Consider the following 56,712-nt stretch of genomic DNA (forward strand, 5'->3'; position numbering starts at 1 on the left):
ACGCGCACGATCCAGGACTGGAATCTGAAGTTCGCGCTGGCCAAGGCCGAAGGCGTCGCCGAGGTCGCCAGCGTCGGCGGCTTCGTCAAGCAGTACAACGTGGTCCTCGACCCGCAGCGGATGCGCGACCGCGGCATCAGCATGCAGAAAATACGTGAGGCGATCCGCGCCAGCAACGCCGACGTCGGCGGCCGCACCGTCGAGCTCTCCGAGTTCGAATACGTCATCCGCGGCAAGGGCTACATCAAGAGCATCAACGATCTCGGCAACATCGTGCTGAAGACGAGCAACGGCACGCCGGTGCTGCTGCGGGACGTCGCCAACGTCGAGCTCGGGCCCGACGAGCGGCGCGGCATCGCCGAATTGAACGGCGAGGGCGAGGTCGCAAGCGGCATCGTGCTGCAGCGGTTCGGCGTCAACGCCCTCGACGTCATCGAAAACGTCAAGAAGCGCTTCAGGGAGATCGCGAGCAGCTTGCCGAAATCGGTCGAGATCGTGCCGGTCTATGACCGGTCGAACCTGATCTACGCGGCCATCGATACCCTCAAGCATACCCTGTTCGAGGAGAGCATCGTCGTCGGGCTCGTCTGCATCGTGTTCCTTCTGCATGTCCGCAGCGCACTCGTCGCGATCCTGATGTTGCCGGTCGGCGTGTTGATGGCGTTTGGCGCCATGAAGCTGCTCGGGCTGGGATCGAACATCATGAGCCTCGGCGGCATCGCGATTGCGATCGGCGCCATGGTGGACGCCGCCATCGTCATGATCGAGAACGTACACAAGCACCTCGAACGGGCGAGGCCCGACCAGTCGCGCGTGCAGGTTCTGATCGACGCGGCATCCGAGGTCGGCCCCGCGCTCTTCTTCAGCCTGTTGATCATCACCGTGTCGTTCATGCCGATCTTCACGCTGGAATCGCAGGAGGGCCGATTGTTCAGCCCATTGGCGTTCACGAAGACCTTCTCCATGGCCGCCGCGGCGTTGCTGTCCGTCACCCTGGTGCCGGCGCTGATGGTGATCTTCGTCCGCGGCAGGATCGTCCCGGAGAGCAGGAACGTCATCAATCGCGCCCTGATCTGGGTCTACCGTCCCGTGATCAAGGGGGTTCTGCGCGCCAAGACGCTGGTCATCCTGGCTTCGCTCGTCGTGCTTGCGGTGACGATCTGGCCGGCGCGCCAGCTCGGCACCGAGTTCATGCCGGCGCTGAACGAGGGAACGCTGCTCTACATGCCAACGACGCTGCCCGGCATTTCGGTCACCAAGGCGGCCGAACTGATGCAGATGCAGGACCGCATCATCAAGTCGTTCCCGGAGGTCGATTCGGTCTACGGTAAGGCGGGACGAGCCGCCACCGCGACCGATCCCGCCCCGACCGAGATGTTTGAGACGATCGTCAACCTGAAGCCTAGGGAGCAGTGGCGTTCCGGCGTTACCGTCGACAGTCTCATCGCCGAGATGGACAAGGCGTTGCAGTTTCCGGGTGTCTCCAACGCCTGGACCATGCCGATCAAGGCGCGCATCGACATGCTCTCCACCGGAATCCGCACGCCGGTCGGCGTCAAGGTCATGGGCACGGACCTCGCCGAGATCGACCGGCTCGCGAAGCAGATCGAACGCGTCATCAAGACCGTACCCGGCACGTCGTCGGCCTACGCCGAGCGCGGCATCGGCGGCTATTATCTCGAGATCGTTCCCGACCGCGAGGCGCTCGCCCGTTACGGCATCCTGATCCAGGACGTCCAGGACACCATTGCGGCCGCGCTCGGCGGTCAGACGGTCACGACGACCGTGGAGGGCCGGCAGCGGTTCACGGTGAACATGCGCTATCCGCGCGACCTCAGAGACAACCCCAAGGCCATCGCCAGCGACATCCTGGTGCCGATGCCGTCGGGCGGCGCCGTGCCGCTCGGCGAGGTGGCGAAGGTCGAACCCGCGCGCGGGCCGACGTCGATCCGGACGGAGAACGGCCAGCTTGCGACCTACATCTATGTCGACATCCGGGATCGCGACATCGGGAGCTACGTCGCTGATGCACAACGCGCCGTGACGGAGAGCATCCGGTTTCCCGCCGGCACCTACGTCGTGTGGAGCGGCCAGTACGAATATCTGCAGCGCGCAGCCGCCCGGCTGAAGATCGTCGTGCCCGTGACGCTCACGATCATCTTCCTGCTGCTGTATCTGAACTTCCGCGCGATGACCGAGACGCTGATCGTGATGCTGTCGCTGCCGTTCGCGCTGGTCGGCGGCATCTGGATGATGTGGTGGCTCGGCTTCAACCTGTCCGTTGCCGTCGCGGTCGGCTTCATCGCGCTCGCGGGCGTCGCCGCCGAGACGGGTGTCGTCATGCTGATCTACCTCGATCATGCGCTGGCCGAGGTGAAAGCCAGGTGCAGCGCCGAGGGGAGGCCACTGACGCGCCGGGATCTCCACGATGCCATCATGGTGGGCGCGGTCGAGCGCGTGCGGCCCAAGATGATGACGGTGGTTGCCATCATGGCCGGTCTGCTGCCGATCATGTGGAGCACCGGGGCCGGATCGGAGATCATGCAGCGCATTGCGGTGCCGATGATCGGCGGCATGACGTCATCGACACTGCTGACGCTGGTCGTGATCCCCGCAATTTTCGGCTTGGTGAAGGGGCGGGGGCTGCCGCCGGGCGAACGATCGGCTCCTGCCGATGAATGGACCGAGCGCGCGTCGCAAGCCGCCGAATAGGCTGGGGAGTGGAGGTCGTCTTTCATGGCGACCTCCGCTCCGTCATGAAAAGACCCGTGGCGGATTTCTCCGCGCGGGTTTTCGATGATGCCAACATGCCGGTGTTTTGCCCGACCGGTCAAGCTCGCTCGGCAGCAGATGAGACTGCAGGAACGATGGTTCCCCGGATTGGTTGATAGCTGTGTTCAACCACACAGAGCATACTGAATGCAGTGTTTTCCCAGTCGGCTACTCGTTCTTTTGAGCTTGCCAGTGATCATGTCTCTCGGAAGCTGCGACGCAAAACCCGAGTGCGACTCCCCTGAAACGCGAAAGGCGGTGCTCGATAGTGTTTCAGACGATCATCGCAATCCGTTGGTCGAATTCGCCGCCAAGAACTCGACTGCAAAAGCGAGCCTGGAAAACAACAAGCCGCTCTATCTTCTCGGCGAGAAGATCGTGACGACCTCGTCCAGCAACAACAAGCGAACCCTGCAATGCAGCGGCGCGATTTCAGTCACCGTTGGTGATGTGAAGGCCTCGAAAGAGATCGAGTTTGCCGTACAAGAATCGAAGGATGGCAAACTTTCCGTGTCGGTCACACCGTTCCAGTTCTAAGGCGTCGCGCGGGTTTGGGACGTACCGCACTGTTCCAATTTTTGGTAGCCGACGCTTCGCGATGGAATCTGCAACGTCAGTTTTCCACACCCACGACACGCAGTGTCGAATTGCCCACTCGACCTACTAGCGATCGATAATTTGCCAGCGCGGTCGGACGCCGCTTTGATGGCGGCATGGGCACCAAATCACGAGAGGTCATCTGGAGCGGTCGGATCATGGGGGCGGACATTTCCGCCAGGCACGCCCGCGACGAAGCCAGGAAGGCGGTCCGTGAGGCTGATCGCGCGGAAGCCGAAGCCTGGTCGGTCCGCATGGAAGGTTATGGCGGACCCTCACAGCCGTCTCCGACAATCGCGCAATGTCTCAACGGCGGCATGGACTGGCTCGAGGTCGAGTGCAACAGGTGCAAGGCGCGTGCGAGCCTGCCGCTCGATGCGATCCGCCGGCCGCGCGATACACCGATCTGGAAGCTGGAAGCGTCCCTCAAGTGCCGATCATGCCGAAAGGGACGTTCCGCACCGCCCGTCCACATGATCAAGCTGACCGCCACCCAAAGCATCACGCCATACAAATGGGTGCATCCCACCGAAGAGCGTTAGGGTCGATGAGTTTCCTGTTACGCTTCGACCACCTCGCCATCTTCCTTTACGAACCGGCCGACCGGATTGTCGAGGAGATCGGCGACGGCCTCGGAGGGGCGGCACAAGCGCGTGCCCTTCGAGGTCACGACGATCGGGCGGTTGATGAGAATGGGATGCGCGAGCATCTGATCGATCAACTGGTCGTCGGTCCATTTGGGGTCGGCGAGGCCGAGCTCCTTGTACGGCGTGCCCTTCTCGCGCAGCAATGCGCGAACCGGAATGCCCATCGCTGCAATCAGCTGCTTGAGCGTTTCGCGCGATGGCGGGGTCTCGAGATATTCGATGACAGTGGGCTCCGCGCCGCTCTGGCGGATCATCGCAAGCGTGTTGCGCGAGGTGCCGCAGGCAGGGTTATGATAGATCGTCACGCTCATCGGGTGGTCTCCGCAATTTGTACGGCGCCGCGGGCCCTGGAGTGCCCGAGCAGCCAGTTCATCAACAGCAGGCCGGCGAATGCTCCGCAGAGCTCCGCAAGGACGAATCCGGGCAGGTCGGTCGGACGAATGCCCGAGAATGTGTTTGTCAGCGACCGCGCGATGGCCACCGCCGGATTTGCAAACGACGTGGAGGCCGTGAACCAATAGGCTGCCGTGATGTAAAGGCCCACCAGCCAGGGAACCGCGGTCCGCTGGAATCGGATGCCGGCCAGGATCGTCGCGACCAGACCGAAGGCGGCGACCGCTTCGGCGAACCATTGCGGCCCGCCCGTTCGAACCTTCGTCGAGAAATCGAGCAGGGGAAGTCCGAACATCAGATGCGCGGCCATCGTCCCCGCGATGCCGCCGGCGATCTGCGTAACCACGTAGAGCACGGCATCGTTGACCGGAAGCTCGCGCTTGCCGGTGAAGACGAGGGTCACCGCGGGATTGAAATGCGCGCCGGAGATCGGACCGAGCACGGTGATCAGGACAACCAGAATGGCTCCGGTCGGCAGGGTATTGCACAGAAGCGCAAGCGCCACGTCCTTGGTCAGCGTCTCCGCCATGATGCCGGAGCCGACGACGGTGGCGACGAGAATGCCGGTGCCGAGCGCTTCGGCTGCAAGCCGTCGCGAGAGGTCGAAATTGTCCATCAGCCGGCCTTCGGCGTTGAATGTGTGGCGCCCTCGGAGCGTCCGATCTCGGACTGAAAGCGGCCGGCTCCGTCCTTGCGAAGGATCGACGCGGCGAAGATCGAGCGCGCCGAATTGCCGGTGCGCAGGAACAAAACATTGTACATCTGGTCAGGCACGGCTTCGCTCCTTTCGCTTGGGCGAGCAGCAGGCTTGAAGGCTCTCGACAACCGGTTCGCAAACCTCCGGCCGGCCGCCGCAGCAATCCCGAAGCAGGAAAACCGCAACGTCCCTGAACTCCGCAAGATTGGCGCGATAGACGATCGACCGGCTGCGCCGTTCGGAGGTGACGAGGCGGGCACGCGTCAGGATCGAGAGATGAGCCGAAAGCGTATTCGGCGGGACTTCCAGCAGACGTGCGAGGTCGCCGGCCGCAAGGCCATCGGGCTCGTGTCGGACCAGCGTCCGGAAGCCCTCCAGACGGGTCGATTGGGAGAGGGCGGCGAGCGCGAGGACGGCTTCTTCAGATTCCATATATCCAGATTTATAGAAATGACGATAAGGCGTCAATTGAATGTCCGAACTCGCCGCGTTTAGATGCGGTAATGGGCCCGGCTCCGAGCAAGGGGTCATGATGGTGGCTGTCCCCCGATAGATGATGAAACGGGGTCACGATTTGAGTCGGCCCCAAGCATCTGGAGACGGAGGACAGCCGTGGACAATTATGCCGGAATCGACGTGTCATTGGAACTGTCGAGCGTGTGTGTTGTGGACGCCCAGGGTAAGATCCTGAGGGAAGCAAAGGTCGCAAGCGAGCCCGGCGCCTTAGTTGAGCTTTTTGAGGCGCTCGGCTTTGCAGTGAAGCGGATCGGGCTGGAGGCTGGGCCGCTGTCGCAATGGCTGCATGCGGGCCTGAGAGGTGCAGGATTCGAAACAGTTCTGCTGGAAACGCGGCACGTGAAGGCCGCGTTGTCTGCAATGACGGTTAAGACGGATCGGAAGGATGCCCGCGGGATCGCCCAGTTGATCCGGATGGGGTGGTATCGATCGGTACACGTAAAGTCGGTTGACGCGCAAGAGATCCGGGCACTCCTGATCGCACGCAAACAGCTTCTCGGGCGGCTCATCGATGTAGAACTAAGTATCCGAGGGATTTTGCGCGGCTTCGGTCTGAAGGTTGGTCCGGTGACGCGAAGGAATTTCGAAGCGCGGATTCGAGAGCTGGTTGCGGGCCAGGCGACATTGGAGCGCATTGCCGATGCGATGCTTTCGGCGCGATCGACCCTGAAGGCAGAATACGGAAGGCTACACAAGGCTGTGCTGGCAGCTGTGCGTGACGATGCGGTCTGTCGCCGGCTGATGACAGTGCCAGGCGTTGGTCCCCTAGTGGCTATTACCTACAAATCGGCGATTGATGATCCTAAGCGCATTGCAAAGTCAAAGGCAGCAGGCGCGCTGTTCGGGCTCACACCAAAGAAATATCAATCGGGAGAAAAGGACGTCACGGGCGGAATCACGCTGGCCGGCGATGAGACGGTGCGGACGGTCTTGTATGAAGCCGCCAACGTTCTGCTATCGCGTATCACACGGTTCTCGAAACTCAAGCGCTGGGGGATGGACGTCGCCAAACGGCGAGTATGGCGCGACAATCAGGATGAGAGCGGCGCGTCAATCAAGATGAGACGAGGCGGCCGAGTCAGAAGATAATTGACGCTGGCTGCGGGCTTGGCAAGGCTTGATTGACGCTGCGCGACAATCAAGCGGCATTGCCAGCGTCAGTCACCGCCTTCTCGAGTTCATTTGGAGTGGCGTGAACCGGCGGCCGGCCTGGACCGCGCCTGCGATCGAGAGCAACTTTTCGACGGTAGCTCTCGACGTTCATCTCGAGGATCGTGGCGTGGTGCACCAGGCGATCGATCGCCGCCAGCGTCATCGCCTGATCGGGGAAGATGCGGCCCCACTCGCCGAACGGCTGATTGGCCGTGATCAGCAGCGAGCGTCGCTCGTAGCGGGTGGCGATCAGCTCGAACAGTACGCTGGTCTCCGCCTGATCCTTGCTCACATATGTGATGTCGTCGAGGATCAGGAGGTCGTAGCGGTCGAGTTTGGCGATGGCGGACTCCAGCGCCAGCTCGCGCCGGGCCACCTGCAGCCGCTGCACCAGATCAGTGGTGCGTGCAAAGAGAACGCGCCAACCGTCCTCGACGAGAGCCAGGCCGATCGCTGCGCCGAGATGGGTCTTGCCGCCGCCGGGTGGACCGAACAGCAGCAGATTGGCGCCGGTCTTCAACCAGACGTCACCGGCGGCGAGCGCCATCGCCTGTGCCTTTGACAGCATCGGCACGCTCTCGAACTCGAACGTGGCGAGCGTCTTGCCGGCGGGCAAACGCGCTTCCACCATGTGTCGTTCGATGCGGCGGCGGGTGCGATCGGCTGCCTCGTGCTCGGCAAGGGCCGCAAGGAAGCGGGCGGCGGGCCAGCCTTCCTTGTCCGACTGCGCGGCGAGCTTCGGCCAGATCGCCTTGACGCCGGGCAGGCGCAACTCATTGAGCAGCAGCTCGACGCGGGCGGCATCGATTGAGGTCGCTATGCCGGTCATGCTGCTCCTCCCAGGTTCGAGTGGGCCGACACGATGCTGACGGAGGCCAGCTCATCGTAGACGTCGAGCGACGCCAGCTTGACGGCGACACTCGGGATCGAGGCCGCCTCGGGTCGGAAGCGATCGCGCAATGCCGCAAGATCGGGTAACCGTCCGGCATCGAGAGCGGTCGCGATCGCCTCGGCGAGCTCGGCTTCGCAGGCTCGCTCATGGGCCAGGGCCAGAAGCTCGACCGTCACCTTGCAGGCGCGCCGGTCGTCGCCATGCTCCCGCAAGGTCTCGAAGAGGCGCTTGTAAGCCGCGCGCGGGAAGAGCTGATCGCGATAGACGAGATTGACGAGCGCCATCGGCTTGCGCCGCAGGGCATGGATGACGTGCCGATAATCAACGACATGCCCGCCGTGGTTCTCCGACACAGGCCGCCCGCGCCGCAGCGTCCCGACCGGCGTGACGCCGAGGAAGCATTCGAGCCGGTCGTCGAAGATGCGCACACGCAGGCGATGGCCAATCAGTCTTGAAGGCACAGTGTAGAACACGCGCCGCAGGATGAAGCCGCCTGACGACGTCACCCGGATCACCTTCTCCTCGAAGTCGGTCGTGCGGCCTTTCGGCAGTGGCACTAGTGCTTCCTTTTCGAGCGCGATCCGCTTGGCGAGGTTGGCGTTGCGCCGGCCGACAATCTCGTCGACAAAAGCCCGGTAGGCATCGAGACTGGCGAAGTCGCGCGTGCCCCGCAGCAATAGCGCATCCTCCAGCGCTCGCTTGAGATGACCGTGCGCACTCTCGATCGAGCCGTTCTCGTGTGCGATGCCCGCATTGTTGCGCGTTGGCGCCATGCCGTAGTGGCCCATCAGCGCGGCGTAGCGCTGTGTCAGATCCTCCCGCGCGTCGGCCGCCAGATTGCGGAATGCTGCCGACAGGCTGTCGCTGCGATGCTCCCGCGGCACGCCGCCGAGCGCCCACAGGGCGTTCTGCAAGCCCTCGGCCAGGGCGACGAAGCTTTCTCCGCCGAGCACGACATGGGCATGCTCAAAGCCGGAGAACGCCAGCCGGAAGTGGTAGAGCCGGTGATCGAGCGCCTCACCCGCGATGGCAATGCCGAGCGGGCTTGTATCGGTAAAGTCGGACAGACCCAGACGACCGGGCTCGTGCTCCTGGCGGAAGATCACGTCCTGTTCAGGGCCGTTGAGCGCCCGCCAGGCATTGATGCGCCGCTCCAGCGTGCGTCGGATGTTGGGGTTGAGGTCGGGATGCCGGCGGCGCAGCTCGTCGAGCACGCCGATCACGCGGATGCCGGGCGCAGCCTTCAGGATCGGAACGATCTCGGCGTCCCAATAGGGATCGAGCGGATCGGACCGTCGCCGGCCCCTCGGCGCCTTCTTCTGCGATGGCAGGCGCAAATCGTTCTCGATCCGATACGCGCTCGCTTTCGAGAACCCCGCCTTGGCCGCGGCGGCCTCGGGGGACAATGTCAGTCGGTAGGTCATGTACAGCCTCATCTGGTGGTCGGTGATGTGAAGGCCAGGCAAGGCATCGATTCCCTCTTGTCGAGACGAATCAACAGCTTGCACCAGCCGCACCCGGCCGCCAGACGGGTCCGAAAAACGCGGCGCCGATGGGGACGGTCCTCCGGTCGGGCTACGCCCTCCCTTCGGTCCGTCCCCATCGGCGCAGTCTCATCCTGATTGTCGCTAAGGTCTCACCTTGATCGCCGCCGCCCAGGCGAGGCTCGAAGCGCGCAAAAGTCGCCCTGGCACGTAAGCTCGCAGTGATCTTGCATCGGATCTGGGTCGACGGCACAACTTACCGATGGGCTGAAGCGGGGCCGATAGCGGCATAGAACAGGCGGAGGAAATTAAGAACGCAACCGGGCTGAACTGAAGCCCAATGCCCGAAGTCCCGTCGCCGGGACGGTGGATCCGGTGAAGCCGTTACACGCCCAGTGGCCGTCGTCTGACGAACCACGCGTATCTAGATAGGCTCACCGCTCCCTCTGACAGCATGATGTGGCGGCCAGGCGTCGACCACGGACAGAAGCATGAGCTCGGCGGCGTGACGTTCACTCGGGAGGCTTGACATCATCGGGCCCATTACAGAAGGGCGTGTACTCATAAGCGTCGGCTTACGAACGCAAAGCGGAAGTCTGCCACATTGAGCGTGATCGGCGGCTTGTGACCCGAAGCGGACATAGACACTCCGCTCGAACCAAGCGGCATTTACTGTGCCAACTCGATGTCCCCCGGCTTCCAGCTCTTCTCGAACCACGGCTCAAGAGGGCCATACAACCGGAGCAGCACGTTCCAACCCTTTCCCGGTATTGTCTGAACCCAGTTGCCCTCCTGCCCGGCGAGGGTTTTGGGACCGAACCAAACCGTTACGGAACCATCGGCGTTCTTCTTCATCCCCTTTGCGTTGCTGTCGATACCGGCGTCCTTCTGGTCTGTCTCGAGCAACGAACGCGTCTGGTTATCGTAAACCACAAAAGACCAAAACTCCTTTGCGGGGATGGGACCGGGGAGAGTGATCTTGTAGGTCTTGCCTCCGTCGAACTCATCTCCCTTCGCATCACGGAATGCGCCAGCATAGGCGGACCCCGTTCCAACCTTTGCCATCGACATCGCCGGAGTGATGCCGGTCGCGTAGTAGAAGAACATGGCCTCGGCGTCCAATAAGCGTTCAGCTCCGCTCAGGAACTGATAGCTGCCCCCAACGAAAGGCGTGACCCACTGACGGTCGGGGTAAATCTTCGTTCGAGGGTCCCGCGAAGAGAACAGGTTCGCCCGAGCGAACCCGTTAGCGACCGCCACGGCGTCTGTCAGTATCGCCTTCATTCGCGCGTCGGGCGCGAACGGCTTGCCCTTCTGGATGCCGATGGCTGCGAACAGTCCGACCAAATCAGGATCAACAAAGTCGGCAGGTTCATTCTGCACGACCGCATCTAGTTCTTCATAGAAGCGGAAAGTGTTGGAGCTGATCGTGTTGAACTTCAAGCCTGAGATGTTAACGAAGGAGGGTGCCGGTGGGTCGCCCGCGTCTGTCAGACCGTACAACGGAAAAATCTTTGCGTACTCCTTCACGTTTCGCACAGCAGCGGCGATGTCCCCACCTTTCACGAATGCACGGTAAAACGCGATCAGCCCATTAGTCTTCGGCTTCACGACAAAGTACCCATCGGTGGGCAGAGTGCCGGTATAGCCCGGAGGCACGAACAGATACTTTCCACCGCGTCCAGCATCAGGTCCCGTTAGACCCACGTCGGTTGCCCAGCGAAAATACGCGTCATCGACAGGACCTAATACACCGGGTGGGACTTGCACCACTATTGGCCCATCCTTGAGATCGATGCAGGAGATGACGTAGACGGTGGTGGTGTTGGGTGTCAGGAAAAGCGAGCGTGCATCCATCAAGTCTTCCGTAATGCCAATACCTTGATTTCGCTTCACGCCGACACTGTCCATGCCTTTGCAACCTGCATAGACGGATGTAGCGGGCATGCCCTTCAGGAACGCTTCGATGCCACGACCGAAATCGATCTGGTCGTAAACCGCCTGGATGGTCTTCTCATCGGGTACACCGTTGTTGAACTTCAAGGTGCCGATGCGCGTCTCGACGCTGTCTGGCGTCGTAATGTAAGACGGAATATCCGCCGAATACTTGGGTGGAGGCGCACTCTGCGCCAAAGCTGGAGCAATGAGTACCGGCCAGAAAAACACAGAGGCGAGCTGGCCTACTCGACGGACGCGCAAAGGCTTCGACATTGAAGGTTCCTCCCCGTCGGGTCATGTCACGCATCTGGATCCACCTGTGTTGACCTAAATCAAGACTTTCGCCAGCAAGGATGATGTCCGGTTCTGGCCCTTAGCGGACTAGCTAGGGCGAACTGGCCATGTCCGGTCTTGAAGACTAAACGGACACGGGCCCTACCTCCGCGCGGGCTGATCGGGTTTATGAGTACACGCCCTTCTGTAATGGGCCCGATGATGTCAAGCCTCCCGAGTGAACGTCACGCCGCCGAGCTCATGCTTCTGTCCGTGGTCGACGCCTGGCCGCCACATCATGCTGTCAGAGGGAGCGGTGAGCCTATCTAGATACGCGTGGTTCGTCAGACGACGGCCACTGGGCGTGTAACGGCTTCACCGGATCCACCGTCCCGGCGACGGGACTTCGGGCATTGGGCTTCAGTTCAGCCCGGTTGCGTTCTTAATTTCCTCCGCCTGTTCTATGCCGCTATCGGCCCCGCTTCAGCCCATCGGTAAGTTGTGCCGTCGACCCAGATCCGATGCAAGATCACTGCGAGCTTACGTGCCAGGGCGACTTTTGCGCGCTTCGAGCCTCGCCGTTTGGCGACGTCCATCCCCCAGCGCTTGAGTTTCGAGAACCGTGTGATACGCGATAGCAGAACGTTGGCGGCTTCATACAAGACCGTCCGCACCGTCTCATCGCCGGCCAGCGTGATTCCGCCCGTGACGTCCTTTTCTCCCGATTGATATTTCTTTGGTGTGAGCCCGAACAGCGCGCCTGCTGCCTTTGACTTTGCAATGCGCTTAGGATCATCAATCGCCGATTTGTAGGTAATAGCCACTAGGGGACCAACGCCTGGCACTGTCATCAGCCGGCGACAGACCGCATCGTCACGCACAGCTGCCAGCACAGCCTTGTGTAGCCTTCCGTATTCTGCCTTCAGGGTCGATCGCGCCGAAAGCATCGCATCGGCAATGCGCTCCAATGTCGCCTGGCCCGCAACCAGCTCTCGAATCCGCGCTTCGAAATTCCTTCGCGTCACCGGACCAACCTTCAGACCGAAGCCGCGCAAAATCCCTCGGATACTTAGTTCTACATCGATGAGCCGCCCGAGAAGCTGTTTGCGTGCGATCAGGAGTGCCCGGATCTCTTGCGCGTCAACCGACTTTACGTGTACCGATCGATACCACCCCATCCGGATCAACTGGGCGATCCCGCGGGCATCCTTCCGATCCGTCTTAACCGTCATTGCAGACAACGCGGCCTTCACGTGCCGCGTTTCCAGCAGAACTGTTTCGAATCCTGCACCTCTCAGGCCCGCATGCAGCCATTGCGACAGCGGCCCAGCCTCCAGCCCGATCCGCTTCACTGCAAAGCCGAGCGCCTCAAAAAGCTCAACTAAGGCGCCGGGCTCGCTTGCGACCTTTGCTTCCCTCAGGATCTTACCCTGGGCGTCCACAACACACACGCTCGACAGTTCCAATGACACGTCGATTCCGGCATAATTGTCCACGGCTGTCCTCCGTCTCCAGATGCTTGGGGCCGACTCAAATCGTGACCCCGTTTCATCATCTATCGGGGGACAGCCACCATCATGACCCCTTGCTCGGAGCCGGGCCCATTACCGCATCTAGAATGCGTTGTGTCTCGCGAAGGAGGAAAGCCGGCAATGCAAAACCAATCGGTCATTACGTGTCCGGTCTGTCATCACGCGTCAGCCGAAACCATGCCGAGTGACGCCTGTCAGTTCTTCTACGATTGCAAGGGATGCGGGACCCGGCTCAAGCCGACGAGCGGCGATTGCTGCGTCTTCTGTTCGTACGGATCGGTCCCTTGTCCGCCGATACAGCAGAACGGAAAGTGCTGCTGAAGCCGTCCCGCCGCGGGGCGGTCGCCCCTATATTTCCAATATTCTAGAAATACGGTTGACGGCGAGGGCGGATCGGCGCATCCTATGGTCATGAAGATCGATGACGCAGCAGCACGCTTGGAAGCTCTGGGTAACCGGACGCGGCTTCAGATTTATCGGGCCCTGGTCCGCGCTGGACGATCGGGCCTGCCCGTTGGCCGCTTGCAGGACAAGCTGAAGATCCCGGCATCGACGCTGTCTCATCACATCAAGTCTCTGGTTGCGGTCGGGCTGATTAGTCAGGTCCGCGAATCCACGACCCTGGTCTGCCACGCGAACTACGACGGGATGCGGGGCCTGGTGGATTTCCTGGTGTCGGAGTGCTGTGCCGACGAAACCGAATGCAAAGATACCAGATCGGCGGCCTGATTTTTTTGCCGAATTGTTCGATAATTCTAGAAAGACGAGAGTATCGAAATGAGCGACGGAAAGACAGTTGCCATCATCGGGGCAGGGCCGGTCGGCCTGGCTGCGGCCGCGCACGTGCTCGAACGCGGCATGTGCCCCATTGTGCTCGAGGCCGGACCCGAAGCCGGATGCGCCGTCCGCCAGTGGCAGCAGGTCCAGCTCTTCTCGCCGTGGGAGTACAATGTCGATAAGGCCGCCGCGCGCCTGCTTGCACCGACGGGATGGAATTCGCCGGACCCGCAATCCTATCCGACCGGCGGTGAACTGCTTGATCGATACCTGACGCCGCTTGCGATGCGAACGTCGCTGCGCGAGGTGATCCGGACCTCCAGCCGCGTCACAGCCATCAGCCGCGTCGGCTTCGACAAGGCAAAGACCAGGGGCAGAGAGCAGGCGCCTTTTGAAATCCGCTATCAGAACGGCAAGGGGCCCGAGGTTCTGCGTGCAGATGCCGCGATCGATACCTCAGGCACATGGTTCTCCCCCAATCCGGCCGGACGCAACGGCTTGCCGGCGATCGGTGAGTCCGAATGCGGCGACCGTATTGCTTACGGCATGCCGGATGTCCGGGGTGTCGCTCGTTCCAGATATGCTGGCAAGACCGTTGCTGTCTTGGGCGCGGGCCACTCCGCGGTTGGTACTCTCATTGATCTCGTGTATCTCGCCGACGAAGTGCCGGGTACGCAGCCCGTCTGGCTGTTGCGCGGCGCCGATCCCGCGAAGGCTTTTGGCGGCGGCCGCAACGATAAACTCGCCGCACGTGGCGAACTCGGCAGCGCCTTCGCCGCGCTTGTTGCCTCCGGAAAGATCAGGGTCGAGACCGAATTCGGCGTCACGCACCTCTCGGACTCCGAAGGTCGCCTCAAGATCGCGGCCGGGTCCTGTTGCGGTGGGCGAAGCGTGGTCGTGGACGAACTGATCGTGTCGACAGGTTTCCGTCCTGACTTCTCGTTCCTGTCTGAGTTGCGTCTGCGGCTCGATCCCGCCATCGAAGCACCGGTCGCCCTGGCACCGCTGATCGATCCCAACGAGCATAGCTGCGGCACGGTGCGTCCGCACGGTGCACGCGAGCTCGCGCATGATGAGCCGGGCTTCTACATGGCGGGCATGAAGTCGTATGGCCGTGCGCCGACGTTCCTGATGATGACTGGATACGAACAGGTCCGATCGATCGCGGCCGATCTCGCTGGCGACAAGGAGGCGGCGGCGAGGGTGGAGCTTGTGCTGCCGGAGACCGGCGTCTGCACGCGTGGTGGTGTCGAGGCTGCCGGAACTGCATCGGGATGTTGCGGCGGCCCTGCGAAGGAGGAGTCGTCCGCCTGCTGCGCCGCCGACGAAACAGCCAAGAAGGCCGGCGCTGCGGGGTGCGGTTGTTCATGATGCAAGTTCCTGCGGGCCCGGCCCGAGGTCCGCTCGGCATCGTCGTCGCGCTCGGCACCGCGCAAACGGTTGCATGGGCGTCGAGCTATTACCTCCCGGCCATCCTGGCCGCGCCGATTGCGCGCGATCTCGGTCTCGCGCCGACTTACGTGTTCGGCGCGCTGTCGGGAGCGCTCGTCATCTCTGGCCTGCTCGGCCCGCGCGTGGGGCATGCGATCGATACGTTTGGCGGGCGCAGCCTGCTTGCCATTTCGAACCTCGTGTTTGTGGCAGGCCTGATCCTGCTGTCCGTGGCCCATGGCGTGGCGGTGCTGATTGCGGCCTGGGCGTTGCTCGGGATCGGCATGGGCATGGGCCTCTATGAGGCGGCTTTCGCGACGCTTGCGCGCATCTATGGCACCCAAGCACGACGAACCATCACCGGCATCACGCTGATCGCCGGTTTCGCCAGCACGCTCGGCTGGCCCCTCACGACCTGGCTCGCGTCGGAGTACGGCTGGCGCGTCGCCTGCCAGGTATGGGCGGCGATCCATATCGCTGTTGCGTTACCGCTCAATCTCTCGCTGCCGCGCGCCGTCCCATTGGACCAGCAGGCTCGACCGGGGCCGGGTGCAATCCAGCAGTCCGGACGCCAGAGCGAGACCTTCGCGATGGTGCTGCTGGCTTACATGTTCGCGGCAGCTAGCTTCGTCAGTTCGGGCATCTCGGCCATTCTGCCGACCATGCTGGTTGCGTTCGGCGCCACACCGGCTCAGGCCTTGCTCGCGGGCGCGTTGGTGGGGCCTGCGCAGGTCGGCGCGCGCCTTCTGGAGGCAGGATGGCTCGCCCGATTTCACCCGCTGCTCTCGGCGAGGCTGGCCATGCTCATGAATCCGATCGGCGTCGTTGCGCTGGTGGTGGGCGGACCCTTGCTCGCGTCGACCTTCACGGTGCTGTACGGAGCGGGCAACGGCATCATCACCATTGCCCGTGGGACGCTTCCATTGGCGCTGTTTGGGCCGGCCGGATTCGGCAGGCGGGTCGGTATGATCTCGCTGCCTTCTAGACTGACGGGTGCCGCCGCGCCGCTCGCACTGGGGCTGATGGTGGAGCACATCGGCAGCAGTGCGCTGTGGATCAGCGCACTCGTTTCGGTCTCGGCCTTCTTCGCGCTCTTGCTGCTTCGTACGGAGCAGGCAACATCAACGCCGCTTCAGGTGGGAGAACAGAATTCGTAAGCTCGGCGGTCGGTCTCTGATTGCGGTGATGTGCATAGGGCAGGTCGGCAACCTGCTGCCGCATGTGACCTTGTCCGCAAATCTGGCGCAGCATTTGATGCCGGAGTGGGGCCTCTCCGCCGCCGAAGGCGGGCTGATGGCAAGCGGTTATGCATTCGGCTACATGCTCGCGGTGCCCGTGCTGACGACGTTGACCGACCGGATCGACGCGCGGATTGTCCTGCTCTGGGGCTCGATCGTCAGCGGGCTCGCGACCGCAGCGTTCGGAATCTTCGCACAAGGGTTCTGGTCGGCGACCGCGATCTGGTCCCTTGCAGGACTTGGTTTTGCCGGCGCCTACATGCCGGGCCTGAAGGCGCTGACGGACCGGCTTCCCCCCGGTGACACCTCGCGGGCCGTCACGTTGTACACTTCGAGCTTCTCGGTCGGCGTTGGCCTCTCGTTCCTGGTCGCGCAACTGATCGCCGACCGCTGGGGATGGCGGATCGCTTTCCTCGTCACCGGCTTCGGCCCCGTCGCCATGGTCATCGCGTGCCTTCTGATGCGGGAGAAGCGGCCCGCGCCGAAGGCGGGGCGTCTGCTCAACTTCGCGCCCGTCTTCGCCAACCGCGAGGCGCTCGGTTACATCCTCGGCTACGGCGCGCACTGCTTCGAGCTTTACGGCATCCGCACCTGGCTGGTCGGGTTCTGGACCTTCGTCGTTGCGCACCAAGGCGCGCCGTCTTGGTTGAGCCCCGTCGTGCTGAGCTTCTGCTTCGCGGTGATCTCGATGCCCGCAAGCATCCTCGGCAACGAGGCCGCGCTGAAATTCGGCCGCCATCGGGCGATCACGATTGTCATGATCGCATCGGCCTGCGTCGCACTTATCATCGGGCTCAACGCGACGGCGCCGGCATGGGTGCTTGCATTGCTGCTGCTCGCCTATGGCCTGACCGTGCCCGCCGATTCAGGTGCGTTGACTGCCGGCATGTCTGCCGCGGCGACTTCCGAACATCGCGGCGCGACCCTGGCCTTGCATTCGACGGTCGGCTTCGGTCTGTCGGCGGTTGGAGCCTGGGGAACCGGCGCCGCGCTCGACGCGGCCGGCGGCCCGCAGAGCGCGACCGGCTGGCTGCTGGCGTTCATCGTTCTTGCGGCGGGAATTGCGCTTGGGCCGCTGGCGCTGTGGTGGGCGCGGACGGTTCAAGCGGCAAAGCAGCCGTCGTTTCATGCCTAGGGCCAATTCACTGCCATTTCGGATGAAGATCGTCGATGACGTAAGCGTGGGCATGCTCACCTTTGCCCGTGAGGTGCGGATGATCCACGGATAGGTCGGGATGAGCGTGGCTGACCTGTTCGGGATCGGCTGCAGGCCAGAGTTTTGCCGCAAGCGCGATACCGGCGACCGACACCGCGGCCAGCACGAAAAAGGTCGGCGCGAGGCCCGCGGTCGATCCCAGCCAGCCGGCGATCGGGTAGGTGATCAGCCAGCAGACGTGGGACAGTGCGAACTGCGCGGCGAACACGGCCGGCCTGTCGCCTGCATCGGCGGAGCGGCGCAGCAGGCGTCCGGATGGGGTCATGACAGCCGAGTACCCGACCCCCAGCAGCGCCCATGTCGCCAGCAGCGCGTAGTAGAGGCGTCCGCTTCCCCCAAGGGAGGCGAACGCCGATCCGAAGACCAGCAGAACGAGAGTCAGCATCGTCGCCGCCAGCAGCATGATCCTGCGATCGGGCAGCCGGTCGAGCAGGCGAGGCAGCAGCAGCGCCGCCACCATGGAGCCGCCGCCGAAGCACGCGAGGGCCAGCGCGACGTCTCCGTCGTTGCCGCCCATCGCGCTCTTGATCAGGACCACCGTGTTGACGAACACCATCGATCCGGCTGCGGCCACGGCGAGGTTGAGCGAGAGCAGACCGCGAAGGCGCGGGGTGGCAAGGTAGATGCGCATGCCGCGCGTGGTGTCGTCGTAGAAGCCGCGGCGGCGTACGGCCGTCGGCTGCGGGATCGTGACCGAGACGACCAGCGCGGCCGAGCACAGGAAGCCGATCACTGTCCCAAAAAACAGCCAGTTGAACGTGATCAGCGTGAGCAGTGCGGCCGCGAGCGTCGGGCTCAGAAGGCTTTCCATGTCGTAGGCAAGGCGCGACAGCGACAGCGCGCGGGTGTAGGCATGCTCGTCGGGCAGCACGTCCGGAATGCTCGCCTGAAACGTCGGTGTGAATGACGCCGAAGCCGACTGAAGCACGAATATCAGGATGTAGACCTGCCAGACCTGATCGATGAAGGGTAGCGCGATGGCGACCGCCGCCCGCACGAGGTCCATGGTCACCAGGAAGGCACGGCGCGGCAGCCTGCCGGCCAATCCGCCGACCACCGGCGCGATCAGCACGTAGGCAATCATCTTGATGGCCAGTGCCGTCCCGAGCACCGCGCCGGCGTTCACGCCGGCGATGCGGAAGGCGAGCAGCCCGAGGGCGACGGTCATCAGGCCGGTGCCGACCAGCGCGATCACCTGGGCTGCAAACAGATGACGATAAGTTCGGTTGGCGAGAACGGACAGCATGCGGCTACTCGGCGGCGCGGTCGTGAATGATCGCCGCGGGCTCGCCGCTCTCGGCGGCCGTCCCGGGGCGCACGGCGAATTTGGCGTATAGCGCCGGCAGGACGACCAGCGTGAGCAGTGTCGCCGTGAGCAGGCCGCCGATCACCACGGTCGCGAGCGGCTTCTGAACTTCGGCGCCGGTGCCGGTGGCCAGCGCCATAGGCACGAATCCGAGCGAGGCCACGAGTGCGGTCATTGCGACGGGGCGGAAACGCGTCAGGGCACCCTCGCCAATGGCCTGCTTCGGATCCACGCCGTCGGCGATCAGCTTGCGGATCTGTGTCAGCATGACGAGGCCGTTCAACACGGCAACGCCTGACAGCGCGATGAATCCGACGGCGGCTGAAATCGAGAACGGCATGCCGCGGAGCCATAGCGCCGCGATCCCGCCGGTCAGCGCAAGCGGCACCGCGCTGAAGACCAGCAAGGCGTCACGCATCGAGCCAAGCGCGCCGAACAGCAGGAGATAGATCAAGACGAAGACCCCGGGAACCACGAACGCCAGACGTTGCCGCGCGACCGCGAAATTCTCGAACTGGCCGCCCCAGGCAAGATAGCTGCCGGGCGGCAGCTTCACGCCTTCGGCAACCTTTTGCTGCGCCTCGGTGACCAGCGAGCCGATGTCGCGCCCGCGCACCTCGGCCGTCGCCACCACGCGCCGCTTGCCGTTCTCGCGGCTGATCTGGTTGTAGCCGGTGGTCTGTTCGAACGTGGCGATCGTGCGCAGCGGAATCGAGGCAGCCGGCGCGTTGGCGTTCGCGCGGGGCAGCGGGACGGGAAGCTCTTCGAGAGTCGGAATATCGTTCCTCAGCGCGTCCGCAAGTCGCACGACGATGCGGAATCTGCGGTCGCCTTCGAAGACGAGGCCGGCATCGGTGCCGCCGATGGCGGTCTCGACGAGGTCCTGCACCGCCGCAAGGCTCAGGCCGCGCCGGGCGATCTCGGCCTTGTCGATCTTGATTTCGAGGAACGGAAGTCCCGAGGTTTCCTCGACCTTCACGCTCTCGGCGCCGTCGATCTTGCGGACGACGTTGGCGATCTGGCTCGCGGTCCGCTGCATCTGTGCGAAGTCGTCGCCGAACACCTTGACGGCCAGATCCTCGCGCACGCCGGCGATGAGCTCGTTGAAGCGCATTTCGATCGGCTGTGAGAAGCCGACCTTGTTGCCGGGCAGTTTTGCGGTCTCGGCCTCGATCTTCTTGATCAGGTCCTCTTTCGTCATGGAGGGATCTGGCCATTCCTCCTGCGGCTTGACGATGATGTAGGTGTCCGACGCATTGGGCGGCATCGGATCGGCGGCGAGATCGGGCGTGCCGGTGCGCGAGAACACGAACGCGACCTCGTCGAGCTTGCTGACCTGCTTCTCGATGAGAAGCTGCATCGCCTGCGACTGCGCCAGCGCCGTGCTCGGCACCCGCTTCACCTCCATGACGATGTTCTTCTCGTCCAGCGTCGGCGTGAACTCCTGACCGAGCCGCATGAACAGGAACACCGCACCGACGAAGAGCAGCGCGGCGGCGGCAACCACGGGCAGGGGTCTCGTGATTGCGCCCGAGAGAAGCGGGGCGTACCAGCGCTTGAGCGTCCGGACCAGGATGTTCTCGCGTTCGTTGACCATGCCGCCGATCGAGATGGCGACCGCGGCGGGCACGAATGTCAGCGAGACCACGAACGCGACGGCCAGCGCGATCATCACGGTCAAAGCCATCGGCTCGAAGGTCTTGCCTTCGACGCCGGTGAAAGCGAGCAAGGGGGTGTAGACCAGGATGATGATGATCTGGCCGTAGACCGACGGCCGGATCATCTCCGACGTCGAGACCTTGACGGTGTCGAGGCGCTCGTCGAGAGACAGCGCACGGCCAAGCTCTCTCTGCCGCTCGGCAAGATGACGCAGGCTGTTCTCGGCGATGATGACGGCACCATCCACGATCAAGCCGAAGTCGAGCGCGCCGAGGCTCATCAGATTGGCGCTGATCCGCCCCTGCAGCATGCCTGTCGCCGTGATCAGCATGGTGATGGGGATGACGAAAGCGGTCACTAGAGCTGCGCGAAAATTGCCAAGCAGCAGGAACAGCACGGCGATGACGAGCAGCGCGCCTTCGGCGAGATTCTTGGCCACCGTGTGGATCGTGGCGTCGACGAGTTGCGTGCGATTGAGGACAGTGCGGGCATAGATGCCCGGCGGCAGGGTCTTGCTGATGTCCTTGATCTTTGCATCGGCGGCGGCTGCGACCGTCCGGCTGTTGCCGCCGATCAGCATCAGGGCGGTGCCGAGCACGACCTCGCGCCCGTTGACGCTCGCGCTGCCCGTTCGTAATTCCTTTCCGATCGCGACGTCGGCGAGGTCACTGACCCGAACCGGAATGCCGTTCCGGGTCGTCACCACGATCTGCTCGATGTCCTGCAGGTTCTCGACGCGGCCGGCGGCTCGCACCACATAGCCCTCGCCGTTCTGCTCGATATAGTTCGCGCCGCGGCTGATGTTGTTGGCTTCGATGGCTTCGATGACCTGCTTGAAGGACAGCCCGTAGCTGATCAGTTTCGCGGGATCGGGCTGCACCTGGAACTGCTTGACGAATCCCCCGATGGCGTCGGCGCCTGCGACGCCCGGAACGGTCTTCATCTGCGGGCGGACGATCCAGTCCTGCACCGTGCGCAAGTAAACGGTGCGCTGGAAATCGTCGGTGAGCAGCTCGCCTTCGGGCGTCAGATAGCTGCCGTCGGTCTGCCATCCCGGCTGTCCGTCCCGGACCGGCGCGGACGCACCCGGCTTTTCGTATTCGACGGCCCACCAGTAGATCTCGCCGAGCCCCGTCGACACCGGGCCCATCCGGACGTCGACGCCGGGCGGGAGACTGCCCTTGGCGTCGTTGATGCGCTCGGTGACCAGCTGGCGCGCGAAGTAGATATTGGTCCGGTCAGCAAACACCGCTGTGATCTGCGCAAATCCGTTGCGCGAGAAGGAGCGCGTCGCCTCGAGGCCTGGCATGCCGGCGAGCGCGGTCTCGAGCGCGACGGTCACCTGTTTCTCGATCTCGATCGGAGTGAGGGCCGGCGCCGCCGCGTTGATCTGGACCTGGACGTTGGTGACGTCAGGCACGGCGTCGATGGGAAGGCGCGTCAGCGACCAGAAGCCGGAGGCGGCCGCGATGAGCGTCGCCAGCACAACCAGCCAGCGGCGGTGGACGGAAAACTCGACGATGCGTTCGATCATCGCTCAGTCCTCGTCGCCGGGCTTGGAGAGCTCCGCCTTGAGCGAAAACGTGTTCGAGGCGGCAATGGTGTCGCCGGCGGAAAGTCCCGAGACGATTTCGACAAGCGGGCCGTCGCGCCGCCCCACGACGACATCGCGCTTCTCGAATCCCTCTTTGGTCCGGACGAACAGGGCCTTGCGGCCGTCGACCGTCTGCACCGCGCTGAACGGGACTGCGACGGGGACATCGCGGCGCTCGACCGCGATGCCCGCGGTCACGAACGATCCCGGCCGCCAGCGGCCGTCCGGATTGGGCAGGGCCGCGACGACGCGGGCCGCGCGCGTTTCCTTGTCGAGCAAGGGGCTCACGAACACGATCTCGCCGACGCCGGTCTCGGCGACACCTCGCAAGGCAATGTCCACCGTCTGGCCTTCCCGGACGAGTGGCAGATCGGTCGACGAGACCGACAGGTCGACCCAGACCTGACTGAGATCGACAATGACGAACAGCTCGGTCTCCAAACTGTCCCGTCCGACAGCCGTTCCCTGTTCGACTCTTCGCTCGGCGATGCGCCCCGAGATCGGGGCACGGATGTTCTGGCTGCGGAGGGTGCCGTCGGCCGCCTGCGGCAGAGCGGAGATCTCAGCGTCCGAAACGCCGAGCGCCATCAGCTTCTGGCGCGTGATGCCGAAGCGCATCTCGGTCTGCGCCGCCGCGTTGCGGGACTTGATGTATTGCTGCTCGGGAACGGCGCGTCCTTCCAGCAGCGATTTGTCGCGCGCCGTCAGATCCTGTTGCAGCTCGTTGGAGAGCTTGGCCGAGAGGTATTCGCTTTTGGCTTCGGCGACCTCGCGGCTTTCCAGCACGGCGAGAATTTCGCCCTTGGCGACGTTGTCGCCGATGTTCTTGCGCAGTTCGGCCACGGTGCCGGAGAGTTTTACGGACACATGGGAGACGCGGCCGGAGTCTGGAACGATGGTGCCCGGGACCGATAGCCGCCGGGCGATCGATGCGGGCGCAGCCTCACGCAGCTCGATGTCGGCAAGCTTGATCCGCTCGTCATCCATGACGATGACGGCCGGCTTGCTAGCTGATTGGGCCGCGGCCGATTGCGCCATCGCCGGCGAGGCAACGCAAGTCGCGGCAAGCAAAGCCAGGATGGCGGCGGCCGAACGATTGGTCGAGAACATCGAAGGCTCCGCGCTACAGATATCGCGAGATCGCCTTGAACTCGGCGAGGACGTTCTTGGTCGATTTGCCAGTCCCGCCATTGGCGGCGGCATCAAGGCAGTGATCGACGTGGTCGTGGATCAGGGCCTTCTTCGCTTCCGAGATCGCCTTCTCGACGGCGTGCAGCTGCTGCGCCAGATCGAGGCATGGGCGGCCCTCGTCGAACATCGCGATGACCCGTTGAAGGTGGCCGTCGGCCCGCTTCAGGCGCTTGATGATATCCGGATGGCTTTCGTGGACGTGCTGCGTCATGGCATGGATTATCCTATCCCCCTGGAGGGGATATCCCATGACGATCGGTTCGGCTAGTCCCTCGGCCGGGCAGATTGCCGCAGCCGGGCATGCCGCAGGGTGTTCCCGGGCTCCTATCTGCTGAAAGCGGCGTACTCTACGTGAGATGGTTTTGCAGGTTTCAAGTCGTCGTTGCCCCAGTTCCATCCGAAGTGTGAACTGTTCGTGACGTGCGCTCGGGCGTGCGCCGGTTGACAGCCCGGCGTTCCGGGTTTCTATTGGGAGGGACGGGGACTTGCGATCTCCCCGCGAGGCGACATGCCAAAGAATCGCGTCCTGCCTTTCACCAGGGACGCAGCATGTCATCCGCCATCTCGATTTCATCTCACTCTTCGTATCGGTCCAGCACGGCACGCCGCTGTGTGTCGTTGCGGGCACGAACCTGCGATCGATTCGCCGAACACTTCACCTGGGGCAGGGACACCACCAGGAGAATGATCATGCGAACACGGACAATCCTTCACACCCTTCTGCTTCTGGCGGTCACAGGGGGCGTGCCGACGGCACGCGCGCTGACTCAAGACGAGCTGATCGCCAGGATCCAGGCCGCCGGCTACTCGCAAGTCAGCGACATCAAGTCGACGGCCGAAGGCACGACCGCCAAGGCGATGAAGAACGGCAAGGAAGTGCGGCTCGTGATCGACAGCAGCGGCCAGATCAAGGAACGAAACTGAGGCATGACATGAAGATGATGGCTTTCGCCTGCGCGATGGTCTTGTCGCCCGGTATCGCGACGTCTGCGCCGGGGGCTCGAATGATTGTCTCAAGCTCAGGAGTAAAATCATGAGAAGCACGCTCTTCGCGCTCGCCGGTCTCGGCGCCTGCCTCCTCGGCTTCGTCCCGACGGCTCAAGCGCAGAACGTCGACTGGCAGAAGGTTGACGAGACGCTGGGCCGCAAGCCTGCCGTCTCGGACGACGTGCACCGCTACGGCTTTCCCCGCAGCGACCTCTCCGTGACGTTGGACGGGGTGACGATCAAGCCGGCGCTGGCGCTCGGCGGCTGGGTCGCGTTCAAGCCTGCGCACGGCGGCGCCATGGTCATGGGCGACCTCGTGCTGCTCGAAACCGAGATCAATCCCGTGATGGCGAAAATGATCGCGAGCGGCCTCGAGATCACCGCCATCCACAATCATCTGCTGCGCGCGAGTCCGGCGACGTTCTACATGCATGTTGCGGGGCACGGGGACCCGATCAAGCTCGCCTCTGTGATCCACGATGCACTTGCCGAAAGCAAGACTCCGTTGACCGTCACAGCGCCGGCGAGCCCGCCGCCCGCCGTGGACCTCGACACCGCGAAGCTCGACCAGATCATCGGCAGCAAAGGACAGGCCAATGGAGGCGTCTACCAATTCAACGTGAAGCGACGTGATCCGATCATGCAAGACGGCATGCCGTTGACCCCCGTCGCTCCAATGGGCGTTGCGATCGGTATCAACTTCCAGCCGACCGGGGGCGGGAGGGCGGCCATCACGGGCGACTTCGTGCTGACGGGCGACGAGGTCAACCCTGTCATTCTGGCGCTGCGCACGCACGGCATCGAGGTGACCGCGCTGCATAGCCACATGCTGGATGAGCAGCCGCGGCTTTTCTTCATGCACTTCTGGGCGAACGACGACGCCGTCAAGCTCGCCGAAGGCTTGCGCGCGGCCTTGGACAAGACTGCCAGCACGAAGAGTTGAGAGGGATCGAGGGGACCCGCGACCTCCCCATCAGATGGGTACCCCATCCAAGCGCTCGCCACCTCGTTCCGGGGGACGACCCATGGATGGACTTGTCTTCGCTCTCTTCGCACTTGCCGCGCTCGCTGGCGGCTTCGTCAGCGGCTTTTCCGGATTCGCCATGGGCCTCGTGGTCTCGGGCGTATGGCTGCACATCATCACGCCGATGCAGACCGCTACCTTGATCGCAGGCTACGGCTTGCTCACGCAGGGCTACGGCATCTTCAAGCTGCGACAAGTCCTCGACCTTCGGAAAGCCTGGCCGCTCGCGCTCGGAACCGTCATCGGCATCCCGATCGGCGTCAGCACTCTCGCCTACCTGAACCCCAGCTACCTCCGATTTGGTGTGGGGGTCCTGCTGGTGCTCTACGCAATCTACGGCCTGACGAAGCCCGTATTCGCTCCGGTGAAGATCGGAGTCGGAGCCGATATCGCCATTGGCGTCTCCAACGGCTTGCTCGGCGGCCTGACGGGGCTCGGCGGCGTGATCTCGACGATTTCCTGCCAATGGCGCGGTTGGCCCAAGGACGTGCAGCGCGCGGTGTTTCAGCCGGTGCTGTTCGTGGCGTTCGTTGTCATCTCGAGCTCTCAGGCCGTAGCCGGTACCATTACGAAGGAAACGCTGACGCTGTACGCATTAGGCGTTCCCTTCATGGTCGCGGGCCTTTGGTCCGGCTTCAAACTCTTCGGCAAGATCAACGACGAGACCTTCCGCAACACGGTGTTGGCTCTCTTGCTGATCGCGGGATTGTCACTGGTGGCGTCAGTGGCGCAACTCGCTCTCCGATAATGTCAGTCGCTTCAACATGAAAAAACCCGCGGCGGATTGCTCCGCGCGGGTGTTACGAACTTTGGATGTTGCCAGTATGCCGGTGTTTTGCCCGACGTGTCAAAGGCGCGCTCGCATAGCCCTGCAGCGTCGTGGCGCCGCCCGAAGAGCGTAATGATTTCAATGCCCCCGCTACTGTGCATGGGGTTGTTTTTCAGTTTTTTGTATTGCGGCTCGCCGAAACGGCCGCGCGTCAACGCCGTCCGCGCGGTGCCTCGGCCTTGGCGGGCGGCTCGGTCTGCGGCGCACAGGTCGCAGCCTGAAGCGTGCTTTGCGCCTGCGGCATCAGGCCGGGCTCGGCAGCGAGCGCCTTCATCACGATCAGGCCGGTGGTCGCAGGGGAATCGATGATCAGGCGGTCGGCCGCGGTGATCTCTTCGTCCTCGGGCAGCTCGTTGTGCTGCGGCTCGGTCATGAGGTCGAGCTCGATCACCTTCTTGCCGGCGGAACGGTCGTTGATGGCGTAATAGGCGATCTCGTTGCGGGTGTAGAACGATACCGAGGTGTAGGCCTGGCTCACCGGCACCGTGAGCTTGAGCGGCCCGCCCGTGAGGTCATAGCGGCAGATCGCGATCGCGAAGGCCGGGTCCATGAACGGCATCGGCGAATTGTTGGGATCGGCGAGGGGAAGCTGCGTCACGGCGTTGAGCTTGGTCATCGGCGTTAGCCGCGAATAGGCGTCCTGTGTCGCGATCCGCGGCAGCGCCAGCACGCTGACGAGATGGACCACGAGGCCCAGCACCACGCCCGCGACGATGGTGAACATCAGGCGGATCATGAGCAGCCCACCGTCTTGATCGTGGGCATCGGCGCGTCGCGCTGGGTGCGCGTCGCAACGCCGACAGGGGTGTCGTAGAGGCGCAGCATCAGCGCATAGCGCTCGATGCCGCCGGTCGGCAGCCAGTTGCCGGCGCGCGAGCGCGAGGCGATGCGGATCTCGAACGAGCCGTCGGACAGCCGCACGATCTCCTGGCTGGTGAAGCCGTAGCGCTGCAGCGAATTGGCGACGAGGTGGCCCTTGCGGTCGTACAGCGTCAGCGTCCAGAACCGCGCCGGCGGCGTCACGCCGGAGACGACGACGTCGCAGCGGCCGTCGAGTGCCTTCTTCTTCTCGTCGGCGGTCGCGGTGAAGGCGACGCCGTCACCGGTGCCGATCGGCAGCTCGCCGTTGCGCACGATGGTGGCCCGCGAATAGGGATCGACGTCGGCGGTGCCGGTGCGCGGCCGCGCGGTCCAGGCGCCGATGGTCAGCGCGCCGATCTCGGTGCCGCGCGTCGTCGTCATCCAGGTCGCGCCGACGCCGACCACGCTCGCGAGCAGAAGGGCCGTCAATGTGATCAGGATCAGCCGCACGGGTTTCGATCAGTTCTTGCGCGGAGCGGATGCATTCGCATTCTCTTCCGCATAGTTCTGCGGGAAGGCGAGCGCGCTCGTCGACGAGGCCGGCTTGGCCGCGTTGGCGTCGTTGCTGGTTGATTTGGTCGCGGTCCTGGCGGCGTCATCGAGCAGCTTCTCGACGCGCACCAGGGCGTCGGCGCCGCGCTTGGTCAGCACGGGCGGCGGACCGGGCTTGGTCTCCAGCACCTTCGGCGCCGCATTGGCCTGCGCTGCCACCGGCTGCGGCGGCAGCTTCTGGCCCATGCCGATGCCGGGGATTTCCCGGACCTCGACACCCTGATGCGCGGCGACCATGATGTCGTGCCAGGTCTGCGCCGGCAGCGAGCCGCCGGTCATGCGGTTGGTCGGCGAATAGTCGTCATTGCCGTACCACACCGCGCAGGTGAAATTGCCGGTGTAGCCGACGAACCAGGCGTCGCGATACGCATTGGTCGTGCCGGTCTTGCCGGCGGTCGGAATGCCGTCGAGCGCGGCGCGGCGCGCGGTGCCTTCGCTGACGACGTGGCTCATCATGCCGGCCATGTCGGCGGCAACGGAGGCCGGGATCGCCTGTCGCGGCTTCGGACCGTCGCGGTCCCAGCGCCAGACCGGATCACCGGCACCGGTCCGCACCTCCAGCACCGAATGCGGCGTCACCGCCTTGCCGCGGTTGGGGAAGGTGGCGTAGGCGACGGCGTGCTCGAGCACGGTGACTTCGTCCGAGCCGATCGGCAGCGACGGCGTGTCGGGCAGCGGCGCCTTGAGGCCGAAGCGACGGGCGACCTCGACGATCTTGGCGCGGCCGAGCTTGGCCGGGTTCGGCGCTTTCGGCTGTTCCTTCTGGCCGATCGCGATCGACAGCTTGACCGGCACGACGTTGATCGAGCGCGTGATCGCCTGCGTCAGCGTCACTGAGCCGGAATAGGAATGGCCATAGTTCTGCGGACACCAATTGCCGATGCAGACCGGGCCGTCGACCACGATCGAGTTCGGCGTGAACCCGTTCAAGAGGGCCGTGGTGTAGACGTAAGGCTTGAACGAGGAGCCCGGCTGGCGGTAGGCGTCGGTGGCGCGGTTGAACTGGCTCGCACCATAGTCGCGGCCGCCGACCATGGCGCGGATGCCGCCGTCGAGATCGGAGACGACGGTCGCAGCCTGCGTCGCGTGATAGTCGCGGCCGAACTGGCGCAGCTGGTTCTCGATCGCGTCTTCCGCGGCCTTCTGCACGTTGGCGTCCATCGCGAGGCGCACCACGAAGACGCGCTCGGTGTACGACTTCGGGAAGGTGTCGACGAGCTTGCGCATCTCGTCGAAGGCGTAGTCGAGATAGTAGTTCGGCGAGGCCTCGTCGCGGCGATCGACCGCGAAGGCAGGATTCCGGCGGGCGCCGAACACCTGGCCCTCGGTCATGAAACCGGCATCGACGAGATTGTCGAGCACGACGTTGGCGCGGGCACGCGCCGCGGGCAGGTTGATGTGCGGCGCGTACTTTGTCGGCGCCTTGAACAGGCCGGCGAGCATCGCGGCTTCCGAAAGTGTCACGTCGCGCGCCGACTTGTTGAAGTAGAAATGCGCGGCGCCATCGACGCCGAAGGTGCCGCCGCCCATATAGGCGCGGTCGAGGTACAGCTTGAGGATCTCGTTCTTGGTCAGGCGCCATTCCAGCCAGACCGCGAGGAAGGCTTCGTTGACCTTGCGCTCGATGGTGCGCTCGTTGCTCAAAAACAGGTTCTTGGCGAGCTGCTGGGTAATCGAGGAGCCGCCCTGGCGGACCCCGCCGGCCTGGGCGTTGGTGACGAGCGCGCGCGCGGTGCCGGCGATGTCGATGCCGAAATGCTCGTAGAAGCGGCGGTCCTCGGTGGCGAGCGTCGCCTTGATCAGCACGTCCGGAAAGTCTTCCAGCGGGATCGAGTCGTTGTGCTTGATGCCGCGGCTGCCGATCGGGTTGCCGTAGCGGTCGAGGAAGGACACCGCCAGGTCGGACTTCTTCAGCCAGTCCTCGTCCGCGGTCTCGCGGAAGGCGGGGATGGCGAGCGTGAGCATCACGACCAGGCCGCCGAGGCCCAGCGTCGCGGCCTCGGACAGCGGCTCGATGAACACCCAGCGCTTCCACCGCCCGACATAGAAGCGGTCCATGAAGGTCGAGTAGCGCTCGTAGAGCTCGCGGATGCCCTTGGCGGAGGAGAACAGCGAGGAATCGATGCGCGCGTCGAGGTCCAGAAAGAAATTCCGGACGCGGCTCTTCCAGTTGGATGGTGTGTTCTGGACCACCTAGAACCCTTGAGGCTCGGTTCGACAGCGTTCAGGCACCCGGCCGGGCGGCACCGAGACGTCTTGAGGGAATGTTACGGCAAACCCAAGGCGCCGGTTTCGCGTCCGAGGGGACTTGCTGTTCCTTCTAGCCGAGCAGGGCCTATAAACCAATGGTCAGGCTCGCGATTTTGAACAACAGGCCTAATTGACCCCGGTTCATTACGGGCCTCAATTGGGCGTTGCTTGCAGCGTCCCGGCCGCACGCCGTAGATGGAACGAGCCGTAGCTCTTTCGAACCCTTGTTGAGACGCATGACCGCAGCTCCCAAACGACCTTCAGGCCAGGAGGGATTCTTCTGGAAAACCAAGACGTTGGAAGAGCTGTCGACGGCCGAATGGGAGAGCCTGTGCGACGGCTGCGGCCGCTGCTGCCTGAACAAGCTCGAGGACGAGGATACCGGCGATATCTATTTCACCCATGTCGGCTGCAAGCTGCTCGATGCGGGGACCTGCGGCTGCAAGGACTATCCGAATCGCTCCGCCAAGGTTCCCGACTGCGTCCGGCTGACCCCGGCCAATGTCCGCACCCTGAACTGGCTGCCGCCGAGCTGCGGCTACAAGCTGGTCGCGGAAGGGCGCGACCTCTATTGGTGGCATCCGCTGGTCTCGGGCGATCCCAACACCGTTCATGAAGCCGGCGTCTCCGTCCGCGGCCGGGTCGAGGGCAGCGAGGAGGAGATCCCGGACGAGGAGCTCGAGGACCACATCGTGCAATGGCCGGCGCAGCTGCCGAAACGGGCACGCCTGAAGCGACGTCCGAAGGACTGACCCGCCTGCGACGCCGGATCACGTCATCGCGATGACGCGGCGGCGGGATGCACCCATGCGCCGCGGTGCCTGCCTGAGAAGAACTTTCCTCTCTACATTGTCTCCATAGAACGAATCCTTCGCGGCGTTGCGCCGCCTCACGGCTTCCGATCGAGATGAACAAGTTCGACCGGCAGAGCAGTTCTGCCGACATTCAGGCGTTGCCTGACGACATTGCCGAAGAGCTGTCCCGCCTTCCCAGCGAGGTCTTGAGCGTCGACGACGCGCCCTCGCTCGCGCCGCCGGTACCGTTGTCGCAGGACGAGGTCCGGACCATCGTGATCAGCCTGATGCTGACGATGTTCCTGGCCGCGCTCGACCAGACAATCGTCGCGACCGCGCTGCCGACCATCGGGCGCCAGTTTCACGACGTCTCCAATCTCTCCTGGGTCATCACCGCCTATCTGCTCGCCTCGACCGCGGTCGCACCGGTGTTCGGGACGCTGAGCGATATCTACGGCCGCCGCGTGATGATCATCATTTCGCTCAGCCTGTTCGTCGCCGGCTCCGTGCTGTGCGCGATCGCGCCGAGCATGCCGATGCTGATCCTGGCGCGCGGCCTTCAGGGCCTCGGCGGCGGCGGCATCATGCCTGTCGTGCAGACCGTGATCTCCGACGTCGTCTCCCCGCGCGAGCGCGGCCAGTACCAGGCCTATTTCTCCAGCGTCTGGATGGTCGGCGGCATTTTGGGCCCGGTCATCGGCGGCGTGTTCGCCGAGCATCTGCACTGGTCGATGATCTTCTGGATCAATCTCCCGCTCGCGGCCGCCGCCATCGCGATGCTGCTGCCGAAGATGAAGAAGATCCCGGTGTTCCACCGCAAGCGCAAGGTCGACTGGCTCGGCGGCGTGCTGCTGATGGCCTCTGCGGTCGTCTTCATGCTGGTGCTGACCTGGGGCGGCACGCGCTATCCGTGGCTCTCGCCGACCGTGCTTGCGATGGTGGGTGGCGCCGTCGCGCTCGCGGTCACCTTCGTCTGGCACGCGCGGCGGGCTGACGAGCCGTTCCTGCCGTTGAAGCTATTGACGGGTTCGGTGGCGCCTTTCGCCATGACAGCCGGCGGCTGCGGGCTCGGTGCGATCACGGGCCTCACCGTGCAGCTGCCGCTCTATTACGAGTCGGTCTACCATCTCAGCGCCAGCGAGGCGGGGCTCGCATTGATTCCGCTCGCGGCGGTCTCGACCTGCGGCGCGGCGATCGCCGGCCGTACCATGGCGCGCGCAAAACACTACAAGCGCGTTGCCATCATCGGCACGTCCTGGGCCGCGCTGTGCGGCCTCGCCCTCACGGTCACCACCTTGCCGCTGTGGGGTCTGCTGACGCTGATGGCCGCGTTTGCGCTCGGCCTTGGCACGACCTTCCCGGTCTGCGTGGTCTCGCTGCAGAATTCGGTCGCGCGCCCGCAAGTCGGCACCATCACCGGCGCGATGAACTTCTTCCGCTCGCTGATGTCCTCGTTCACGGTCGCGGCGTTCGCGGCGATCCTGCTGATCGCGCTCGGCGCCGACGTTCCGCTGGCCGGCGAGCATCACGCCGCGGGCGCGGTCGCCATTCCCGCCGACGACATGCGGCACGCCTTCCGCTACGTCTTCGGCGCCGCCACCGCGCTGATGACCACCGCCGCGCTCTGCCTGATCATGATGGAGGAGCGGCCGCTCGCCGGCCCCTCCGTCACGCAGCAGGTAGAGATGGCGGAATAGGGGTTAGCCGCCGCGATCGGGATCGTCGTCGGCATCACCTGCGCTCGTCTTTCGCGCCTTCGCCGCAAGCTGTTCCTTGAGCTTCGCCAGCGCGTCGCCAGACCAGTCCCCGACATCTGTCACCGCAACCCAGGCATCGACGTAATGCTCGGGCGCATAGACATGGCCAAAGCCCATCGGCGTCGCGGTCGCGACCGCCATGTCGAGGGCGAGCTGCAGCATCGTCACGACAGGATACCATCGCAGCTCCGGTGACACGTCAGGCCCGCGCGGCGCATTCATCCAGTCCGGCGCCTGATAGGCGTCGCGGTAGGCGAAGAAGGTGATCGCGTCGCTGGCATATTGCAGATAGACGACGCGCATCGGGCCCCAGGGCGTATCCGGCGGCACCGTCGGCCCGTTCTGATTCATGAAGCGCACAAGGCGGCCGTCGCGGAATTCCGGCAGCCACGCCGGGGAGCCCGGATTGCGGTTATCGGTGATCGAGCGCCAGATGCGGCTCTCGAACGGCGCCCCGCTCCATAGCGCACCCGCAATTGGATCGCCGATCGTCTCGAACAGCTCCGCGGATTTCTCCGAGTTCATGGCGCCGAGGCTCAGTCCGTGCAGATACAGCTTCGGTCGCTTGTCCCTCGGCAGCGTCGTCCAGTAGCCGTAGATTTCCGCGAACAGCGCGCGCGACGCTTCCGCGCCGTATTCGGGCTGAAACAGCAGCGACAGCGGGCTGTTGAGATAGGAATACTGCATCGCGACGCTCGCGACATCGCCATGGTGGAGATATTCGACCGTATCCATCGCGGCCGGATCGATCCAGCCCGTGCCGGTCGGCGTGATGACGATCAGGATTTTGCGGTCGAAGCCGTGCTGGCGCTTGAGCTCCTCGAGCGCGACCCTGGCGCGCGCTTGCGCGGTGTCGCGGCTGCCGAGCCCGACATAGACGCGCACGGGATTCTGCGCAGGCCCTCCCGTAAGGGTGCCGATCTCGGCCGCGGTCGGGCCAGACGCAACGAATCGGCGCCCCATGCGGCCAAGCTCCTTCCACTTCACCAGTGACGCAGAACTGCCTGTTCGATCGGGGGCGGCCGGTTGTGGCCGCTCAGGCTCTTGCAAGGCGTCGAGCTCGCGGAAGGAGGAGTCGAGTGCGTTAAACGCGGTGCGGATCAGGACATTGCTGGCGATCGACCAGAACAGCAGGGCCGCGACGAGCACGCCGATCACGTTCGCGACCTTCCGTGGAACGAGGCGTCGTGTGCGCGCGGCGAGAAAGCGGGCGACAAACGCGAACAGCCGCCCCAGCGCCAGCAGCACGATGAACGTGATCAGGGCGATGGCGCAGACCTTGTGCGGATGGGCGGTCTCCACCGGCGCCATCTTCATCACGGTGCGGATCGAGTTCTGCCATTCGGCGGTGCGCCCGAGGGCGAGGATGACGACGAGCAGGCAGCCGACCGCGACAAGCGCATTCGCGATTGATCTTGCGCGCGCCGAAGGCTCGGGCAGTTCGAGATAGTGCCACAGCTGGCGCCACAGGACACCGGCGAAATAGCCGATCGCAAAGCAGCCGCCGGCGAGGGCGCCTTGCGTGAGATAGCTGCGCGGGATCAGCGTCGGCGTCAGCGCGGCCGCGAAGAACAGCGCACCCAGCGCGAGGCCGACGCCGGACAGCGACAGCAATTGTCGCCGAATGAGCCGCGCTGGATTCATGAAACCACCTCGCGAGCGATGTTATCCTCTGGTCGGGTCCGGAAAGCTGCTCTTTCGCGGCAACAGGATCGTGAACTCGGTGAACGCGCCGGGCTCCGTCGTGACGTCGATCGTGCCGCCGTGCTGCTTCACGATGATGTCGTGGCTCATCGACAGCCCGAGACCGGTACCTTCGCCGGCCGGCTTGGTCGTGAAGAACGGATTGAACATCTTCGCCTTCACGTCTTCCGGAATCCCGGTGCCGTTGTCGCGGATGCGGATCTCGATGCTGTCGCCGCGGTCGCGGGTCGCGGCGGTCACCACCGGCACGTAACCGGCGCCGCTGCCCATCTGGCGCCGGGTCACCGCATAGAAGCCGTTCGAGATCAGGTTCAAAAGCACCCGGGAAATCTCCTGCGGAAACACCTCGGCCGAACCCGCCGCCGGGTCGAGCTCGCTCTTCAGCGTCACGTCGAAGAGCGGCTTCTCGGCACGCGCGCCGTGATAGGCGAGGTTGAGGCTCTCCTCGACCAGCGCGTTGATGTCGCTCAGCCGATGCTCGCCGCCGCCCTCGCGCGAATGCAGCAGCATGTTCTTGACGATGGAATCGGCGCGCCTTCCGTGCTGCACGACCTTTCCAAGATTGTCCCTCAGCAGCCCCGTCAGCTCGTCGACCTCCGCGCGCAGATCGTCAGCGAGCGGGACGGGTGCAAGCACCTCGTTCAGTTCGTCGGTCAGCTCGGCCGAGAGCGAGGCGAAATTGTTGACGAAGTTGAGCGGGTTCTTGATCTCGTGCGCGATGCCGGCGGTGAGCTGGCCGAGCGAGGCCAGCTTTTCGGTCTGGACCAGACGGTCTTGCGCCGCGCGCAAATCGTCGAGCGATCTGGCGAGCTCCCGCGTGCGGTCCTGCACCTCGTTGAACAGGCGTGTGTTCTCGACCGCGATCACGGCCTGGTCGGCAAAGGTCTTGAGCAGGCTGATCGCCTTGTCCGGGAAAGGGCCGACCTCGCGGCGCGTCACGCCGATAGTTCCGATCGCAATGCCGTCGCGCAGCATCGGAATCACGAGGATGCTGCGATAGCCGCGGGTCCGCGCCAGCTCCCGCATGGCCTCCGTGAGGTCGGGCTCGTTCTGCATGTCGCCGCGGAAGGCGAACTCTCCGCTGGTCGCCACCCGGCTGTGAATGCCCGACGCCGCAAGCGGCGCCGGGAACGAGCTACGCAGCTCCGCGTTGCCGGCCTCGTTGTCGGTGGTGAAGGCGGCCAGATGCAGCATGCCGTTGATGACGCGGGTGACGGTTGAGGAATGTCCGCCGACCAGCGCCTTGGCACTGTCGGAGATGGCCTGGAACACCGGCGTGACGTCCGCCGGCGAGGCCGCGATCACCTTGAGGATGTCGGCGGTCGCGGTCTGTCGTTCCAGCGCTTCCCTGGTGGCGTTGAACAGGCTGACATTCTTGACCGCGATCACCGCCTGGTCGGCGAAGGTCTGCAACAGCCTTACATGATGCTCGGCGAACGCGCCGGTGGTCCGCCGCGTGGCGATGATGACGCCTTTGGCCTCGCCCTCGCTCATCAGCGGTGTGAACAGCATGCTGCGAAAGCCGCGGGCGCGCGCGATGTCGCGTGCCGCCGGCTCGAGCTCGGTATCCGGCAGCTGCGCCGATTCACCATGGGCCGTGAGCTGGTATGCCGGGAACTGCGCGAACGGCACCGGGAACGAGGCCTGGAGCACGCGGTCGCCGGCGGGATCGCCCGGCGTGAATGCCACCAGGTGCGCCGCGCCGTCGACATAGCGCAGCACCGCGGTGGAGAAGCCGCCGATCAGCCGGTTGGCGTTGGCGGCGACGGCGTCGAACACCGGCTGCACGTCGGAGGGCGAACTCGCCAGCACTTTCAAAATGTCGGCGGTCGCGGTCTGCCGTTCCAGTGATTCCCGCGTCTCGTTGAACAGGCGCGCGTTCTCGATCGCGATCGCGGCCTGGTCGGCAAAGCTCTGTTGCAGCGCCATCTCATCATCGGTGAAGGGCGCGAGGCGGTCGCGGTAGACGATCAACGCGCCGATCGCCTTGCCTTCAAGCCGGAGCGGCGAACCGGACATCGAACGCGTGCCGGCGGCGCGAACGTGAGGCATGCCGGGCCAGTCGGTGATGGCGGGATCGACATTGTCGAGATCGGGGACATGAACCTGCCGGTTCTCGGCCACGATGGTGCCGGGCATGTTGCGGCCGCCGATCTTGAGCTGGGCGAGCGGCACGCCGGCGCCGACGCGCATGGAGCTGTCGCCGACCCGGATCACCCTGGACCACCCATCGCCTTCCGCAATGTGAATGGTGGCGCTCGGCGCGCCGAACAGATGCATGGTCGCTTCCGCGATCTGTTGCAGCGAACCCTCCGCATCGCCCGATGAGTTAGCGATGGTGCGCAGGATCTCCATGCTGGCGTTCTGGCGGTCGCGCGCAATGGCAAGCTCGGCCTGCAGGCGGGCATTCTCGGCCGCTTGGGATCGCAATTGCCGTTCGAGCTCGGCGGCCTTGTCCTGGGGAGGCGCGGTCATTGATAATCCGGCTAAGCGCCGCGACGTATGCGGTACCAAGCCCGATTATCACATCTCCTGCGGCCGGAGCCAGCGCCGAGCCCCCGCCTTGGTGCAAACGGCTCACGTGCCCGGCCGCGACACCTCGGTCTCCTTGCTGGTGATGAACTCCAGCAGCACCGGCACGCCTTCCTTCGTCTTCTGGATGCCGCGCTTGATCGCGGGGATGATGTCCTCAGGCCGCGTCACCCGCTCACCATGGCCACCGAAGGCGCGCGCCATCGCGGCATAGTCGCCGGAAATGTCGGTCGAGCGATATTTCTCGGTCGAGATCGGCATCACCTTCAACTCGATCGCCATCGAGAAATTGTTCAGCAGGATCGACATGATCGGGATGCGCTCGCGCACCGCGGTCTCGAAATCCATACCGGTGAAACCGATGGCCGCGTCGCCCCAGACATTGATGCAGAGCTTGTCGGGCTTTGCGAGTTTTGCGCCCATCGCCAGCCCAAGGCCGTAGCCGAGCTGCGTCGTCTTGCCCCAGCCGAGATAGGTGAGGGGCTCGACCGCCTTCCAGAACGGCGAGAGTTGGTCGCGCGGACTGCCGGCATCATGGGTGATGATGGTGTTCTTGATGTCGACGGTGTGCTGGAGGTCCCAGAGCACGCGATATGGGCTGAGCGGCGCGTCATTGCTGGTGAGTTTCGGCATCCATTTCGCCAGCCACTCCTTGTGCGAAGCGGCGATCTCGGCCGCGACTGCAGATGCGTCGCGATCCGCCGTGACGGTCTTGCCGATCTCCTCCAGCAGCGCATCGAGGACGAGGCCGGCATCGCCGACGAGGCCGATCCTGGCTTCCACATCCTTGTTGAGATGGTTCGGATCGAGCGTGGAGTGGACGATGGTTTTGCCCTTCGGCATCGCGATGCCAAAGCTGGTCTCGGTAAAGGAACAGCCGATGCCGAAAATGACATCGGCCTCAGCGAGGAACTTTGGAACAGCGCGCGGCACCGCGAGGCCGCCCGAGCCGAGCGACAGCGGATGCGTTTCCGGGAACGATGATTTGCCCCCCAAGCTGGTGGTGACGGGAATGGCGAGACGCTCGGCGAGCCGCTTCAGTTGCGGCCAGGCCTGCGCGTAGTGCACGCCCTGGCCGGCATAGATCACGGGGCGCTTCGCGTTGACGAGCAGGTCCGCTGCCTCCTTCACATGAACAGGATCGGCGCCGTAGCGCGTGCGCAGCACGGGCGTGTAGTTCAGCGGCTCCGGCACCTCCTCGTTCCACATGTCGGCGGGGATCTCGACGATGACGGGACCGCCGCGGCCGTTCTTGAGCTTGGTGAAGGCACGGCGAAAAATGTTGGTGACCTCCGCAGCCAGGATGATCGGCTCGGACGATTTCGAAAACCCCTTCATTGCCTCGCTGGAATTGAAGTTCGGCTCGATATGCGCAAGCCTGCGCTGATAGCCCATCGGCAGCACCAGCACGGGCACGGATTCGCCATAGCATTGCGCAACGCCGCCCATCGCGTTCTCGGCGCCCGGCCCGTGCTGCATGCAGAACGCGCCGATCGAACGCCCCGACGTCACCCGCGAGATCGCATCCGCCATGTGCACCCCGACGCGCTCCTGCCGCACCATCACCGGCCGGATCTCGGCCTTGGCCGCGTGCTCGATCAGATGGTTGACCGGATAGCCGCAGAGGATCTCGATCCCCTCGCGCTTCATGATTTCCGCAATGGCGGTGCCGAGCTTCATGGCGTCTCTCTCCTCAGGCGCAGGCCGGTTGCTCCGGCCGATTGGGGAGAGAGGATCAGGAATTTGCGGGAGGGTAAAGCACGGGCGGGCGACGGTCGCGGTAGGTCAGCCATGCAGCGAGCTGCCGTAGCCCGGATAGAGCGACTTGTCCGCCGTAGCTCGAAGAGCGAAGGCGGACGCGCAATCCGGACTACAAACGTCCTACTTGCAGTTCTTGCAGATGGTCAGCTTTCGCTTCAACGCCTCATCTTCCTGATCGACCGATGACTGGCCGCCGGGGCCATTTGTATCGGGATTGGACGTGGAGTTGGACTTGGAGGCCTTTGCTGCGCGTGACCTCACAGGCGGCGTCACCTGGCTTGAGGCGTCATTGTCGTCGACGGTGCCTACGCTGAAGCCATCGTAGTCGGCGGCCGGATTCGGCATCGGCGGAGGCCCGCCGATCACAGGGGGCGAAGCCTCCCTGCCGGGTGTCGCCGGCGGAATTCTGGAAGTTTTGGCGCTCGCGCGCGGCGGCGATGCATTGGGCGGAGCAAGCGAAACCGGAGGCGCGACCGAAGTCTGTCCTCTCGCGCTGTCGTGCGACCAGGCGGCGACAAACATGAGACTGAGAGCCAAGACCGTCACGCTTCTCATCCGCATCCTTCAAATCGCTCTGGTCCAATGATTGAGCATGGCTCGTCGAACCACGCCGGGCCGAAGACTATCAGGACTCAAAAGGCCGTCAAAGCGCGGGAGCGCTAGGATGTGGTTGCTTGAAGGGCGTTGCGTAGCGTCCGGGACACGATTTTGAGTGCGTTACGGGCCACCCACCGTTATCGCGAGCGCAGCGAGGTAATCCAGAATTCCTCCGCGGGAGGACTCTGGATTGCTTCGCTATCACTCGCAATGACGAGATGGGGGAGGGAGCATGCGCCGACGGCCGCGCCGGGGTCGGCGCGTGCAGGGACGTCGCCTCAGGCCAGGGCGGCCGTTACGAGGCGGCCGTCACTTCAGCGACGAGCTGATCGAGTTGAACTTGTTGTTGAGGAGCTGGCTGCCCGTGTTGTTCACGACGGTCACGATGGCCAGCGCAATGCCGGCGGCAATCAGGCCGTATTCGATGGCGGTTGCGCCAGTCTCATCGGCAAGGAAAGACCTAAGCAAAGTCATTGCCAACTCCTCTTCATCCGATCCAATGTGTGGCAGCGTCGTTTTCTGACTGGTAAATAGATCGAATAGATTTTTCTGCGCGACGGAAGAATGAAGCCCGGGCGGCCGCGCCTCCGTCACATACGATGGCATCCATTAAATTAAGGTTCCATCGATCCATCCAAATGGATTCAAATCGACCGCCCCCCGCAAGGACGAAGCCGGTGCGTCTATCAAGGCGTGATGGTCGGGCCCGGTGCGGCCGGGAGGCGGCGCTTCAGCACGGTCGCGAGACGGTCGACGAAGTCCTTCATCGTGCCCGGCTGCGGCCGCGGCGCCGTGCTCGCCGCCTGCTCGTGATCAGGCGCGTCGTTTACGAGGCTGATGTAGTTCTTTCTGACGTCCTGCTGCACGGGGGCACGCGAACCTTGGCTCGATCGGAGCCGGAACCATGCTGCGCATAAGGGGAACCAACGGTTAATTTTGTCGCCCGTAGGAATACCCTGTCGTGCTGGACACGAGGGCGCCGATTAACGGTTTGTTGAGCCTGTTCGTCTCGGTCGGGACGGATGCCCGCCAGGGACGACAACCAAGGCGCTCATCGGCTGCGGCCGTCCGCATTCAGCGCCCGCAACATCGCGATGCGGGCGAACATCACCCAGCCGCCGCCTGTCTCGGCTGCGTTGATCAAGGTCTCGATGGCGGTCTGCCAGTGCGTCTCGTGCTGCAAGTCTTCAGGCAGCTGCATGATGTAGTCCGCCGCGTCTTGCAGCGTCAGCAGCTTGCGCTTGTGACTTACGCGAACGGGATCGTCGAACGCCGTCGACCAGGGCATGTCAGGCCGGCCGATCGGCGAGGGGAGACATCACGGCGCGATTGCAGACGCGGATTGCGTCTAGCCGGCCTTCTTCGCCCGCGCCGGCGCGCGCACCGGCTTGTCGGCCTTCTTGGGGGGCGCTTCCTTGGCTGTTGCTGTCTTGCCGTCCTTGCCGGCGATCGGCAGCAGCATCTCGCGCTGGCCCTCGACGCGCTTCTTCGGCTTCTTGCCCCTGACGGCCTCCTTGACGGCCTCCTTGGCGGCCTTGGCCGCGGGCGCCATGTCCTTCTCGCTGGCGATGCTCTTCTTCAGCGCGTCCATCAGGTTGATGACGTTGCCGCCGGTCTTCGGCGCGGCCTTCGCCGCGATGGGTGCACCGCTGCGCTTCTTGTTGATGAGGTCGATCAGCGCCGTCTCGTAATGATCCTCGAACAGCTCGGGCTCGAACGCGCCGGACTTCTTCTCGACGATGTGCTTGGCAAGGTCGAGCATGTCCCTGGTCAGCTTCACGTCCTGGATGTCGTCGAAATATTCCTTCTCGCTGCGGACCTCGTAGGGATAGCGCAGCAGCGTGCCCATCAGGCCGCTCTCGAGCGGCTCCAGCGCGATGATGTGCTCGCGGTTGGTCAGCACGACGCGACCGATCGCGACCTTGTCCATGCTGCGGATGGTCTCGCGGATCACCGCGAAGGCGTCGTGGCCGACCTTGCCGTCAGGCACGAGATAATAGGGGCGGATCAGATAGCGGCTGTCGATATCGGTCTTCGGCACGAACTCGTCGATCTCGATCGTGTGCGTGGAGTCCAGCGCGATGTCGTCGAGCTCGTCCTTGGTGACCTCGATATAGGTGTCGGTGTCGACCTTGTAGCCCTTGACGATGTCCTCGGAGGTCACCTCGTCACCGGTCTCGGCGTCGACCTTGAGGTACTTGATCCGGTGGCCGGTCTTGCGGTTGATCTGGTTGAACGAAACCTTCTCGGTATCCGAAGTGGCCGGATACAGCGCGACCGGGCAGGTCACGAGCGACAGACGCAGAAAACCCTTCCAATTGGCGCGGGGGGCCATGGGCTACTCCAAACGCAACGGGGACAGAGGACGAGGATACCATCGGGGAACAACGAATCATAGCAAGGCGGATTGCGGAATCTTGCAACTGCGTTAACCGGCCGCCCGGCGCGCGGTTGCAGCCCGATGCAGCGGCAAAAACCGGAACATCATATCCAATCACGCGTTGGCTCGGGACATCAGGCTGCGAGGAGGTCGCGACCACCGCAGCCGACATCCAGAGATTGAGGGCATTATGGCAGCCACGCGAGAGCACGATCAGATCGTCGAAACCGCCACCGAGGCGCGTCAGGGCGAACCCGGGCCGTCAGTGGCGGCCCTGCTTGTCATCTCGACCGGGCTCGCGATCCTGATCCTTGCCGTCATCTGGTTCGTGTTCTTCCGGACCTGACGGCCGATCGACGGGACGCTTCGGACCTTCCGACTCGCCGCGTAACGCGGCACATTGCGCCCGCCACGCCCGCCGGCTCGTCCGGTGGCCTGGCGGGCGCCGTCGCGTCGGCGCATGAGAAGCTCTATATGACCAAAAAGTAACGCGGCCGGTTCCCCGCGTTCATATTCGGTTCACGCCGGAATTGCTCATCTCTGGCGATCGATTGTGCAGTCTATTCCTGGAGAGAAGCGTGCGCCTGCTTGTTGTTGAGGACGACCCCGATCTCAATCGGCAGCTCACCAAGGCGCTGACCGACGCCGGTTACGTCGTCGACCGTGCCTTCGACGGCGAGGAGGGGCATTATCTCGGCGATAATGAGCCCTACGATGCCGTTGTGCTCGACATCGGCCTGCCGAAGAAGGACGGCATCTCGGTGCTGGAAGCCTGGCGCCGCAACGGCCGCACCATGCCGGTCCTGATCCTCACCGCGCGCGACCGCTGGAGCGACAAGGTCCAGGGGTTCGATGCCGGCGCCGACGATTACGTGCCGAAGCCGTTCCATCTGGAGGAGGTGCTGGCGCGCATCCGCGCGCTGCTGCGCCGTTCCACCGGCCATGCCCAGAGCGAATTGAGTTGCGGCCCCGTCACGCTCGACACCAGGACCGGGCGGGTCAGCGTCTCCGGCAACCCCGTCAAGATGACCTCGCACGAATATCGGCTTCTGGCCTACCTGATGCACCATTCGGGGCGCGTCGTGTCCCGCACCGAGCTGGTCGAACACCTCTACGACCAGGACTTCGACCGCGACTCCAACACCATCGAGGTCTTCGTCGGCCGCATCCGCAAGAAGCTTGACGTCGACATTATCCAGACCGTCCGCGGCCTCGGCTATCTCCTGACCCCGCCGCCTGCTCCCGGCGCTTGAAGCGTCAGGACTTGACGGCCGGCCGAACAGGGGCCTTGGTCCGGCCATGACGTCCGACGCCCCGCCACCCCGCGCCTGCCGGGATCCTTCCGATGCCCGCTAGCTCGCTTGCCAACCGCCTGTTCCTGTCGGCGACGGCGTGGCTCGTGGTGATCCTGGCCATCACCGGCGTGGTGCTGTCGTCGGTCTACAAGAGCGCCACCGAGCGCGCCTTCGACCGCCGGCTCAATCTCTATCTGCGCACCCTCATCGCCGAGGTCGCGACCCCGGACGAGCCGCCGGACCGTCAGTTCCAGTCGCTCGGCGAGCCCCTCTTCGAGCTGCCGCTGTCGGGCTGGTACTGGCAGATCACGCGGACCGATACCGAGAAGCCGGAGGTGCGCTCGTCGCGCTCGCTATGGGACAAGAAGCTGCCGAAGCTGGAGGAGCAGGGCACCGAGCTCACCGCTGCCGGCATTCGCCTCGCCTATGTCGACGGGCCCGAGGGACAGAATCTCCGCATGGTGGAGCGGCCGGTCGATCTCGGCGCGGACGGCAAATATCTGGTCAGCGTCGCCGGCGACGACACCGAGATATTCGACGAGACGCGGAGCTTCGACTACTACCTCGGCGGCACCTTCACCGCGCTCGGCATCGTGCTGCTGTTGACTACGGTGTTTCAGGTGAGGTTCGGTCTTGCACCGCTCAAGCGCATCTCCGAGTCCATCGCCGACATCCGCTCGGGGCGGGCGGAGCGGCTCGAAGGTGAATTTCCGGTCGAGATCGCGCCATTGGCGCGCGAGACCAATGCGCTGATCGATGCCAATCGCGAGATCGTCGAGCGCGCGCGCACCCATGTCGGCAACCTCGCTCATGCGATCAAGACGCCGCTCTCGGTGATCGTGAATGAGGCCGGCGCCCACGCCGCCGAGCCGTTCGCGGCCAAGGTGATGGAGCAGGCGGACGTGATGCGCGACCAGGTCGCCCATCATCTGGAGCGCGCGCGCATCGCTGCACGCGTCTCGGTGGTGGCGACCGTGACGGAGGTCGCGCCCGTCATCGAGGCGCTGCGGCGGACCATGGAGAAGATCCATCGCGATCGCGACATCGTGGTCGAGGCCAAGGCAGATCCATCCGCAAAATTTCGCGGCGAGCGGCAAGATCTGGAGGAGATGGTCGGCAATCTCGTCGACAATGCCTGCAAATGGGCGGCCTCGCAGGTCTTCATCGAGGTTCTGGTGGAAGCGCCGCACCAGGCGGGCGCCGGCCCGCGCCTGCGGATCATCGTCGATGACGACGGCCGCGGCCTGTCGGAGGCCGAGCGCGCCCAGGTCTCCCGGCGCGGCCAGCGGCTCGACGAGTCCAAGCCCGGCTCGGGGCTCGGCTTGTCCATCGTGACCGACCTCGCCGCGCTCTATGGCGGCAGCCTCTCGCTCGGCAGCGCACCGACCGGTGGCCTGCGGGCGGAACTGGTCCTCCCCGGAATATAATCCTTTGTTCCGGCACAACTATTTGACTGGTTCGGCACCGATCCGGCCGAAACCGGAGCTATTTCGCAGCGACTTCCTAAACGGCTTCTTAAGTGGGCCCCATCTATGATCGCGCAGGACGCATCCCACGTCTGCCATTTTATCGTGCATCACCCGGGCGCATGAGCCAGACATCGATCGAGCGGCTGAGGGAATATCTCGCGCAGCTCCCGCCGCAGTCGCAGGCGCTGCTGATGCGGGAGTTCGAGCGCGCGCTTGAGCGCGGCCAGGACACGGCGGTGGCGACCCTCGTGCTCGAGCAGCTGCGCAAGATCGTCCGCAAGACCGAAGTCGACGAGGCTGCTCCGCCGCGCACGGACGATCTGTCGCGGCTGCTGTTCCAGGTGCTGGAACCGTTCCTGGCCGAGACGGGCGCCCCTGTCAGGGTAGGCCAGATCCGGCGCTCCTCACTGCATCCGATCTGGCAATGGCTCGGCCGCGATGGCGCCCCCGACAAGGTCAACGAATTCGAGGCGGCGCTGGCGCGCATGCCGGCTTCAGACAGTGTAGGGCAGGTCGAAGCCCTCGCCGCGAGGCTCCAGGCGGTGGCCGCGGATGCCATCTTCGGGCTGACGGGTCCCGGCGGCGGCGACAAGTCGCGCGCGCTCGCCCGCGTCGGCCCGCCCAACGTGATCGAAGACCTCTATTCGATCGGAGCGGTGCTTCAGGTCCGGGAGGCCATCGCTACGCTGAACGAGAAGCTGCCGCGCTTCCTGCGTGCCTTCGGCGAAGCCCAGATCGCGTCAGTGAGTTCCGCGCTCAACATCCCCGTGCTCCAGACGCCGCAGATGCTGCCCTTCGCGCTGTCGATGGTCGTGCAGCGGATGACCGCGCCGTGGCAGATCATCCGCCTCGCAATCAAGATTGCCGCGTCCGACGACGAGATCCGCGTCGCGGCGACGCCCTACGGCGTGGCCGTCACGATCGCTTTGCATGATTTGTCCTGCGTTGCGGCGATCCTGCGCATGGACATCAAGCGCGGCCATTTCGAGAACGTCGCCGACAATCTCAAGGCGCTGCATGACGGCGTGCGCGGTCTTCGCACGGAGCTCGATCTGCGCAACGATTCCATCTGGGGCAAGCAGCTGACCTCGATCCGGGCCGACATCTCCAATGCGCTGCAATCGGAGATCGACAGCGTTCCCGGCCGGGTTCGCCGCATCCTGCGCCAGCGCGCCGAGAAGGACATTCCGCCGGGGGCGCGGATCGACAGCACCGAGGTCGAGGAAACCGCGGCGCTGATCGATTTCGTCGCGACCTGCCGCAACTACGCGAGCGAGCTTGCGATCAACGAAGTGACGCTGCGCACCTATTCCGATCTCCAGCAATATGTCGAACGCTCGACCGAGCAGTTGGTACAGTCGCTGCGTGCGGCCGATCACAAGGTCCGCACCTATCGGCAGCAGCAGGTGCAGGCCGCGATCCGCTTCTGCCAGGTGTTGTTCGGCGATGATTACGCGTCGCTGATGAGCCGCGCCGCGGAGAATGCGGCCACGGGCGAGCGCAAATCGTCGCGCGCAAGCTGATCAAGCGCATATTTTTGTGATCACAATTTGTGGTTGACGGTGCCGGTGGCGGGCCCTACGGTCGCCGTGCAAGATTTTGGAATTTCTATCTGTGGGCGCATGAAACCCCTTATCAGCTCCATCGAAATTGAAAACCGCGTCATTGTTGCCAAATATCAGAGGCTGATGGTTGGCGCGAAGGTGGTGCTGATCGAGAAGGCAAGCGGCCGGCAGCTGCTTGAGACCGTCACCAGGGTCGCATCGCCCGTTCCCGTCGGGGCGTTGCGCATCAGATTGCCTGAAGCAATCGAGCCGGGAACATACTTCCTGAGGGCCTTCAACGGGCACGGCGAGGACGCCGCTCAAAGCGCGGACTTCGAGATCGGCTAAGCCGTTGGATTTTCATAGTTTCGGGACTGTGCGCGGTCGCGCCGAATTGACAATTGTCAATTGCCGCATCGTCCGGCCGTGGTGTAAAGCCACCTATGGGCGCGGTTCGCGCGCTGCCGGAAGCTTGCCAGATGACGCTATGGTTCGTGTTCGCGCTGATGACGGTCGCGGCGATTTTCGCCGTGCTTCTGCCGCTCGGCCGCAGCGGACGCGCGCAAAATCAGGGGAGCGAGGTCGCGGTCTACAAGGACCAGCTGGCCGAGATCGAGCGTGACCTCGCCGCGGGACTGATCGCCGCACCGGAAGCCGAGGCCGCACGTGTCGAGATCAGCCGCAGGCTGCTTGCCGCGGCCGGGAGCGAGCCTGCATCGGAACCGACATCGAGCCTCAAATGGCGCCGCGCGGCCGCTGTGCTGGCGCTTGCCGGCCTGCCACTCATTGCGATCGGCGTCTACATGCCGCTCGGCTCGCCCAGACTTCAGGACTTTCCCCTGGCGCAGCGGGAGCGCGGGGCCGGGTCCGGCATGGCGCTCGAGAATCTCGTCGTGAAGGTCGAGCAGCATCTGGAAAAGAATCCGACCGACGGGCGCGGCTGGAACGTGCTCGCGCCGGTGCTGGTGCGGCTCGGCCGCTTCGACGATGCGGTGCGCGCCTATCGCAACTCGCTCACCTACAATGGCGAGAGTTCGGAGCGCCGGGCCGATCTCGGCGAGGCGATCGCGGCTGCTGCCGGCGGCGTGGTGACTGCCGAGGCCAAGACCGAATTCGAGCGCGCGCGTGGCCTGAATGCGGACGATCCCAAGGCGAACTATTTCCTCGGACTGGCCGCCGAGCAGGATGGCCGCAAGGACGATGCCGCCAACATCTGGCGCGCACTGCTGGCGAAAGCGCCGGCGGATGCGCCATGGCGTCCTCTGGTGCAGACCTCGCTGGCGCGGGTCGGCGGCGGTGGCGCTACGATGCCGGCGCTGTCGGACGAGACGGTCGCAGCCTCCAAGGACATGAACGAGGGCGATCGCAACGCGATGGTTCGCGGCATGGTCGAACGCCTGGCCACACGGCTGAAGCAGAACGGCGATGATGTCGAGGGTTGGCTGCGCCTGGTGCGCGCCTATCTCGTGATGGGCGATCGTGACAAGGCAATGGGCGCTTCGACCGACGCGCGACAGGCGGTCGCCAACGATGCCGCGCGGCTGCGCCAGCTCAACGAAGGCCTCAAGACTCTCGGGCTCGACGGATGACGATGTCGGGGCGAGGCGAGCGGAGAACGGATACGCCATGACGCGCAAGCAGCGACGTATGACCATCATCGGCGGCTCCCTCGCAGTGCTCGCGCTTGCGGCCGCGCTCGTGCTCAACGCTCTGCGCGACTCCATCGTGTTCTTCTCGACGCCAACGATGGTCGCCGAAAAGCACGTCGAGCCCGGCAAGCGGTTTCGTCTCGGCGGCCTGGTCCAGCCCGGCTCGCTCCAGCGCGGCGACAATCTCGCCGTGACCTTCGAGGTTGCCGACGGCGGCGCCAAGCTGCCGGTCGCCTACAAGGGCATCCTGCCCGACCTGTTCCGTGAAGGGCAGGGCGTGGTCGCGGAAGGCGCGCTCGACGCCAATGGCGTGTTCAAGGCCGACACCGTGCTCGCCAAGCACGACGAGACCTACATGCCCAAGGAAGTCGCCGATGCCCTGAAGAAGCAAGGGCACTGGAAGGACGATTACGGCGCCAAAGCTTCTGATAGCGTCAAGCCCGCGGCGACGACCGCGCAGGGCAACCCGCAGGGAGCAGTGCGTTGATCGCGGAATCCGGACACTACGCCCTGGTGCTGGCCCTCGGCCTGGCGCTGATCCAGTCCATCGTGCCGCTGATCGGCGCACGCTTGCGCGATGCCGCGCTGATGAACGTGGCGCGCTCCGCCGCGCTGGCGCAGCTGCTGTTCGTCGGTGCGTCGTTCATCGCGCTCGTGATGCTTCACGTGAACTCGGATTTCTCCGTCGCCAACGTCTACGAGAACTCCCATTCGATGAAGCCGCTGATCTACAAGATCACCGGCGTGTGGGGGAACCATGAAGGCTCGATGCTGCTGTGGGTGTCGATCCTGGCGCTATTCGGCGGAATGGTTGCCGCCTTCGGCAACAATCTGCCGCTGTCGCTGCGCGCGCATGTGCTGGCCGTGCAGGCCTGGATCGCCAGCGCCTTCTATCTCTTCATCCTGGTGACATCGAACCCGTTCCTGCGCATCGCCAATCCGCCGATCGAGGGACGCGATCTCAATCCGGTGCTCCAGGACATCGGCCTCGCCGTGCATCCGCCGATGCTCTATCTCGGCTATGTCGGCTTCTCGATCTCGTTCTCCTTCGCGATCGCGGCGCTGATGGAGGGGCGGATCGACGCGGCCTGGGCGCGCTGGGTGCGGCCGTGGACGCTGGTGGCCTGGATCTTCCTGACCCTCGGCATCGCGATGGGCTCGTACTGGGCCTATTACGAGCTCGGCTGGGGCGGCTGGTGGTTCTGGGATCCGGTCGAGAACGCCTCGCTGATGCCGTGGCTCGCCGGCACGGCGCTGCTGCATTCAGCGCTGGTGATGGAGAAGCGCAACGCGCTGAAGGTCTGGACCATCCTGCTGTCGATCCTGACCTTCTCGCTGTCGCTGCTCGGCACCTTCCTGGTGCGTTCGGGCGTCATCACCTCCGTGCACGCCTTCGCCACCGATCCGACGCGCGGCGTGTTCATCCTGCTGATCCTCTGCCTGTTCATTGGCGGCAGCCTCTCGCTGTTTGCGGGCCGCGCCACGTCCTTAAAGCAAGGCGGCCTGTTCGCGCCGATCTCGCGCGAGGGCGCGCTGGTGTTGAACAATCTGCTGCTCAGCGTGGCCTGCGCGGTCGTGCTGTTCGGCACGCTCTACCCGCTGGCAATGGAAGCGCTCGACTTCAAGATGTCGGTCGGCGCGCCCTTCTACAATCTCACCTTCGTCCCGCTGTTCGCGCTGCTGCTGCTTGCCGTGCCGTTGGGGCCGATGCTGGCGTGGAAGCGCGGCGATCTGCTCGGCGTCACCCAGCGGCTGCTCGCGGCGGGCGTTGCCGCGCTCGTTGTGATCGCCATCGTCTGGGCCTGGACCCGTGGTGGCAGTGCGCTGGCGCCATTGGCAATTGGGCTCGGAGTCTTCGTCATCGCCGGTGCCGTGACGGATCTGTCCGAACGGACCGGTCTGCTCCGCCTGCCGTTCGCAACGACGCTGCACCGGGCCCGCGGCCTGCCGCGTTCGGCCTGGGGTGCTGCGTTTGCCCATGCGGGCCTCGGCGTCGCGCTGATCGGGATCGTCTGCGAGACCACCTGGAACAGCGAATATATCGCGACCATGAAGCAGAACGACGTGGCACACGTCGCCGGCTATGATCTCAAGCTCGACGGCCTGTCCCAGCGTCAGGGGCCGAACTTCCGCGAGATGATCGCCGAGTTCAACGTGAGCCGCGACGGCGAGAAGATCAGCGTCATGACGCCGTCCAAGCGCAATTTCACGACGCGCGGGTCCTCGACCACCGAGGCCGCATTGCTGACGCGCGGCGCGAGCCAGCTCTACGTTTCTCTCGGCGACGCGACTGCCGATGGCGCCATTGCGGTGCGCATCTATCACAAGCCGCTGGTGCTGCTGATCTGGTGGGGACCGGTGCTCATGGCCTTTGGCGGCATGCTGTCGCTGTCCGACCGGCGCCTGCGGGTCGGCGCACCGAAGCCGGCGCGGGCCAAGCAGCGCCTTCAGCCGGCGGAGTGATCCGATGCGGCGGATGATGGTCACGATCGTTGCGCTTGTGCTGCTGGCTTTGCCCGCGGCCCACGCCGTGCAGCCCGACGAGATCATGTCGGATCCCGCGAAGGAGGCACGCGCGCGCGACCTATCGCGCGAGCTGCGCTGCATGGTCTGCCAGAACCAGTCGATCGACGATTCCGACGCGCCGCTGGCGCGCGATTTGCGGCTGCTGGTGCGCGAGCGGATCGCTGCCGGCGACAGCAATTCGCAGGTGCTCGACTTCCTGGTCGCGCGCTATGGCGAGTTCGTGCTGCTCAAGCCGCGCTTCGAGCGGCAGACCATCCTGTTGTGGCTGCTCGCGCCGCTGCTGCTGATCGGCGGCGGCCTGGCGCTCTGGCTGCAAATCCGCCGGCGCGCGCGAAGCGGTGCAGACCTGCCAGCTCCGCCGCTCACGCCCGAGGAAGAGGCACGGCTCGCAGCCTTGATGTCGGACGAGACGAAGTCGTCCTAGCGACTTCAAGTCGTCCTGGCCTACGTAATGATACGTAGGCCGTCTGCCGCAGCCTGTTTCATGCTCTGTTGACCTTTGTCTGGAAGCTTGTCGCGAAATTCGATTCCAGATTTTTGAGTCCTCAACCGATGTTCACGAACAGCAATCTGACGATCCGCTTCCTGGTCGGCGCCGTCGTCGCTGCATTATTGTTCCTGCTGGGCATCGGCGGTGGCACCGGCTTTGTCGCGGTGCTCTACCTCAACAACGAGATCACAGGCCTGTCGTCGGACTTCGCGGCGCTGAGCGGCCCCGCGCGCGAGCATGCAATGCTGATCTACCAGCAGGCGCAGCTTGCATTCTCCTATTTCCTGATCGCCTGCGGCGTGATCGCGGTGGTCGCCGCTGCGATCTGCCTCACCACCTGGTTCGCCGTGCGCAACGGCATCCTCAGACCCTTGGCGGCGATCGTGCATGCCATGCGTGAGGTCGCCGATCAGAAATTCGAGACGCCTGTTCCGGGCCTCGGCGGCACCAACGAAATCGGCCTGCTCGCAGGCGCACTGGAAGTGTTCAAGACCAACGGCCTCGAGCGGCGGCGCCTCACCGAGCAGCAATTGCATGAAGCGCAGCACCAGGCCGAGCGGTCGAAATTCCTCGACGCCCGGATCAAGCGCTTCAACGAACTCGTCGCCAGTGTGGTCGACAGCGTGGCGTCGTCGGCCGTGCACCTGAAGAGCAATGCCGAAACACTGTCACGGACGGCCAACGACACCAGCTCCAAGGCCAATGCGGTCGCGAGCGCGGCGAACCAGGCCAGCGCCAGCGTGCAGATCGTCGCGGGCTCGGCCGAGGAGATGACGAACTCGATCGGCACGATCAGCCGCCGCGTCACCGACGCGACGCAGCGCGCCGAAGGCGCGGCGACGCAGGCCGAGAAGAGCCGCGACACCATCCACACGCTGTCGGATGCCGCCGACAAGATCGGCGAGGTCGTGCAGCTCGTGCAGGCGATCGCCTCGCAGACCAACCTGCTGGCGCTCAACGCCACCATCGAGGCGGCGCGGGCAGGGGACGCCGGCAAGGGTTTTGCCGTGGTTGCCTCCGAAGTGAAGAGCCTCGCGCACCAGACCAGCAAGGCGACGGAGGAGATCACCTCGCACGTCGCCAGCATCCAGGGCATCACCGCGGAGACGCGCGGCGCGATCGACGGCATCTCGAAGACACTGTCGGAGATCTCGTCGATCATGTCGGGCATCGAGGTCGACACCGCCCAGCAGCGCAACGCTACGCAGGACATCACCCGCAGCGCGCAGGATGCCGCGCATGGAACGCTGGACGTCTCCAACCACATCGTCCAGATCACCTCGACGTCGGCGGAGACCGGCCGCATGGCGGCCGAAGCGCGCGATTCCGCCGTCGATCTGTCGCAGCAGGCCGAAACCCTGAAGCGTGAAGTCGACGAATTCATCGTCAGCGTCAGGGCGAGCTGACCCCGCCAAAGGCGTGTCCTGGGCTCGTCAGGGGAACTCGATTAAGTTCCTGTGAGGCCACAACTTTCGGCGTGCGATAAACTGCCGCAACGGCGCGCCCCTTCATTACAAAAGTTTAACCCCACCGCCAGCGCACGGTAAGGCGGGAGCCCCCATCTTCAGGTTCGTAACGTGCTGCCATCCGGCACCAAAAGAATTCAAGGCCTTGGAGATTCCTGCATGACCGACCGTCCCGACCTCACGAACCTTCCGTCCTACCGGCAGCCCCGCCGGTCGGTTTTCTCCGCGCGCAGGATCGCGCTGATGGCCTCGGTCGTCGCCGGCCTCGGGATTGCCGTCCACGGCTTCAGCCCGTCGACCTCGCCGAGCGAGCTGTTCTCCAGCCCGGCGCATGCGCAGGTCAACAACGAGGTCCGGAAGGTTGAGCGTCCGGTCGGCTTCGCCGACATCGTCGAGCGCGTGAAACCGTCGGTGATCTCGGTGAAGGTCAACATCAAGGAGAAGACCGCGAGCAACGACGATGGCGACGATTCCGCCTCGCCGTTCCAGCCGGGCTCGCCGATGGAGCGCTTCTTCCGCCGCTTCGGCGGTCCGGATGGTTTCCCGGGCCAGAAGGGTGGCCGCGGCCGCGTCGTGCAGGGCCAGGGCTCCGGCTTCTTCATCTCCGCCGACGGTTTTGCCGTGACCAACAACCACGTGGTCGACGGCGCCGACAAGGTCGAGGTCACGACGGACGACGGCAAGACCTATACCGCCAAGGTGATCGGCACCGACCAGCGCACTGACCTCGCTCTCATCAAGGTCGAGGGCAGCTCGAACTTCCCGTTCGCCAAGCTCGCCGACAGCAAGCCGCGGATCGGCGACTGGGTGCTTGCGGTCGGCAATCCCTTCGGCCTCGGCGGCACCGTCACCGCGGGCATCGTCTCGGCCAGCGGCCGCGACATCGGCAACGGTCCCTATGACGATTTCATCCAGATCGATGCGCCCGTGAACAAGGGCAATTCCGGTGGTCCCGCTTTCGACACCAACGGCGAGGTGATGGGCGTCAATACCGCGATCTACTCGCCCTCCGGCGGCAGCGTCGGCATCGCGTTCTCAATTCCGGCGAGCACCGTGAAGAGCGTGGTGGCCCAGCTCAAGGACAAGGGCTCGGTCAGCCGCGGCTGGATCGGCGTCCAGATCCAGCCGGTGACGTCCGATATCGCCGACAGCCTCGGCATGAAGAAGGCTGAAGGTGCGCTGGTGGCGGAGCCGCAGGCGAACGGTCCGGCGGCGAAGGCCGGCATCGAGTCCGGCGACGTGATCACCTCGGTCAACGGCGAATCCGTCAAGGATGCCCGCGAGCTTGCCCGCACCATCGGCGGCATGGCGCCCGGCGCGACCGTGAAGCTCAACGTGCTGCACAAGGGCCAGGACAAGGTCGTGAACCTCACCCTCGGCCAGCTGCCGAACACGATCGAGGCCAAGGCCGACACCGACAAGGATAGCGGCAAGGGTGCGAGCCGGGGCACCGACGTGCCCAAGCTCGGCATGACCGTCGCGCCCGCCGACTCCGTGGCCGGCGCCGGCAAGGAAGGTGTCGTGGTCACTGAAGTCGATCCGAAGAGCGCCGCGGCCGAACGCGGCTTCAAGGAAGGCGACGTCATCCTCGAAGTCGGCGGCAAGAGCGTGAGCACCGCCGGCGAAGTCCGCGACGCCATCAACACGGCGCGGACCGACAACAAGAACAGCGTCTTGATGCGCGTGAAGAGCGGCGGCCAGTCGCGCTTCGTCGCCGTGCCCATCGCCAAGGGCTGAGCCGTCAGGAGGTCTACGAGATGAGGGGTGTCTTCGGCATCAGTCGCCCCCGCCGCCGACGCCCTTCGGGGGAGCAGCGCAACGCCCGCTCCCCCAGCCTACCTTCCGGTGGAATTACGCCCCCCTCCGTCGGAAGGCATAGGGCGGTGAGGTCCCCCCAGCTTCACCGCCCGCCTTTTTGCCTACCCAAGTCCCGTTCGCTTGGCTTGCATGCGATTGCCGCTCGCGCCATGTTCAGAGAAGGTTGACCCCCTTGACCGCCGCCGAACGCACGATGCGCCTCCTCATCATCGAAGACGACCGCGAATCCGCCGACTATCTCGTGAAGGCGTTTCGCGAAGTCGGACACATTGCCGACCACGCCGCCGACGGCGAGGAAGGCCTCGCCATGGCCGAGAACGGCGACTACGACGTGCTGGTGGTCGACCGCATGCTGCCCAAGCGCGACGGCCTGTCCCTGATCGGCGCGCTGCGCGACAAGGACGACTCGACGCCGGTGCTGATTCTCTCCGCGCTCGGGCAGGTCGACGACCGCATCAAGGGCCTGCGCGCCGGCGGCGACGACTATCTGCCGAAGCCTTATTCCTTTGCCGAGCTGCTGGCCCGGGTCGAGGTGCTGTCGCGACGCCGCGGTGGTCCGGCCGAGGACACGCTCTACCGTGTCGGCGATCTCGAGCTCGACCGGTTGTCCCATCGCGTTGCCCGCGGCAAGGACGAGCTGACGCTCCAGCCGCGCGAATTCCGCCTGCTCGAATACCTCATGAAGCATGCCGGCCAGGTGGTGACCCGCACCATGCTGCTGGAGAACGTCTGGGACTACCATTTCGATCCGCAGACCAACGTGATCGACGTCCACATTTCGCGGCTGCGCTCCAAGATCGACAAGGGTTTCGAGCGGCCGTTGCTGCACACGATCCGCGGCGCCGGGTACATGATCCGGGATGGGATACGTTAAAGCTCTGGATACTCTTCAATACGCAAGCCACTGAGCCGGAAGAATTTTGAAGCTTCCCCAGAAACTGCGGGTCGATGAAAAATTCATAGGTCGCGGCTTTGCGGGCCGCCGCGCATCAAGAGCGCGGTCAGTATGAGATGAAGGACGACCGCCGGCCACAGAAGGACGCCGCTCAACCCACCTGCGAAGCCGAGGTAGGCCAAATATAGGGTGACGGCTCCGCTGTAGATCAACATGCCCGGGAGTGGCGGCCACCCTGGCCAACAGGCGATCCCCAAGGCAATCAGCGCAATGCCGGCGACGCGCGCGACCGGTGTCGCGACACCGGAAAGCTGCTCGCCCAGCAACAACTGGCCAACCAGCGACGGCGCGATCAACAGCGCCAATCCCGTTGCAGCTTCGCTGATGGCGGCGAACGCCAATGCGCCTTTCATTTCTTCCCAATGTTCGCGGATGGCTTCTGAGACTTCGACCCTTCAATGGGATCCGGCTCCGGCGCTGGCAAAGGTCCAAGTTCTGCCTTGGCTTGCGCTGGGTCCTTCAACTCTGGTCCGAGCTTGAACGTCAGCTTGTTGATCTTGCCCGTGAATTTGAACGGAGGATCGTAGCGATACTCGAGCATCGCGACCCCGGTGCGGGTGTCCTGGCCGACGTCGAAGGTCTCGTCCTCCGGGAACGTGATCGGCGTACCGTGTTCTATGGATTTCCGGTCTACTTCCTTGCCATCCACTGAAAGTACGCCTGTACCGCCCATGCCCAATCCCGGCCCATCCGACTTGAAGTCGAAGACGATGGTGTGCTTGCCCGCGCTCAACTCCGGTCCCGACCAGACCGTGCGCTTGAGGTTGAGCAGGTTGTAGAGGAACACAGGCAACGGATTTTCATGTTCCGACCTCCCGCAGTCCAATGGCGGGTTGAGGCTGTCACCGCTATCTGTGCCGGTTGGGCTGGGCCAGAGATGCCGATACCATCCCGCTAGATTCGCGGCCGTCTCACCGCTCCCGCAAGCTCTCCTGCCCATACCGGATCAGCGGCGACACCAGATAGCTGATGATCTTCCTTGTGCCGGTCTTGATCTCGACGGTTACGGCCATGCCCGGCGCGAGGTTGACGGTGCGGCCGTCGATGTCCATCTGGGCGCGGTCGAGCGAGACGCGGGCGGAGTAGACCAGCTCCTGGCCCTTGGGCTCACTGGATGATGTGTCGGTGCCGGCCGGCGTGTCGCCTGGCTTTTCCGGCGGCTTCTGGCGGACGATGGCGTCCTGGGAGACGCTGAGCACCTTGCCCTGGCGCAAGCCGTAACGGGTGAAGCTGAAGGTGTCGACCTTGATCGCGGCGTCCTCGCCGGGGTTGACGAAGCCGATGTCGCGGTTCGAGATCATCGCCTCGATCTCGAGGCCGCCGCTGGTGGGCACCACGACCATCAGCGTCTGAGCCGGCGTCACCACGCCGCCGACCGAGTGCACGGCGAGCTGCTGGACGATGCCGTCCTCCTGCGCGGCGAGGCGGAGCAGGCTGGTGCGCTGCTCCGCCTTGACGATGTCCTGGCGCAGGCCAGCCGCCTTCTGCTCGGCTTTCGCAAGCTCGTCGAACAGGCCGCGCTGATATTCCGCCTCGGTGCGCCGCAGCGTCTCCTCGATGCCTCCAACGGCGGCATCGGCCTCGGCATAGTGGCTCTTCTGGACCAGCAATTCCTGCTGTTGCGCGACCAGGTCCTGCGTTTCCGTGAGGTATTGCAGTTTGGAGCCGAACTCGCGGTCGACGAGATATTTCCGCACATCGACCCGCTGCTGCATGATGGGGATCAGAGCGCTGATCTTGCCGATCGCGGCCTCGGTGGTCGAACGCTCCGCTTTCTTCTGCGTACCCTGCCATTCGAGCGAAGTGATCTTGGACGCCTGCTCGGCGGCTTGCGAGGCCAGGAAGCGCTTTGCGGTGCGGATCTGATCGGAGCTCGCGCGCGCGGGCGGGATGAACTTCGCGGGATCGCCGCCGGCCAGCGCCGCGTGCAGGCGCGCGATGTCGAGCTCGCTCGCGAGCAGATCGCTCTGGAGATGGCCGAGCTCGGCCTGGCTCATGGTGGGATCGAGCTCGATCAGGAGGTCGCCGGCCTTGACGCGCTGACCGTCCTGCACGTGGATGGCGCGCACGACCGCGGTCTCGAACGGCTGGATCACCTTGGTGCGGCCGTCGGGGACGATCTTGCCGGTCGCGGTCGCGATGATGTCGACCGTGCCGATGCTGGCCC

General features: G+C 64.4%; 49 protein-coding genes and 4 pseudogenes (2 of these 53 cut by a window edge). 27 read left to right on the top strand and 26 right to left on the bottom strand.

Annotated elements, in window-relative coordinates; translation table 11 throughout:
• The 3 genes from ACKWRH_RS13740 to ACKWRH_RS13750 all read left to right on the top strand — a co-directional run.
• Positions 1 to 2,712 carry the 3' portion of an efflux RND transporter permease subunit gene (locus ACKWRH_RS13740; protein WP_445220978.1) on the top strand. It extends 459 nt beyond the left edge of the window, so only the last 2,712 of its 3,171 coding nucleotides appear in the window; the start codon falls outside the window, past its left edge; the stop codon is at positions 2,710 to 2,712.
• A gap of 252 nt (positions 2,713 to 2,964) precedes the next feature.
• Positions 2,965 to 3,309 carry a hypothetical protein gene (locus ACKWRH_RS13745; protein WP_445220979.1) on the top strand — a complete coding sequence of 115 codons (345 nt, stop codon included), beginning with the start codon at positions 2,965 to 2,967 and terminating at the stop codon, positions 3,307 to 3,309.
• 176 nt (positions 3,310 to 3,485) lie between these two features.
• Positions 3,486 to 3,911 (top strand): hypothetical protein, encoded by a 426-nt coding sequence (locus ACKWRH_RS13750; RefSeq protein WP_445220980.1) that lies wholly within the window; start codon positions 3,486 to 3,488, stop codon positions 3,909 to 3,911.
• A 17-nt stretch (positions 3,912 to 3,928) separates the two neighbouring features.
• Here ACKWRH_RS13750 and arsC read toward each other — a convergent pair whose 3' ends face one another.
• The 4 genes and pseudogenes from arsC to ACKWRH_RS13770 form a co-directional block, all read right to left on the bottom strand.
• The gene (gene arsC / locus ACKWRH_RS13755) at positions 3,929 to 4,327 is read right to left on the bottom strand and encodes an arsenate reductase (glutaredoxin) (RefSeq protein ID WP_445220981.1); all 399 of its coding nucleotides are present in this window, start codon (positions 4,325 to 4,327) and stop codon (positions 3,929 to 3,931) included.
• Positions 4,324 to 5,025: an aquaporin gene (locus ACKWRH_RS13760; protein ID WP_445220982.1), complete on the bottom strand. Its 702-nt coding sequence runs from the start codon at positions 5,023 to 5,025 to the stop codon at positions 4,324 to 4,326. The genes arsC and ACKWRH_RS13760 overlap by 4 nt, the downstream gene beginning before the upstream one ends.
• Before the next feature lie 20 nt (positions 5,026 to 5,045).
• Positions 5,046 to 5,183 (bottom strand): annotated as a pseudogene (locus ACKWRH_RS13765) (arsenate reductase ArsC); the annotation flags it as partial.
• Positions 5,176 to 5,538 (bottom strand): ArsR/SmtB family transcription factor, encoded by a 363-nt coding sequence (locus tag ACKWRH_RS13770; protein WP_445220983.1) that lies wholly within the window; start codon positions 5,536 to 5,538, stop codon positions 5,176 to 5,178. The pseudogene ACKWRH_RS13765 and the gene ACKWRH_RS13770, both read right to left, overlap by 8 nt.
• A 180-nt stretch (positions 5,539 to 5,718) precedes the next feature.
• Here ACKWRH_RS13770 and ACKWRH_RS13775 point away from each other — a divergent pair.
• Positions 5,719 to 6,639: pseudogene (locus ACKWRH_RS13775) on the top strand (IS110 family transposase); the annotation flags it as partial.
• A 121-nt stretch (positions 6,640 to 6,760) separates the two neighbouring features.
• Here ACKWRH_RS13775 and istB read toward each other — a convergent pair.
• A complete protein-coding gene (gene istB, locus ACKWRH_RS13780; RefSeq protein WP_445219607.1) occupies positions 6,761 to 7,603 on the bottom strand; it encodes an IS21-like element helper ATPase IstB in 843 nt (280 codons plus the stop codon).
• Positions 7,600 to 9,132, bottom strand: a complete 1,533-nt coding sequence (gene istA, locus ACKWRH_RS13785; protein WP_445220984.1) for an IS21 family transposase — start codon at positions 9,130 to 9,132, stop codon at positions 7,600 to 7,602. The genes istB and istA overlap by 4 nt, the downstream gene beginning before the upstream one ends.
• Before the next feature lie 191 nt (positions 9,133 to 9,323).
• On the opposite strand from istA, the pseudogene ACKWRH_RS13790 reads away from it, so the two are divergent.
• Positions 9,324 to 9,443 (top strand): annotated as a pseudogene (locus tag ACKWRH_RS13790) (IS110 family transposase); the annotation flags it as partial.
• A gap of 376 nt (positions 9,444 to 9,819) precedes the next feature.
• Here ACKWRH_RS13790 and ACKWRH_RS13795 read toward each other — a convergent pair.
• Together ACKWRH_RS13795 and ACKWRH_RS13800 are read right to left on the bottom strand one after the other, a co-directional pair.
• Positions 9,820 to 11,361 carry a DUF1254 domain-containing protein gene (locus tag ACKWRH_RS13795; RefSeq protein WP_445220985.1) on the bottom strand — a complete coding sequence of 514 codons (1,542 nt, stop codon included), beginning with the start codon at positions 11,359 to 11,361 and terminating at the stop codon, positions 9,820 to 9,822.
• Between the two features lie 461 nt (positions 11,362 to 11,822).
• Entirely contained in the window at positions 11,823 to 12,857 is a 1,035-nt protein-coding gene (locus ACKWRH_RS13800) for an IS110 family transposase (protein WP_445216185.1), read from the bottom strand.
• 156 nt (positions 12,858 to 13,013) lie between these two features.
• Between ACKWRH_RS13800 and ACKWRH_RS13805 the strand changes: the two genes are divergently transcribed.
• From ACKWRH_RS13805 to ACKWRH_RS13825, 5 genes are all read left to right on the top strand, one after another.
• Positions 13,014 to 13,214 carry a GDCCVxC domain-containing (seleno)protein gene (locus tag ACKWRH_RS13805; RefSeq protein ID WP_445220986.1) on the top strand — a complete coding sequence of 67 codons (201 nt, stop codon included), beginning with the start codon at positions 13,014 to 13,016 and terminating at the stop codon, positions 13,212 to 13,214.
• A gap of 90 nt (positions 13,215 to 13,304) precedes the next feature.
• A complete protein-coding gene (locus tag ACKWRH_RS13810) occupies positions 13,305 to 13,622 on the top strand; it encodes an ArsR/SmtB family transcription factor (RefSeq protein WP_445222393.1) in 318 nt (105 codons plus the stop codon).
• A 48-nt stretch (positions 13,623 to 13,670) separates the two neighbouring features.
• Positions 13,671 to 15,041, top strand: a complete 1,371-nt coding sequence (locus tag ACKWRH_RS13815) for an NAD(P)-binding protein (RefSeq protein WP_445220987.1) — start codon at positions 13,671 to 13,673, stop codon at positions 15,039 to 15,041.
• The gene (locus ACKWRH_RS13820; RefSeq protein ID WP_445222394.1) at positions 15,038 to 16,258 is read left to right on the top strand and encodes an MFS transporter; all 1,221 of its coding nucleotides are present in this window, start codon (positions 15,038 to 15,040) and stop codon (positions 16,256 to 16,258) included. The genes ACKWRH_RS13815 and ACKWRH_RS13820 overlap by 4 nt, the downstream gene beginning before the upstream one ends.
• A gap of 28 nt (positions 16,259 to 16,286) precedes the next feature.
• Positions 16,287 to 17,474 carry an MFS transporter gene (locus ACKWRH_RS13825; RefSeq protein ID WP_445220988.1) on the top strand — a complete coding sequence of 396 codons (1,188 nt, stop codon included), beginning with the start codon at positions 16,287 to 16,289 and terminating at the stop codon, positions 17,472 to 17,474.
• Positions 17,475 to 17,481: 7 nt separating this feature from the next.
• Here ACKWRH_RS13825 and ACKWRH_RS13830 read toward each other — a convergent pair whose 3' ends face one another.
• The 4 genes from ACKWRH_RS13830 to ACKWRH_RS13845 are packed head-to-tail and all read right to left on the bottom strand — an operon-like array spanning position 17,482 to position 23,516.
• Entirely contained in the window at positions 17,482 to 18,801 is a 1,320-nt protein-coding gene (locus ACKWRH_RS13830; protein WP_445220989.1) for an MFS transporter, read from the bottom strand.
• A gap of 4 nt (positions 18,802 to 18,805) precedes the next feature.
• On the bottom strand, positions 18,806 to 22,054 hold the full coding sequence (locus tag ACKWRH_RS13835; protein WP_445220990.1) for an efflux RND transporter permease subunit: 3,249 nt from the start codon (positions 22,052 to 22,054) through the stop codon (positions 18,806 to 18,808).
• A 3-nt stretch (positions 22,055 to 22,057) separates the two neighbouring features.
• The gene (locus ACKWRH_RS13840) at positions 22,058 to 23,224 is read right to left on the bottom strand and encodes an efflux RND transporter periplasmic adaptor subunit (protein ID WP_445220991.1); all 1,167 of its coding nucleotides are present in this window, start codon (positions 23,222 to 23,224) and stop codon (positions 22,058 to 22,060) included.
• 13 nt (positions 23,225 to 23,237) lie between these two features.
• Complete coding sequence (locus ACKWRH_RS13845; protein ID WP_445220992.1) at positions 23,238 to 23,516, bottom strand: metal-sensing transcriptional repressor; 279 nt, start codon at positions 23,514 to 23,516, stop codon at positions 23,238 to 23,240.
• Positions 23,517 to 23,995: 479 nt separating this feature from the next.
• Between ACKWRH_RS13845 and ACKWRH_RS13850 the strand changes: the two genes are divergently transcribed.
• From ACKWRH_RS13850 to ACKWRH_RS13860, 3 genes are all read left to right on the top strand, one after another.
• The gene (locus ACKWRH_RS13850) at positions 23,996 to 24,229 is read left to right on the top strand and encodes a hypothetical protein (RefSeq protein ID WP_445220993.1); all 234 of its coding nucleotides are present in this window, start codon (positions 23,996 to 23,998) and stop codon (positions 24,227 to 24,229) included.
• Between the two features lie 109 nt (positions 24,230 to 24,338).
• The gene (locus ACKWRH_RS13855) at positions 24,339 to 25,235 is read left to right on the top strand and encodes a DUF1259 domain-containing protein (protein ID WP_445220994.1); all 897 of its coding nucleotides are present in this window, start codon (positions 24,339 to 24,341) and stop codon (positions 25,233 to 25,235) included.
• An 82-nt stretch (positions 25,236 to 25,317) separates the two neighbouring features.
• Positions 25,318 to 26,064: a sulfite exporter TauE/SafE family protein gene (locus ACKWRH_RS13860; protein ID WP_445220995.1), complete on the top strand. Its 747-nt coding sequence runs from the start codon at positions 25,318 to 25,320 to the stop codon at positions 26,062 to 26,064.
• Positions 26,065 to 26,296: 232 nt separating this feature from the next.
• Here ACKWRH_RS13860 and ACKWRH_RS13865 read toward each other — a convergent pair whose 3' ends face one another.
• The 3 genes from ACKWRH_RS13865 to ACKWRH_RS13875 are packed head-to-tail and all read right to left on the bottom strand — an operon-like array spanning position 26,297 to position 29,751.
• Entirely contained in the window at positions 26,297 to 26,881 is a 585-nt protein-coding gene (locus ACKWRH_RS13865) for a DUF1254 domain-containing protein (protein WP_445220996.1), read from the bottom strand.
• Positions 26,878 to 27,456: a DUF1214 domain-containing protein gene (locus ACKWRH_RS13870; RefSeq protein ID WP_445220997.1), complete on the bottom strand. Its 579-nt coding sequence runs from the start codon at positions 27,454 to 27,456 to the stop codon at positions 26,878 to 26,880. The genes ACKWRH_RS13865 and ACKWRH_RS13870 overlap by 4 nt, the downstream gene beginning before the upstream one ends.
• Before the next feature lie 9 nt (positions 27,457 to 27,465).
• Complete coding sequence (locus tag ACKWRH_RS13875) at positions 27,466 to 29,751, bottom strand: transglycosylase domain-containing protein (protein ID WP_445220998.1); 2,286 nt, start codon at positions 29,749 to 29,751, stop codon at positions 27,466 to 27,468.
• 293 nt (positions 29,752 to 30,044) lie between these two features.
• On the opposite strand from ACKWRH_RS13875, the gene ACKWRH_RS13880 reads away from it, so the two are divergent.
• Both ACKWRH_RS13880 and ACKWRH_RS13885 read left to right on the top strand, forming a co-directional pair.
• Positions 30,045 to 30,560 carry a YcgN family cysteine cluster protein gene (locus ACKWRH_RS13880; RefSeq protein WP_014496718.1) on the top strand — a complete coding sequence of 172 codons (516 nt, stop codon included), beginning with the start codon at positions 30,045 to 30,047 and terminating at the stop codon, positions 30,558 to 30,560.
• A gap of 155 nt (positions 30,561 to 30,715) precedes the next feature.
• Positions 30,716 to 32,299, top strand: coding sequence for an MDR family MFS transporter (locus ACKWRH_RS13885; RefSeq protein WP_445220999.1), 1,584 nt, complete (start codon positions 30,716 to 30,718; stop codon positions 32,297 to 32,299).
• A gap of 3 nt (positions 32,300 to 32,302) precedes the next feature.
• Here ACKWRH_RS13885 and ACKWRH_RS13890 read toward each other — a convergent pair whose 3' ends face one another.
• The 8 genes from ACKWRH_RS13890 to ku all read right to left on the bottom strand — a co-directional run bounded on the left by ACKWRH_RS13890 (position 32,303) and on the right by ku (position 41,288).
• Positions 32,303 to 34,003: an alpha/beta hydrolase gene (locus tag ACKWRH_RS13890; protein ID WP_445221000.1), complete on the bottom strand. Its 1,701-nt coding sequence runs from the start codon at positions 34,001 to 34,003 to the stop codon at positions 32,303 to 32,305.
• A gap of 21 nt (positions 34,004 to 34,024) precedes the next feature.
• Positions 34,025 to 36,538 (bottom strand): GAF domain-containing protein, encoded by a 2,514-nt coding sequence (locus ACKWRH_RS13895; protein ID WP_445221001.1) that lies wholly within the window; start codon positions 36,536 to 36,538, stop codon positions 34,025 to 34,027.
• Between the two features lie 102 nt (positions 36,539 to 36,640).
• Positions 36,641 to 38,275 (bottom strand): thiamine pyrophosphate-requiring protein, encoded by a 1,635-nt coding sequence (locus ACKWRH_RS13900; RefSeq protein ID WP_445221002.1) that lies wholly within the window; start codon positions 38,273 to 38,275, stop codon positions 36,641 to 36,643.
• A 201-nt stretch (positions 38,276 to 38,476) separates the two neighbouring features.
• Complete coding sequence (locus tag ACKWRH_RS13905; protein ID WP_445221003.1) at positions 38,477 to 38,911, bottom strand: hypothetical protein; 435 nt, start codon at positions 38,909 to 38,911, stop codon at positions 38,477 to 38,479.
• Between the two features lie 351 nt (positions 38,912 to 39,262).
• Entirely contained in the window at positions 39,263 to 39,427 is a 165-nt protein-coding gene (locus ACKWRH_RS13910; RefSeq protein WP_014496710.1) for a Flp family type IVb pilin, read from the bottom strand.
• A gap of 212 nt (positions 39,428 to 39,639) precedes the next feature.
• Positions 39,640 to 39,819, bottom strand: coding sequence for a hypothetical protein (locus ACKWRH_RS13915; protein ID WP_445221004.1), 180 nt, complete (start codon positions 39,817 to 39,819; stop codon positions 39,640 to 39,642).
• Positions 39,820 to 40,004: 185 nt separating this feature from the next.
• Entirely contained in the window at positions 40,005 to 40,241 is a 237-nt protein-coding gene (locus tag ACKWRH_RS13920; protein WP_445221005.1) for a hypothetical protein, read from the bottom strand.
• Positions 40,242 to 40,301: 60 nt separating this feature from the next.
• Positions 40,302 to 41,288: a non-homologous end joining protein Ku gene (ku, locus tag ACKWRH_RS13925; RefSeq protein WP_445221006.1), complete on the bottom strand. Its 987-nt coding sequence runs from the start codon at positions 41,286 to 41,288 to the stop codon at positions 40,302 to 40,304.
• 235 nt (positions 41,289 to 41,523) lie between these two features.
• On the opposite strand from ku, the gene ACKWRH_RS13930 reads away from it, so the two are divergent.
• From ACKWRH_RS13930 to ACKWRH_RS13985, 12 genes are all read left to right on the top strand, one after another.
• Entirely contained in the window at positions 41,524 to 41,679 is a 156-nt protein-coding gene (locus ACKWRH_RS13930; protein ID WP_445221007.1) for a hypothetical protein, read from the top strand.
• Between the two features lie 232 nt (positions 41,680 to 41,911).
• The gene (locus ACKWRH_RS13935) at positions 41,912 to 42,586 is read left to right on the top strand and encodes a response regulator transcription factor (protein WP_014496705.1); all 675 of its coding nucleotides are present in this window, start codon (positions 41,912 to 41,914) and stop codon (positions 42,584 to 42,586) included.
• Between the two features lie 92 nt (positions 42,587 to 42,678).
• On the top strand, positions 42,679 to 44,055 hold the full coding sequence (locus tag ACKWRH_RS13940; protein WP_445221008.1) for an ATP-binding protein: 1,377 nt from the start codon (positions 42,679 to 42,681) through the stop codon (positions 44,053 to 44,055).
• A gap of 161 nt (positions 44,056 to 44,216) precedes the next feature.
• The gene (locus tag ACKWRH_RS13945) at positions 44,217 to 45,620 is read left to right on the top strand and encodes a hypothetical protein (RefSeq protein ID WP_445221009.1); all 1,404 of its coding nucleotides are present in this window, start codon (positions 44,217 to 44,219) and stop codon (positions 45,618 to 45,620) included.
• 99 nt (positions 45,621 to 45,719) lie between these two features.
• On the top strand, positions 45,720 to 45,989 hold the full coding sequence (locus ACKWRH_RS13950; RefSeq protein WP_445222395.1) for a hypothetical protein: 270 nt from the start codon (positions 45,720 to 45,722) through the stop codon (positions 45,987 to 45,989).
• A gap of 131 nt (positions 45,990 to 46,120) precedes the next feature.
• The gene (gene ccmI / locus ACKWRH_RS13955) at positions 46,121 to 47,230 is read left to right on the top strand and encodes a c-type cytochrome biogenesis protein CcmI (protein ID WP_445221010.1); all 1,110 of its coding nucleotides are present in this window, start codon (positions 46,121 to 46,123) and stop codon (positions 47,228 to 47,230) included.
• 37 nt (positions 47,231 to 47,267) lie between these two features.
• Positions 47,268 to 47,777: a cytochrome c maturation protein CcmE gene (gene ccmE, locus ACKWRH_RS13960; RefSeq protein WP_063984547.1), complete on the top strand. Its 510-nt coding sequence runs from the start codon at positions 47,268 to 47,270 to the stop codon at positions 47,775 to 47,777.
• Entirely contained in the window at positions 47,774 to 49,753 is a 1,980-nt protein-coding gene (locus tag ACKWRH_RS13965; RefSeq protein ID WP_445221011.1) for a heme lyase CcmF/NrfE family subunit, read from the top strand. The genes ccmE and ACKWRH_RS13965 overlap by 4 nt, the downstream gene beginning before the upstream one ends.
• A gap of 4 nt (positions 49,754 to 49,757) precedes the next feature.
• A complete protein-coding gene (locus ACKWRH_RS13970; protein WP_445221012.1) occupies positions 49,758 to 50,240 on the top strand; it encodes a cytochrome c-type biogenesis protein in 483 nt (160 codons plus the stop codon).
• 128 nt (positions 50,241 to 50,368) lie between these two features.
• Entirely contained in the window at positions 50,369 to 51,712 is a 1,344-nt protein-coding gene (locus tag ACKWRH_RS13975) for a methyl-accepting chemotaxis protein (RefSeq protein WP_445221013.1), read from the top strand.
• Positions 51,713 to 51,931: 219 nt separating this feature from the next.
• Entirely contained in the window at positions 51,932 to 53,509 is a 1,578-nt protein-coding gene (locus ACKWRH_RS13980; RefSeq protein WP_445221014.1) for a Do family serine endopeptidase, read from the top strand.
• Positions 53,510 to 53,783: 274 nt separating this feature from the next.
• The gene (locus ACKWRH_RS13985) at positions 53,784 to 54,464 is read left to right on the top strand and encodes a response regulator transcription factor (protein ID WP_038944287.1); all 681 of its coding nucleotides are present in this window, start codon (positions 53,784 to 53,786) and stop codon (positions 54,462 to 54,464) included.
• An 83-nt stretch (positions 54,465 to 54,547) separates the two neighbouring features.
• Here the strand turns inward: ACKWRH_RS13985 and ACKWRH_RS13990 are convergent, their stop codons facing one another.
• The 3 genes and pseudogenes from ACKWRH_RS13990 to ACKWRH_RS14000 all read right to left on the bottom strand — a co-directional run.
• A complete protein-coding gene (locus ACKWRH_RS13990) occupies positions 54,548 to 54,898 on the bottom strand; it encodes a hypothetical protein (protein WP_445221015.1) in 351 nt (116 codons plus the stop codon).
• Positions 54,895 to 55,332: pseudogene (locus ACKWRH_RS13995) on the bottom strand (arylsulfatase); the annotation flags it as partial. The gene ACKWRH_RS13990 and the pseudogene ACKWRH_RS13995, both read right to left, overlap by 4 nt.
• A gap of 124 nt (positions 55,333 to 55,456) precedes the next feature.
• Positions 55,457 to 56,712, bottom strand: partial view of an HlyD family type I secretion periplasmic adaptor subunit gene (locus ACKWRH_RS14000; RefSeq protein ID WP_445221016.1) — the 3' portion only. Its footprint extends 166 nt past the window's final position; 1,256 of the gene's 1,422 nt are visible here — the last part of the coding sequence; its start codon lies off the right edge, out of view; its stop codon occupies positions 55,457 to 55,459.

It is taken from the genome of Bradyrhizobium sp. Pa8, from assembly GCF_052588265.1.

Coding starts and splice junctions, on each gene's coding strand:
- ACKWRH_RS13750 (WP_445220980.1), top strand. CDS start 3,486: ATGGGCACCAAATCACGAGAGGTCATCTGGAGCGGTCGGATCATGGGG.
- arsC (WP_445220981.1), bottom strand. CDS start 4,327: ATGAGCGTGACGATCTATCATAACCCTGCCTGCGGCACCTCGCGCAAC.
- ACKWRH_RS13760 (WP_445220982.1), bottom strand. CDS start 5,025: ATGGACAATTTCGACCTCTCGCGACGGCTTGCAGCCGAAGCGCTCGGC.
- ACKWRH_RS13770 (WP_445220983.1), bottom strand. CDS start 5,538: ATGGAATCTGAAGAAGCCGTCCTCGCGCTCGCCGCCCTCTCCCAATCG.
- istB (WP_445219607.1), bottom strand. CDS start 7,603: ATGACCGGCATAGCGACCTCAATCGATGCCGCCCGCGTCGAGCTGCTG.
- ACKWRH_RS13795 (WP_445220985.1), bottom strand. CDS start 11,361: ATGTCGAAGCCTTTGCGCGTCCGTCGAGTAGGCCAGCTCGCCTCTGTG.
- ACKWRH_RS13805 (WP_445220986.1), top strand. CDS start 13,014: ATGCAAAACCAATCGGTCATTACGTGTCCGGTCTGTCATCACGCGTCA.
- ACKWRH_RS13810 (WP_445222393.1), top strand. CDS start 13,305: ATGAAGATCGATGACGCAGCAGCACGCTTGGAAGCTCTGGGTAACCGG.
- ACKWRH_RS13815 (WP_445220987.1), top strand. CDS start 13,671: ATGAGCGACGGAAAGACAGTTGCCATCATCGGGGCAGGGCCGGTCGGC.
- ACKWRH_RS13820 (WP_445222394.1), top strand. CDS start 15,038: ATGATGCAAGTTCCTGCGGGCCCGGCCCGAGGTCCGCTCGGCATCGTC.
- ACKWRH_RS13825 (WP_445220988.1), top strand. CDS start 16,287: ATGTGCATAGGGCAGGTCGGCAACCTGCTGCCGCATGTGACCTTGTCC.
- ACKWRH_RS13830 (WP_445220989.1), bottom strand. CDS start 18,801: ATGCTGTCCGTTCTCGCCAACCGAACTTATCGTCATCTGTTTGCAGCC.
- ACKWRH_RS13835 (WP_445220990.1), bottom strand. CDS start 22,054: ATGATCGAACGCATCGTCGAGTTTTCCGTCCACCGCCGCTGGCTGGTT.
- ACKWRH_RS13840 (WP_445220991.1), bottom strand. CDS start 23,224: ATGTTCTCGACCAATCGTTCGGCCGCCGCCATCCTGGCTTTGCTTGCC.
- ACKWRH_RS13845 (WP_445220992.1), bottom strand. CDS start 23,516: ATGACGCAGCACGTCCACGAAAGCCATCCGGATATCATCAAGCGCCTG.
- ACKWRH_RS13850 (WP_445220993.1), top strand. CDS start 23,996: ATGCGAACACGGACAATCCTTCACACCCTTCTGCTTCTGGCGGTCACA.
- ACKWRH_RS13855 (WP_445220994.1), top strand. CDS start 24,339: ATGAGAAGCACGCTCTTCGCGCTCGCCGGTCTCGGCGCCTGCCTCCTC.
- ACKWRH_RS13860 (WP_445220995.1), top strand. CDS start 25,318: ATGGATGGACTTGTCTTCGCTCTCTTCGCACTTGCCGCGCTCGCTGGC.
- ACKWRH_RS13865 (WP_445220996.1), bottom strand. CDS start 26,881: ATGATCCGCCTGATGTTCACCATCGTCGCGGGCGTGGTGCTGGGCCTC.
- ACKWRH_RS13880 (WP_014496718.1), top strand. CDS start 30,045: ATGACCGCAGCTCCCAAACGACCTTCAGGCCAGGAGGGATTCTTCTGG.
- ACKWRH_RS13885 (WP_445220999.1), top strand. CDS start 30,716: ATGAACAAGTTCGACCGGCAGAGCAGTTCTGCCGACATTCAGGCGTTG.
- ACKWRH_RS13890 (WP_445221000.1), bottom strand. CDS start 34,003: ATGAATCCAGCGCGGCTCATTCGGCGACAATTGCTGTCGCTGTCCGGC.
- ACKWRH_RS13895 (WP_445221001.1), bottom strand. CDS start 36,538: ATGACCGCGCCTCCCCAGGACAAGGCCGCCGAGCTCGAACGGCAATTG.
- ACKWRH_RS13900 (WP_445221002.1), bottom strand. CDS start 38,275: ATGAAGCTCGGCACCGCCATTGCGGAAATCATGAAGCGCGAGGGGATC.
- ACKWRH_RS13905 (WP_445221003.1), bottom strand. CDS start 38,911: ATGAGAAGCGTGACGGTCTTGGCTCTCAGTCTCATGTTTGTCGCCGCC.
- ACKWRH_RS13910 (WP_014496710.1), bottom strand. CDS start 39,427: ATGACTTTGCTTAGGTCTTTCCTTGCCGATGAGACTGGCGCAACCGCC.
- ACKWRH_RS13920 (WP_445221005.1), bottom strand. CDS start 40,241: ATGCCCTGGTCGACGGCGTTCGACGATCCCGTTCGCGTAAGTCACAAG.
- ku (WP_445221006.1), bottom strand. CDS start 41,288: ATGGCCCCCCGCGCCAATTGGAAGGGTTTTCTGCGTCTGTCGCTCGTG.
- ACKWRH_RS13930 (WP_445221007.1), top strand. CDS start 41,524: ATGGCAGCCACGCGAGAGCACGATCAGATCGTCGAAACCGCCACCGAG.
- ACKWRH_RS13940 (WP_445221008.1), top strand. CDS start 42,679: ATGCCCGCTAGCTCGCTTGCCAACCGCCTGTTCCTGTCGGCGACGGCG.
- ACKWRH_RS13945 (WP_445221009.1), top strand. CDS start 44,217: ATGAGCCAGACATCGATCGAGCGGCTGAGGGAATATCTCGCGCAGCTC.
- ACKWRH_RS13950 (WP_445222395.1), top strand. CDS start 45,720: ATGAAACCCCTTATCAGCTCCATCGAAATTGAAAACCGCGTCATTGTT.
- ccmI (WP_445221010.1), top strand. CDS start 46,121: ATGACGCTATGGTTCGTGTTCGCGCTGATGACGGTCGCGGCGATTTTC.
- ccmE (WP_063984547.1), top strand. CDS start 47,268: ATGACGCGCAAGCAGCGACGTATGACCATCATCGGCGGCTCCCTCGCA.
- ACKWRH_RS13970 (WP_445221012.1), top strand. CDS start 49,758: ATGCGGCGGATGATGGTCACGATCGTTGCGCTTGTGCTGCTGGCTTTG.
- ACKWRH_RS13975 (WP_445221013.1), top strand. CDS start 50,369: ATGTTCACGAACAGCAATCTGACGATCCGCTTCCTGGTCGGCGCCGTC.
- ACKWRH_RS13980 (WP_445221014.1), top strand. CDS start 51,932: ATGACCGACCGTCCCGACCTCACGAACCTTCCGTCCTACCGGCAGCCC.
- ACKWRH_RS13985 (WP_038944287.1), top strand. CDS start 53,784: ATGCGCCTCCTCATCATCGAAGACGACCGCGAATCCGCCGACTATCTC.
- ACKWRH_RS13990 (WP_445221015.1), bottom strand. CDS start 54,898: ATGAAAGGCGCATTGGCGTTCGCCGCCATCAGCGAAGCTGCAACGGGA.